Annotated in this window: 52 protein-coding genes, 1 tRNA gene and 3 pseudogenes (2 of these 56 running past the window's edge); 33 read left to right on the top strand and 23 right to left on the bottom strand. The window is 60.5% G+C overall.

Annotation, left to right across the window (positions count from 1 at the left end; all coding sequences use genetic code 11):
• The 9 genes and pseudogenes from CQ13_RS32820 to CQ13_RS32780 form a co-directional block, all read left to right on the top strand.
• Positions 1-563, top strand: partial view of an ABC transporter permease gene (locus tag CQ13_RS32820; RefSeq protein WP_057846927.1) — the 3' portion only. 226 nt of this gene lie to the left of the window's left edge; only the last 563 of its 789 coding nucleotides appear in the window; the start codon falls outside the window, past its left edge; its stop codon occupies positions 561-563.
• A gap of 201 nt (positions 564-764) precedes the next feature.
• Positions 765-1793 carry an ABC transporter substrate-binding protein gene (locus CQ13_RS32815; RefSeq protein WP_057847075.1) on the top strand — a complete coding sequence of 343 codons (1029 nt, stop codon included), beginning with the start codon at positions 765-767 and terminating at the stop codon, positions 1791-1793.
• 41 nt (positions 1794-1834) lie between these two features.
• Positions 1835-2551 carry a hypothetical protein gene (locus CQ13_RS32810; protein WP_057846926.1) on the top strand — a complete coding sequence of 239 codons (717 nt, stop codon included), beginning with the start codon at positions 1835-1837 and terminating at the stop codon, positions 2549-2551.
• 101 nt (positions 2552-2652) lie between these two features.
• Positions 2653-3963 (top strand): ABC transporter substrate-binding protein, encoded by a 1311-nt coding sequence (locus CQ13_RS32805; RefSeq protein ID WP_057846925.1) that lies wholly within the window; start codon positions 2653-2655, stop codon positions 3961-3963.
• Positions 3964-3996: 33 nt separating this feature from the next.
• Entirely contained in the window at positions 3997-4764 is a 768-nt protein-coding gene (locus CQ13_RS32800; protein WP_057846924.1) for an ABC transporter ATP-binding protein, read from the top strand.
• A gap of 2 nt (positions 4765-4766) precedes the next feature.
• Positions 4767-5471 (top strand): ABC transporter ATP-binding protein, encoded by a 705-nt coding sequence (locus CQ13_RS32795; RefSeq protein ID WP_057846923.1) that lies wholly within the window; start codon positions 4767-4769, stop codon positions 5469-5471.
• A gap of 12 nt (positions 5472-5483) precedes the next feature.
• Entirely contained in the window at positions 5484-6365 is an 882-nt protein-coding gene (locus CQ13_RS32790) for a branched-chain amino acid ABC transporter permease (protein ID WP_057846922.1), read from the top strand.
• Positions 6362-7373: pseudogene (locus CQ13_RS32785) on the top strand (branched-chain amino acid ABC transporter permease). The gene CQ13_RS32790 and the pseudogene CQ13_RS32785 overlap by 4 nt, the downstream one beginning before the upstream one ends.
• On the top strand, positions 7339-8253 hold the full coding sequence (locus tag CQ13_RS32780) for a polyphosphate kinase 2 family protein (RefSeq protein WP_057846921.1): 915 nt from the start codon (positions 7339-7341) through the stop codon (positions 8251-8253). The pseudogene CQ13_RS32785 and the gene CQ13_RS32780 overlap by 35 nt, the downstream one beginning before the upstream one ends.
• An 81-nt stretch (positions 8254-8334) precedes the next feature.
• Here CQ13_RS32780 and CQ13_RS32775 read toward each other — a convergent pair whose 3' ends face one another.
• Both CQ13_RS32775 and CQ13_RS32770 read right to left on the bottom strand, forming a co-directional pair.
• Positions 8335-8805, bottom strand: a complete 471-nt coding sequence (locus tag CQ13_RS32775) for a PaaI family thioesterase (protein WP_057846920.1) — start codon at positions 8803-8805, stop codon at positions 8335-8337.
• A gap of 3 nt (positions 8806-8808) precedes the next feature.
• A complete protein-coding gene (locus tag CQ13_RS32770; RefSeq protein WP_057846919.1) occupies positions 8809-9222 on the bottom strand; it encodes a nuclear transport factor 2 family protein in 414 nt (137 codons plus the stop codon).
• A 129-nt stretch (positions 9223-9351) separates the two neighbouring features.
• Here CQ13_RS32770 and CQ13_RS32765 point away from each other — a divergent pair, with 129 nt between their 5' ends.
• A complete protein-coding gene (locus CQ13_RS32765; protein WP_057846918.1) occupies positions 9352-9924 on the top strand; it encodes a bifunctional transcriptional activator/DNA repair enzyme AdaA in 573 nt (190 codons plus the stop codon).
• 45 nt (positions 9925-9969) lie between these two features.
• Here CQ13_RS32765 and CQ13_RS32760 read toward each other — a convergent pair whose 3' ends face one another.
• Positions 9970-11322 (bottom strand): CYTH and CHAD domain-containing protein, encoded by a 1353-nt coding sequence (locus tag CQ13_RS32760; RefSeq protein ID WP_245309499.1) that lies wholly within the window; start codon positions 11320-11322, stop codon positions 9970-9972.
• Between the two features lie 586 nt (positions 11323-11908).
• Here CQ13_RS32760 and CQ13_RS32755 point away from each other — a divergent pair.
• From CQ13_RS32755 to CQ13_RS32710, 10 genes are all read left to right on the top strand, one after another.
• Positions 11909-13468: a 2-isopropylmalate synthase gene (locus CQ13_RS32755; RefSeq protein ID WP_057846917.1), complete on the top strand. Its 1560-nt coding sequence runs from the start codon at positions 11909-11911 to the stop codon at positions 13466-13468.
• 158 nt (positions 13469-13626) lie between these two features.
• Complete coding sequence (locus tag CQ13_RS32750) at positions 13627-16971, top strand: adenylate/guanylate cyclase domain-containing protein (protein ID WP_245309482.1); 3345 nt, start codon at positions 13627-13629, stop codon at positions 16969-16971.
• Between the two features lie 271 nt (positions 16972-17242).
• On the top strand, positions 17243-17635 hold the full coding sequence (locus CQ13_RS32745) for a thioredoxin family protein (protein WP_057846916.1): 393 nt from the start codon (positions 17243-17245) through the stop codon (positions 17633-17635).
• A gap of 51 nt (positions 17636-17686) precedes the next feature.
• Positions 17687-18409, top strand: a complete 723-nt coding sequence (locus tag CQ13_RS32740) for a cytochrome c biogenesis CcdA family protein (protein WP_057846915.1) — start codon at positions 17687-17689, stop codon at positions 18407-18409.
• Positions 18410-18481: 72 nt separating this feature from the next.
• Positions 18482-18943: a DUF302 domain-containing protein gene (locus CQ13_RS32735; protein ID WP_057846914.1), complete on the top strand. Its 462-nt coding sequence runs from the start codon at positions 18482-18484 to the stop codon at positions 18941-18943.
• Between the two features lie 1006 nt (positions 18944-19949).
• Entirely contained in the window at positions 19950-20951 is a 1002-nt protein-coding gene (locus CQ13_RS32730; protein WP_057846913.1) for a TRAP transporter substrate-binding protein, read from the top strand.
• A gap of 120 nt (positions 20952-21071) precedes the next feature.
• Entirely contained in the window at positions 21072-21647 is a 576-nt protein-coding gene (locus CQ13_RS32725; RefSeq protein WP_057847073.1) for a TRAP transporter small permease, read from the top strand.
• Complete coding sequence (locus CQ13_RS32720; RefSeq protein ID WP_057846912.1) at positions 21644-22969, top strand: TRAP transporter large permease; 1326 nt, start codon at positions 21644-21646, stop codon at positions 22967-22969. The genes CQ13_RS32725 and CQ13_RS32720 overlap by 4 nt, the downstream gene beginning before the upstream one ends.
• 130 nt (positions 22970-23099) lie before the next feature.
• Positions 23100-23678, top strand: a complete 579-nt coding sequence (locus CQ13_RS32715) for a Spy/CpxP family protein refolding chaperone (RefSeq protein ID WP_057847072.1) — start codon at positions 23100-23102, stop codon at positions 23676-23678.
• A gap of 179 nt (positions 23679-23857) precedes the next feature.
• Positions 23858-23933 (top strand) — tRNA-Lys (locus CQ13_RS32710).
• A 280-nt stretch (positions 23934-24213) separates the two neighbouring features.
• Here CQ13_RS32710 and CQ13_RS32705 read toward each other — a convergent pair.
• On the bottom strand, positions 24214-24540 hold the full coding sequence (locus tag CQ13_RS32705) for a hypothetical protein (protein ID WP_057846911.1): 327 nt from the start codon (positions 24538-24540) through the stop codon (positions 24214-24216).
• 651 nt (positions 24541-25191) lie between these two features.
• On the opposite strand from CQ13_RS32705, the gene CQ13_RS32695 reads away from it, so the two are divergent.
• Both CQ13_RS32695 and CQ13_RS43705 read left to right on the top strand, forming a co-directional pair.
• Positions 25192-25443 (top strand): hypothetical protein, encoded by a 252-nt coding sequence (locus CQ13_RS32695; protein WP_057846909.1) that lies wholly within the window; start codon positions 25192-25194, stop codon positions 25441-25443.
• 60 nt (positions 25444-25503) lie between these two features.
• Positions 25504-26022, top strand: a complete 519-nt coding sequence (locus tag CQ13_RS43705; protein WP_156434047.1) for a zinc ribbon domain-containing protein — start codon at positions 25504-25506, stop codon at positions 26020-26022.
• A 94-nt stretch (positions 26023-26116) separates the two neighbouring features.
• On the opposite strand, the gene CQ13_RS32685 is transcribed toward CQ13_RS43705, so the two are convergent.
• From CQ13_RS32685 to CQ13_RS32635, 11 genes are all read right to left on the bottom strand, one after another.
• On the bottom strand, positions 26117-27094 hold the full coding sequence (locus tag CQ13_RS32685) for a tripartite tricarboxylate transporter substrate-binding protein (RefSeq protein WP_057846907.1): 978 nt from the start codon (positions 27092-27094) through the stop codon (positions 26117-26119).
• A 51-nt stretch (positions 27095-27145) separates the two neighbouring features.
• Positions 27146-27862 (bottom strand): GntR family transcriptional regulator, encoded by a 717-nt coding sequence (locus tag CQ13_RS32680; RefSeq protein WP_057846906.1) that lies wholly within the window; start codon positions 27860-27862, stop codon positions 27146-27148.
• A 79-nt stretch (positions 27863-27941) separates the two neighbouring features.
• A complete protein-coding gene (locus tag CQ13_RS32675; RefSeq protein WP_156434046.1) occupies positions 27942-28712 on the bottom strand; it encodes an SDR family oxidoreductase in 771 nt (256 codons plus the stop codon).
• 17 nt (positions 28713-28729) lie between these two features.
• A complete protein-coding gene (locus CQ13_RS32670; RefSeq protein ID WP_057846905.1) occupies positions 28730-29113 on the bottom strand; it encodes a carboxymuconolactone decarboxylase family protein in 384 nt (127 codons plus the stop codon).
• A 35-nt stretch (positions 29114-29148) separates the two neighbouring features.
• Entirely contained in the window at positions 29149-30369 is a 1221-nt protein-coding gene (locus tag CQ13_RS32665) for an ABC transporter substrate-binding protein (protein WP_057846904.1), read from the bottom strand.
• A gap of 41 nt (positions 30370-30410) precedes the next feature.
• Positions 30411-31670 (bottom strand): ABC transporter substrate-binding protein, encoded by a 1260-nt coding sequence (locus tag CQ13_RS32660; protein ID WP_057846903.1) that lies wholly within the window; start codon positions 31668-31670, stop codon positions 30411-30413.
• Between the two features lie 25 nt (positions 31671-31695).
• Positions 31696-32403 (bottom strand): ABC transporter ATP-binding protein, encoded by a 708-nt coding sequence (locus CQ13_RS32655; RefSeq protein WP_057846902.1) that lies wholly within the window; start codon positions 32401-32403, stop codon positions 31696-31698.
• Positions 32390-34162, bottom strand: coding sequence for a branched-chain amino acid ABC transporter ATP-binding protein/permease (locus CQ13_RS32650; protein WP_197427518.1), 1773 nt, complete (start codon positions 34160-34162; stop codon positions 32390-32392). The genes CQ13_RS32655 and CQ13_RS32650 overlap by 14 nt, the downstream gene beginning before the upstream one ends.
• Positions 34163-34164: 2 nt before the next feature.
• Entirely contained in the window at positions 34165-35115 is a 951-nt protein-coding gene (locus CQ13_RS32645; protein WP_245309480.1) for a branched-chain amino acid ABC transporter permease, read from the bottom strand.
• 103 nt (positions 35116-35218) lie between these two features.
• The gene (locus tag CQ13_RS32640) at positions 35219-36613 is read right to left on the bottom strand and encodes an MmgE/PrpD family protein (protein ID WP_057846900.1); all 1395 of its coding nucleotides are present in this window, start codon (positions 36611-36613) and stop codon (positions 35219-35221) included.
• A gap of 32 nt (positions 36614-36645) precedes the next feature.
• A complete protein-coding gene (locus CQ13_RS32635; protein ID WP_057846899.1) occupies positions 36646-37539 on the bottom strand; it encodes an NAD(P)-dependent oxidoreductase in 894 nt (297 codons plus the stop codon).
• Between the two features lie 183 nt (positions 37540-37722).
• On the opposite strand from CQ13_RS32635, the gene CQ13_RS32630 reads away from it, so the two are divergent.
• The 4 genes from CQ13_RS32630 to CQ13_RS32615 all read left to right on the top strand — a co-directional run bounded on the left by CQ13_RS32630 (position 37723) and on the right by CQ13_RS32615 (position 40768).
• Entirely contained in the window at positions 37723-39066 is a 1344-nt protein-coding gene (locus CQ13_RS32630) for an MmgE/PrpD family protein (RefSeq protein ID WP_057846898.1), read from the top strand.
• A gap of 47 nt (positions 39067-39113) precedes the next feature.
• Positions 39114-39494: a carboxymuconolactone decarboxylase family protein gene (locus tag CQ13_RS32625; RefSeq protein WP_057846897.1), complete on the top strand. Its 381-nt coding sequence runs from the start codon at positions 39114-39116 to the stop codon at positions 39492-39494.
• A 2-nt stretch (positions 39495-39496) separates the two neighbouring features.
• Entirely contained in the window at positions 39497-40330 is an 834-nt protein-coding gene (locus tag CQ13_RS32620) for an N-acyl homoserine lactonase family protein (RefSeq protein ID WP_057846896.1), read from the top strand.
• A gap of 240 nt (positions 40331-40570) precedes the next feature.
• A complete protein-coding gene (locus tag CQ13_RS32615) occupies positions 40571-40768 on the top strand; it encodes a hypothetical protein (RefSeq protein ID WP_057846895.1) in 198 nt (65 codons plus the stop codon).
• 202 nt (positions 40769-40970) lie between these two features.
• On the opposite strand, the gene CQ13_RS32610 is transcribed toward CQ13_RS32615, so the two are convergent.
• The 3 genes and pseudogenes from CQ13_RS32610 to CQ13_RS43700 form a co-directional block, all read right to left on the bottom strand.
• On the bottom strand, positions 40971-41246 hold the full coding sequence (locus CQ13_RS32610) for a hypothetical protein (protein WP_057846894.1): 276 nt from the start codon (positions 41244-41246) through the stop codon (positions 40971-40973).
• 294 nt (positions 41247-41540) lie between these two features.
• A pseudogene (locus CQ13_RS32605) lies at positions 41541-42243 on the bottom strand (radical SAM protein); the annotation flags it as partial.
• Between the two features lie 525 nt (positions 42244-42768).
• The gene (locus tag CQ13_RS43700; RefSeq protein WP_156434045.1) at positions 42769-42954 is read right to left on the bottom strand and encodes a hypothetical protein; all 186 of its coding nucleotides are present in this window, start codon (positions 42952-42954) and stop codon (positions 42769-42771) included.
• Positions 42955-44054: 1100 nt separating this feature from the next.
• On the opposite strand from CQ13_RS43700, the gene CQ13_RS32595 reads away from it, so the two are divergent.
• Both CQ13_RS32595 and CQ13_RS32590 read left to right on the top strand, forming a co-directional pair.
• The gene (locus CQ13_RS32595) at positions 44055-44363 is read left to right on the top strand and encodes an H-NS histone family protein (protein WP_082637788.1); all 309 of its coding nucleotides are present in this window, start codon (positions 44055-44057) and stop codon (positions 44361-44363) included.
• 740 nt (positions 44364-45103) lie between these two features.
• The gene (locus CQ13_RS32590; RefSeq protein ID WP_156434044.1) at positions 45104-45256 is read left to right on the top strand and encodes a hypothetical protein; all 153 of its coding nucleotides are present in this window, start codon (positions 45104-45106) and stop codon (positions 45254-45256) included.
• Positions 45257-47177: 1921 nt separating this feature from the next.
• Here CQ13_RS32590 and rfbB read toward each other — a convergent pair.
• Both rfbB and rfbA read right to left on the bottom strand, forming a co-directional pair.
• Positions 47178-48245 carry a dTDP-glucose 4,6-dehydratase gene (gene rfbB, locus CQ13_RS32575; protein ID WP_057846890.1) on the bottom strand — a complete coding sequence of 356 codons (1068 nt, stop codon included), beginning with the start codon at positions 48243-48245 and terminating at the stop codon, positions 47178-47180.
• A gap of 26 nt (positions 48246-48271) precedes the next feature.
• Positions 48272-49147 carry a glucose-1-phosphate thymidylyltransferase RfbA gene (gene rfbA, locus CQ13_RS32570; protein WP_057846889.1) on the bottom strand — a complete coding sequence of 292 codons (876 nt, stop codon included), beginning with the start codon at positions 49145-49147 and terminating at the stop codon, positions 48272-48274.
• Positions 49148-49273: 126 nt separating this feature from the next.
• Between rfbA and rfbC the strand changes: the two genes are divergently transcribed.
• Together rfbC and rfbD are read left to right on the top strand one after the other, a co-directional pair.
• On the top strand, positions 49274-49828 hold the full coding sequence (gene rfbC / locus CQ13_RS32565; RefSeq protein ID WP_057846888.1) for a dTDP-4-dehydrorhamnose 3,5-epimerase: 555 nt from the start codon (positions 49274-49276) through the stop codon (positions 49826-49828).
• Positions 49828-50742: a dTDP-4-dehydrorhamnose reductase gene (rfbD, locus tag CQ13_RS32560; protein ID WP_057846887.1), complete on the top strand. Its 915-nt coding sequence runs from the start codon at positions 49828-49830 to the stop codon at positions 50740-50742. Before rfbC ends, rfbD begins: the two co-directional genes overlap by 1 nt.
• Before the next feature lie 78 nt (positions 50743-50820).
• On the opposite strand, the gene CQ13_RS32555 is transcribed toward rfbD, so the two are convergent.
• Both CQ13_RS32555 and CQ13_RS32550 read right to left on the bottom strand, forming a co-directional pair.
• The gene (locus CQ13_RS32555) at positions 50821-51897 is read right to left on the bottom strand and encodes a nucleotidyltransferase family protein (protein ID WP_063800207.1); all 1077 of its coding nucleotides are present in this window, start codon (positions 51895-51897) and stop codon (positions 50821-50823) included.
• Positions 51884-53023 (bottom strand): PqqD family peptide modification chaperone, encoded by a 1140-nt coding sequence (locus CQ13_RS32550; protein ID WP_197427517.1) that lies wholly within the window; start codon positions 53021-53023, stop codon positions 51884-51886. The genes CQ13_RS32555 and CQ13_RS32550 overlap by 14 nt, the downstream gene beginning before the upstream one ends.
• A gap of 133 nt (positions 53024-53156) precedes the next feature.
• Here CQ13_RS32550 and CQ13_RS41860 point away from each other — a divergent pair.
• A pseudogene (locus CQ13_RS41860) lies at positions 53157-53339 on the top strand (hypothetical protein); the annotation flags it as partial.
• A 359-nt stretch (positions 53340-53698) separates the two neighbouring features.
• Here CQ13_RS41860 and CQ13_RS41855 read toward each other — a convergent pair.
• Complete coding sequence (locus tag CQ13_RS41855) at positions 53699-54139, bottom strand: hypothetical protein (protein WP_156434042.1); 441 nt, start codon at positions 54137-54139, stop codon at positions 53699-53701.
• A gap of 1664 nt (positions 54140-55803) precedes the next feature.
• On the opposite strand from CQ13_RS41855, the gene CQ13_RS43695 reads away from it, so the two are divergent.
• Together CQ13_RS43695 and tnpA are read left to right on the top strand one after the other, a co-directional pair.
• Positions 55804-56025: an NUDIX domain-containing protein gene (locus CQ13_RS43695; RefSeq protein WP_156434041.1), complete on the top strand. Its 222-nt coding sequence runs from the start codon at positions 55804-55806 to the stop codon at positions 56023-56025.
• Positions 56026-56502: 477 nt separating this feature from the next.
• Positions 56503-56895: the 5' portion of an IS66-like element accessory protein TnpA gene (gene tnpA / locus CQ13_RS32530; RefSeq protein ID WP_057846883.1), read on the top strand. The gene runs 15 nt beyond the window's last position; only the first 393 of its 408 coding nucleotides appear in the window; its start codon is at positions 56503-56505; the stop codon falls past the right edge of the window.

Below are 56895 nucleotides of genomic sequence, written 5' to 3'. Positions count from 1 at the left end.
TCGGATCGGTCGCCGGCGTCCTGGTCGGCTTCTGGTTCGCGCGACAGCCGCGCGTCGCCGCGGTGTTCGATCCCTATGTGAAGATGATCAACGCGCTGCCGCGCGTGGTGCTGGCGCCGATCTTCACGCTGTGGCTGGGGCTCGGCATCTGGTCCAAGGTCGCGCTCGGCGTGACGCTGGTGTTCTTTATCGTGTTCTTCAATGTCTATCAGGGCGTCAAGGAAGTCTCCAACACCGTGCTCGACAACGGCCGCATGCTCGGCATGAACGAGCGGCAGTTGATGCGGCACGTCTACTGGCCCTCGGCGCTGTCGTGGATGTTCTCCTCGCTGCACACGTCGGTGGGTTTTGCCGTGGTCGGCGCCGTAGTCGGCGAATATCTGGGATCGGCCGCCGGCCTCGGCTACCTGATCCAGCAGGCCGAAGGCGTGTTCGACGTCGCTGGCGTGTTCGCCGGCATGTTCGTGCTGTCCGCCTTTGTCATCCTGATCGACTTCGGCGTGACGCTGGTCGAACGGCGACTTCTGGTGTGGCGTCCGACGGCGGCGGAGGGGCGGGGGTAGACGCCGTCTCGTCATTGCGAGAAGCGTAGCGACGAAGCAACCCATGGCTCCGCGTGTGGCATGGATTGCTTCGCGGAGCCTGTCATCGGAAGCGCGTTCGCGCGACCCGTTGGCTCGCAATGACGGAGATGGTCGGAAGGAAGTACGCCTTCTCAACGCACATCCGCTGCTCTATCTTGCCGCCAACGAATGGAGGAACCCATGAAGAAACTGTTCAGGCGGTTGGCCGCTTCGCTGCTGGCGCTCACACTGACCTCGGGATTTGCCGCAGCGCAAAGCAAGGTCACCATCGCGATCGGCGGCGGCGCCTGCCTGTGCTACCTGCCGACCGTGCTGGCCAAACAGCTCGGCGAATATGAAAAGGCGGGCGTGGCGGTCGAGCTGGTCGACCTTAAGGGCGGCTCGGACGCGCTGAAAGCGGTGCTCGGCGGCAGCGCCGACGTGGTTTCGGGCTATTTCGACCATTGCGTCAACCTGGCCGCCAAGAAGCAGGAGCTGCAGTCCTTCGTGATCTACGACCGCTATCCCGGCCTGGTGCTTGTCGTGTCGCCCGCGCACACCAGCGAGATCAAATCGATCAAGGATCTGGCCGGCAAGAAGGTCGGCGTCAGCGCGCCGGGCTCCTCGACCGATTTCTTCTTAAAATATCTGTTGAAGAAGAATGGCCTCGATCCGACCAGCGCCGCGGTGATCGGCGTCGGCTTAGGGGCCACTGCGGTGGCGGCGATGCAGCAGGGCCAGATCGACGCCGCCGTGATGCTCGATCCGTCCGTCACCGTTTTGCAGGGCAGCTATCCGGATTTGAAGATACTGGCCGACACCCGCTCGCAAAAGGACACGCTGGCCGTGTTCGGCGGTGAGTATCCGGGCGGCGCGCTCTACACCACGGCGGCCTGGATCAATTCGCACCCGAAGGAAGTGCAGGCGCTGACCAACGCGATCGTCAACACGCTCAACTGGATCCATTCGCATTCACCGGAAGAGATCATGGCGAAGATGCCGGAGGGAATGGTCGGCAAGGACAAGGCGCTCTATCTCGCCGCGCTGAAGAACACGATCCCGATGTACTCGCAAACCGGTTTGATGGACCCGAAGGGCGCCGACGCGGTGCTCGCCGTCTTCAGCGAAGGCTCGCCCGACGTGGCGAAAGCCAATATCGACGTGACCAAGACGTACACCAACAAATATGTCGAGCAGGCCAGGAAGACCACGGGCGCCAGTCCGAAGTGAAGAAGGGATACGATCGGCGTGAAATCGAGCGATGTGAAGCGATGAATGGCACGAGGCCTCCGGCCATTTATCGCGTCAGCACGCTCGATCTTGTGGTCGAAAATTGGGCGTGGCCGTTCGCGGAAGCGCGGCGCGCGGACATCGATGCGCATTTTGCCGAAAGGCAGCGCGAAAGACCGCAACTGTGGAACGGCCGCGTGCTACTCGGGCGCAACCCGATGTTTTCCGGCGACCGCTTCAGCGCCAGCTATTTCGAAACCGACTTCGCCAGTTTTCTGGCCTGGCGGGACTGGGGCTTTCCTGACGCTTCCGTGTTCAACGGTTTCGGCATGGGCGCGCTACTCTGTGCCGACGGCGCCTTTGTGCTCGGCGAAATGGGCCATCACACGGCGAATGCCGGGCGCATCTATTTTCCGTCAGGCACGCCCGACCTCGACGATATCAGGGACGGCGCGGTCGATATATCCGGCAGCGTCACGCGCGAGCTCGAGGAAGAGACCGGCCTTGCCCCCGGCGAATACGACACCGAGCCGCATTGGCATTGCTTCTACACCGGGCCTACGCTCGCGATGATCCGCGTCCTGCGAGTCAACATGCCGGGCGACGATCTACGCAAGCGGATCGAGCGCAACCTCGCCTCGCAGCGTCAGCCGGAACTGTCGGCCATTCACCTCGTGCGCAGCGCGCGCGATCTGAATTCGGCAATGCCGCGTTTTGTCACGGCATTCATCGAGGCGCAGCTCGCTTCCCGGCTGTGACGCGCGCAATGCGCTTGACATCTGGTCGCGCTACCAATGTGATAGGCGCCAACCAAGAACAAGAAAATGCAGTGCACAAAAAATAATCCAGGGAGAATTCCATGCTGGGGCGCAAAACTGCACGCCTTCTCGTCGGGCTGTCTACCGCAATCGCGGTGCTGGGGATGGCGGTTTCCGCCGAGGCTCAGGAAAAGAAAATCAAGATCGGCGTCATCTACGACCTGACCGGCCCGCTCGCCGGCGGCGGTTCGGAGCTGCAATATATCGGCGCCAAGATCATGCTCGACCAGTACGCCAAGACCGGCGTCGAGGGCTACAAGGTCGAAGCGGTTTATGCCGACGCCCAGAGCAAGCCCGACGTCGCGATCAACGAGGCGGTGCGGCTGATCGAGCAGGAAAAGGTCAACATGCTGCTCGGCTTCTTCTCCTCGGCGCAATGCGTGCCGGTGGCCGCGCGCGTCGAGCAGCTCAAGAACTTCATGTGGATCACGACCTGCATCTCATCCGCGGTGCTGGCCGACAAGAACTTCAAATACGTGTTCCGGCCGCAAGCCTCCGGCGACCAGTTCGGCTTGATGACGATGGATTTCATCGCGCAGAATTCCAAGGCGAAGCTAGGCAAGGAGCCGAAGGATCTGCGCGTTGCCATCATCCACGAGGACGGCGCCTACGGCGTCGACGTCTCCAAGGGCAACGAGGCCGGCGCCAAGAAGGCCGGCTTCAACGTCGTGCTGAAGGAAGGCTATTCTGCCACGGCGCCGGATCTTTCTTCGTTGGTGACGAAACTGAAGCGCGCCCGGCCCGACGTGGTCTTCCACACCGGCTACAACCCTGACATCACGTTGTTCGGCCGCCAGGCGCGCGAGCAGGGCCTGAAATTCGCTGCTCTGGTCGGCCACGGCGCGGGCTATGGCGTATACGAAAAGCTGAAGGAAGGTCTGGGCTCCGACGTCAACTACGTCTTCAACACCGATCCGATCTCGATCTGGCTCGCCAACCAGAAATCGATGGATCCGAAGCTGCCGCCCGTCATCAAGATGGTCGGCGAGGAGTTCGACAAGGCCAAGCCGGGCGTCGCGATTCGCTCCGCGCATGTCGGCATGGCGGCATCCAACACCTATCTATTTCTGACCGAGGTGCTGCCGCGCGCCATCAAGAAATATGGCGGCGTCGATCCCGATGCGTTGCGCAAGGCAGCCCTCGAGACCGATATTCCCGAAGGCGGCACCATGCTGGGCTTCGGCGTCAAGTTCCACGGCGAGGGCACCCAGATGGCCGGCCAGAACGAACGCTCGTTCCCCGTTGTCATCCAGTATGTTGACGATAAGTCGTTTGTGGTGTGGCCGAAGAGCCAGGCGCAGCGCGAGGCCGTGCTGCCGCTGCCGAAGGGAACCACGTTCAGCAACCAGTAAGAGCCGGGCAAACGGCTAAGCGGAGGTTCTGGAGTGCTGACGGTAGACGGATTGGTGAAACGCTTCGGCGGCTTCACCGCTGTTAACAACGTGTCGTTCCGGGTCGAGCAGGGCGAGATTCTCGGCCTGATCGGCCCGAATGGCTCCGGCAAGAGCACGATCTTCAACATGCTGTCGGGCACGCTGATCCCGACGGCAGGATCGATTCTGTTCAACGGAACGGAGATCGCGGGCAAGGCGCCGCACCGCATCATCAACGGCGGCATCGGCCGCACCTTCCAGATCCCGCGGCCGTTTCACCGGCTCACAATATTCGAGAATGTGGCGCTCGCAGGCTATTACGGCCAGGGCAGCCACAGCCGCGCCCGCGCGGATGAGGCCGCCGAACGCGCGCTGGCCATGGTTGGCCTGCCGACCAACCGCCACGCCGGCGTCGATGGCTTAGGTGCCGCCGGCCTGAAAAAACTCGAACTCGCCAAGGCGCTCGCCACCGGGCCGAAACTTCTGCTCGCCGACGAAAGCCTCGGCGGGCTCGACGAGCACGAGATGGATCAGGCCGCCGACATGCTGCGCAAGATCCGCGACGAGCTCGGCATCACCATCATCTGGGTCGAGCACATCATGGGCGTGTTGATGCGGGTGGTCGATCGCGTGATGGTGCTCGATCACGGCGAGAAGATTTCGGAAGGCCTGCCGAGCGCGGTGGCGAGCGACCCAAGGGTGATCGAGGTCTATCTCGGGACGGATGCGGATTCGAGCCAGGCCGCGGCGGCGGAAGCGCGTCGTCGGGCAGGGGTGTAAGTATGCTCGAACTCAGATCGCTCGACGCGGGTTACGGCAGCTTCCAGGCGCTGTTCGGCATCAATCTCGAGGTCAGGGCTGGCGAGGCGGTTGGCGTGATCGGCCCGAACGGCGCCGGCAAGACCACGCTGATGCGCGTGATCTCGGGCCTGATCCGCCCCACCGAAGGTTCGATCACGATGGAAGGCCGCGACGTCGTGGCGACGCCGGCGCATCGCATCGTCGACCTTGGCATTGCGCACGTGCCGGAGAACCGCCGGCTCTTTCCGCGGCTTACCGTCGACGACAATCTGAAGATGGGCGCCTACATGCCGGGCGCGCGCGCCAAATACGCCGAGCGGCTCGAATTCGTGTTCGACCTGTTTCCGCGCATGAAGGAGCGGCGCAGCCAGATGGCCGGCACGCTGTCGGGCGGCGAGCAGCAGATGTGCGCGATCGGCCGCGCGCTGATGTCGGATCCGAAATTGCTCCTGCTCGACGAGCCCTCGGCGGGGCTTGCGCCTGTCGTGGTGCAGCAGGTGTTCGAGCTGGTGAAGCGAATTCGCTCTGGCGGGCTGACGGTTCTGATCGTCGAGCAGAACGTGCAGCAGGTGCTGAAGGTGGTCGATCGCGCGTACCTGCTGGAGGCCGGCACCATCCGCGCGTCCGGCACGTCGGAAGAGATGATGAAGAACGACACGATCAAGCAGGCATATTTGGGCGTTTAGGGCAAAGCGAGCATGCAGGCATTCCTCGATACCTTCGACATCTACCTGCTGGAAGCCGTGGTCAACGGCATCCTGCTCGGCGGCGTGCTGGCGCTCTTGGCGCTCGGGCTCAATCTGATCTTCGGCGTCATCGACGTCACATGGATCTGCTACGCCGAGCTGGTCATGATCGGCATGTACGGCATGTACTACATGGTCCAGGTGTTCGGCCTGCCGTACTGGGCTGCGGCGCCGATCGCGATCCTGCAGGTCGCGGCCTTGGGCGCGGCACTGCACTACATCGTCATCGCGCCGCTGCTCACCGCGCCGCCGATCAACCAGTTGCTCGCGACGGGCGGCGTGCTGTTCATCCTGCAGAGCTTTGCCACCGTCGCTTTCGGCATCGACTTCCGCAATCTCGGCATTCGCCTGCCGGTGCTGGCGATCGGCGACATGCATTTCAGCTATTCGCGGCTGCTCGCCTTCGTCGCCGCCTTGCTCGGCATGCTGGCGATCTACTTCTTCATGAAGCGCACCTATACCGGCACGGCGATCCGCGCCGTTGCGCAGGACCGCCAGATCATGTCGCTGATGGGGGTCGATACCAAGCGCATCTATCTCATCACCTCGGCGCTCGGCGGCGCGCTCGCCGGCCTCGCCGCCTGCCTACTGGTGCTGCAGTATGACGTGCATCCGTTCGTCGGGCTGTCGTTTGGGCCGATCACGTTCTTGATTTGCGTGCTCGGCGGGCTCGGCAATTTCGTCGGCGGTTTCATTGCGGCGTTCGTGTTCGCCCAGATCATTTCGCTGGGCGGCCTGTACTCCGACCTCGAATGGGGTTACGTGCTGGCTTTTGCCTTCTTCATCGTCATGATGTTCATCCGGCCCGCGGGCCTTTTGGCGAGGCGCTCGTGAATTCCCGCTATGCCGCCTGGGCCGTTGGACTAGCTGCGCTGATCGCGCTGCCTTTCGTCTATCGTGAGCCTTATCACCTGCACATCCTGGTGCTGATGCTGATCTGGTCGTTCGCCTACACTTCGTGGTCGATCATGGGCCGCTTCGGGTTGGTGTCGCTTGGCCATGGCGGCTTCATGGGCGTCGGCGCCTATGTCACGGCGCTGTTGTGGAACCACCTCGACATCACACCCTGGATCGGCATTCCGCTCAGCATGGTGGCGGCGGGCTTGCTGGCGCTGGTGGTCGCCTATCCCTGCTTTCGCTTCCGCATCACCGGGCACTATTTCGTGCTGGTGACGCTGGCGCTGTCCGGCATCGTGCTGCAGGTCATCACCGCGACGCGTGATTACACCGGCGGTTCGCTCGGCTACACGCCGAACCGCGCGCCCAGCGGCCAGGGGCTGCTGGCGCTGCAGTTCGACGACAAGACGACGTGGTATCTGATCGCGCTCGGCGTCTGGGTGGTGGGCCTTCTGATCTGGCGCTGGGTCGACCGCAGCATGAGCCGCTACGCCATGGAAGCGATCTCGGAGGACGAGGATGCGGCGGCTGCGGCCGGCGTCAACGTGACAGCCGAAAAGCTCAAGATCACGCTGATCTCCGCCTTGATGACCGCGCTCGCCGGCGCGCTGTACTGCCAGTACCAGATGTTCATCTCGCCGGACACGGTCAGCGGTATTGCGGTGTCCCTGCAGATGGTGTTCGCCGTCATCGTCGGCGGGCTCTATGTCTCGCTCGGACCGACGATCGGCGCCATCATCACCATCCTGCTCGCGGAAGGGCTGCGGATCGGCTTCGGTACCAAGGCGGTCGGCTGGGACAACCTGGTCTACGGAGTTTTGCTGGTGGTCTTCATCATCTTCCTGCCCAAGGGCATTCTTGGTAGCGTCCTTGACAAACTGAAGGCGCAACCGAAGAAGCCCAAGACCACATGAGCAAGAAGCCGCAGCCATCGCTGGCAGATGAACTAAAAACCTATGTCGTCCCGTTCCGCCACGACGGAACGGGCGAATTTCATCTCAAGTCGCACAAGACCGATGAGAAGGGCGGTCTCGACAAGGAAGGGGCGACCAGGATCATCGAGGCCAATCGTAAGCGACTGAACGATTTCCAGGAAAAACTCTACGCCCAGGACCGCTGGTCGCTGCTGCTGATCTTCCAGGGCATGGACGCCGCCGGCAAGGACAGTGCGATCAAGAGCGTGTTCGAGGGCGTCAACCCGCAGGGCTGCGAGGTCACTTCGTTCAAGCAGCCATCGGCCACGGAACTCGACCACGATTTCCTGTGGCGCAGCATGGTCGCGTTGCCGGAGCGCGGCCGGATCGGCATCTTCAACCGCTCTTATTATGAAGAATGCCTGGTGGTGCGGGTGCACCAGGAAATTCTCGACAGGCAGAAGTTGCCGCCGCAACTCGTAACCAAAAACATCTGGAAGGAGCGCTTCGAAGACATCTCAGCGATGGAGCGCTACCTGGCGCGCAACGGCACCGTGATCCTGAAGTTTTTCCTGAACGTATCGAAGGAAGAGCAGCGCGAACGCTTCCTCGAACGGCTGGAAGAGCCTGCCAAGAACTGGAAGTTCTCGATGGCCGATATCGGCGAGCGCGCGCTGTGGGCGAAATACCAGGCCGCCTACCAGGATATGATCCGCCACACCGCCTCGCATGCGGCGCCCTGGATCGTCGTTCCCGCCGACCACAAATGGTTCGCCCGCGTGGTGATCGGCTCGACGATCGTTAGCGCGCTCGACAGACTCGATCTGCATTTTCCAAAGGTCGACAAGGCCGACCGCAGCGAGTTCGCAAAGGTGCGTGAGGCGCTGCTGAATGAAGAGAAAGCGAAGTAGGGTGGACAAAAGGCGCGCTTGCTCGGGCGGAATGGTGGCAAGCTGGGCTTTTGCCCACCGCCCGAAACGGGCGTGACAGCGTCAACTTGAGAAGATGAGGCACGTCGTCGTGCCGTGCGCGAGCAATCGGCCTTTGACGTCGGTGACGCAGCCTTCAGCCGTGCCGACACGACGGCCGCAGTTGAGCACGTTGCCCTCGGCCCTGATTTGGCCCGTCTCCAGCGTGATGGCCCGGACCAGCGAAATCTTGAACTCGAGGGTCGTGCTGCCGATGCCTTTTTCGAGCATCGACTGGATGGCCAGGCCCATGCAACTATCGAGAAGTGTCGCCGTGAGGCCGCCATGCACCGTGCCGGATGGATTGAGATGAGCGCCTGTTGGATCCAGCGTGATGACGACGCGACCGCTTTCGGCCTCCACCACGTCATAGCCCAAGGTCTGTGCGATTGTGTTGAGGGGCAGCACTCCGCTGGCAAGGCCCTTGACGAACTCCAGCCCGCTCATCGTCTTCCGTTGCTCGGGACTAACCGTCCCGTAGGTCCTGGTGGTCATGATTTATCCTTCCCCGAAAATCATTTGCCAGCCCTTTCGCGTGTCCATGTACTCGCGAACCTGCTTGATGCGATCGCCTGCGACGACAAAGACGAAGCAATAGTCGTTGTCGTACGGCCGTCCTTCGGGGAGTGTCGCGCGCATCCGCTCTTCAATGATCACCGCGTCACCGTCCACATGGACAGCGCGGAACGAGATGTCGATCGCGGAGAACAGGCAATGCATCTCGGAGGCGATAAAGCGGGCGATCTGGTCGGGGCCGATCATGTGATCGGTATGCGCAAGCGCCACCGCCGTCGCATTGCAGCGAGGCGCAATCCATTCAGCGTCCGGCGTGAAGAGCGATGCGATCAGGCCGGCGTCACGCGTGGAGAATGTCTTCCAGGCGTTGAGGACTTTGGCTGTCGCGTTATCCATTTCTTGCCTTCCGTGTAGTGAGTTCGATCGCCGCCGATCTAGGACAATCCGGCCGTTATCGCTGGCCGGAATCGGACCTCATCATCCGCGCCCGCTTTCCTCCGCCGCGCGATGCGCTAGAATTCGAGCATGCTCAGCTTTGAGGCCTGCAACGCCGCGCGGCTGCGGCGCGACGCACGCTACGACGGCCGTTTCTTCACGGCGGTGCGGACCACGCGGGTTTATTGCCGCCCGGTCTGCCCGGTGAAGCACCCGTTGACGCGCAACGTCACCTATTATCCGACGGCAGCGGCGGCCGAGGCGGCGGGATATCGGCCCTGCCTGCGCTGCCGCCCCGAAACCGCACCGTTCTGCCCGGCCTGGAACGGCACACGCTCCACCGTGGCGCGCGCGTTGAAACTGATCGATAGCGGCGCGCTGGAGCGCGGATCGGTCGCGGAGTTGGCGGAGAAGCTTGGGATTACCTCGCGCCATCTCGCCCGCCTGTTTGAACGCCATCTCGGGGCGAGCCCGCAGCAGGTCGCGAATACCCGCCGCATCCAGTGCGCCAAGCGGCTGCTCGACACCACCGACGACACGATGATTGAGATCGCCTTCTGCGCGGGCTTCGGCAGCGTCCGCCGCTTCAACGCCGCGTTCGCCGAACTCTATGGTCGCTCGCCATCGAGCGTGCGCGCCACAGCGCGCAGGCGGCGAGACTGACTAGGGATCGCGAGCGGGGCAGCCCGAATACGTGCGGCGATAGCATCAGCCAAGTCCGGAAAGATGGCGAAGCGCACGCACTTCCTTCGCAGCCGCTTTCAGGAGAGGCCTTGCCTGCTCATCCTCGCGGCCAACGATAATGCCTGATGCAAAGGCGCGGGCGCGCCCGTCTTGCGGCGGAGCCTGGAACGCGGCCTCTGCCGCCATTTTTCGGTCCGCCATGAAATCGTTGAGCGAGCCCAAGGCATCTTGAATCTTCTTCGAATGTTTTGATAGGCGCGCGAGTATCTTTCGCTCGCGCTTGCTGCGGAAAAGGCTTTCGAAGAACTCGGCTGCGTACCTGATCTTCTTCATCCTGATCCGGAACTTGTGCCGCTCGTCGACCGTCATCGCTTGCAGCTTTCCGCCGTCCTTCTGTGCTTTCCGGAGGCGCCCATCCAGCAGCTCTGCGGCAAATTCGCCAAGGTCGCTGTTGGCGCCGTTTGTGCGGCCGTGCTGCGCCTCGATCCACTCGAGCACATCGACGAGCAGCGCGCGACATCGCGGCGAATTGACAGCCTTCCTGGCTTGCTCGAGCGCCTCAGCGCGTTTATCGGCAAATTGCTTCGCGATGGCTTTGCCGCCCCGCCGAGGCACTATTTCGCGAGCGACAGGGCCAATCTTCTCCTCCAGGAAGACGTAGAGCTCGCGGGCGGGCGCAAGTTCGTTTGTCAGCCACCTGAGTTCTGTCTTGATCTTTTCGGTCTTCGCGTTGGGCAGCGCTTTCGAAAACAGCGAGATGGCCGCGCGCATCCGGCGCGGGCCGACCCGCATCTGATGCACGCCTTCCGGATCAAGGTTACGGACAGCGTCGGCGTTTCCGGAAAAATGATGAAGGGCGGAGCGGGCGATGGCCTGGAAACCCTCGATTGCGCTCATCCGCTTGTCAAGTTCGATCGGCTCGGCAAAGACAGCTTGAGTGCTGTTGCCATTGACGAGGTCGTACCCCCGATCTGCCTTCGCTTTCAAACAGAGCTCGGCCGCCAGCTTTCGCTCCAGAGCTTTCGCGACGCGAAACAGATCCGTTGTCGGTCCGCTTTTCAATTCGAGTTCGATCTCCTCGATGTGCCTTGCATGCCTTGCCGCGATGATTCTGCCGCGATCGATGGCCAGTTCCAATTCGCTCCGTTTGGTGCGGACCGGCAAGGTGATGCGATGCACCGAGGTCTCAAAGATCGGCATCAGCTTGCGCCGCAGCTTCTTCGAGGCAAGCTCCTGAAGTGGAGTGCCGTTCGCCTTGCCGAGGTCGGGGCTACGACCTCCTATTTCGGTTTCCCACTCGCCGCGGCTGAACCGAACGCCGGACGTCTTCTTGATCGTTTGAACGTGCTTGCCGTTCGCTCGCCTTATCCGGAGCAGAAGTCCATGCCGCTTCAGCTTCTGCTTCGGAGTGTCGAAGTAGGTCGACAGCAGATCGCTCTCCGAGCGCTTGCGATTTTGCAGCCGCGCACCGTCAATCTGGAAGATGCCCCGAGATTGCGCTGCGGCATCTGGAATTTAATTTCAGTCTCAACGCCCATTTGGTACTCACCCGACGCTACCGGGTGGTAACGCAGGAAAGCGCTTCCAGATGCTTGGCCGTTAGGTCACCCTTTCTGACCCTCTTTTGGCATTGCGGCGGGCGGCAATTCTCGTCTAGAACAGCCCCGGAACGCCTTCCCGGCAACGAACCGTCAATGGTTTTGGCCGAGATTTGAGCGTCCTAAGGGTCTGGCAATGCTGATTCGCAGCGAAAGGTACGGGGTTCGGGGTGGAGCGGCCAAGGCTGCCCCTGCGCTTCCGGCTGCGTCCGCGCTCACCCTGCTTCTTGGCGGGCTTCTGCTTCTTATCGGCCCCTGAGGGCCGTCTGGGCGTTTGCGCCTGGGCACTCAGGGGTTTTGAGCGAGATCACCAGACCCTTCAGCGTCCATGAAAGATGGCGCTACGACCCAAAGGAATTCAGCATATGACATCAGCGAATAAGTCCGAGAAGGACCGCGTCGTTATTTTCGACACCACATTGCGCGATGGCGAGCAGTGCCCGGGCGCGACCATGACGTTCGAGGAAAAGCTCGAGGTCGCCGAGATGCTCGACGACATGGGTGTCGACGTCATCGAGGCGGGTTTCCCGATCACCTCGGAAGGCGATTTCCAGGCGGTCAGCGAGATTGCCCGCCGCTCCAAGAACGCCGTGATCGCCGGCCTGTCGCGCGCGCATCCCAAGGATATCGACCGCTGCGCCGAAGCGGTGAAGTTCGCAAAGCGCGGCCGCGTCCACACCGTGATCGCGACCTCGCCGTTGCATATGCGGGTGAAATTGAACATGACGCCGGAGCAGGTGGTCGAGCTCTCGATCGCCAACGTCAGCCGCGCCCGCAACCAGATCGACGACGTCGAATGGTCGGCCGAGGACGGCACCCGCAGCGAGATGGATTTCCTCTGCCGCATCGTCGAAGCCGTCATCAAGGCTGGCGCCACCACGGTCAATATCCCTGACACCGTCGGCTACACCGTGCCGGAGGAATACACCCACTTCATGAAGACGCTGATCGAGCGGGTGCCGAACTCCGACAAGGCGATCTTCTCCGTTCACTGCCATAACGACCTCGGCATGGCGGTGGCGAACTCGCTGGCCGGCATCGCCGGCGGCGCGCGGCAGGTCGAATGCACTGTCAACGGCATCGGCGAGCGCGCGGGCAACGCTGCGCTCGAAGAGATCGTGATGGCGATCAACGTGCGCAACGACAAGTTTCCGTGGTGGAACAAAATCGACACCACGCAATTGACGCGCGCCTCGAAACTGGTCTCGGCGGCGACCTCGTTCCCGGTGCAGTACAACAAGGCGATCGTTGGCCGCAATGCGTTCGCGCACGAAAGCGGCATCCACCAGGACGGCGTGCTGAAGGACGCCTCCACCTACGAGATCATGCGGCCCGAGATGGTCGGCCTGAAGCAGTCCTCGCTGGTGCTCGGCAAGCATTCCGGACGTCATGCATTTGTCCACAAGCTGGAAGAGATGGGCTACAAGCTCGGCCCGAACCAGCTCGAAGATGCCTTTGCGCGGATGAAGGCGCTGGCCGACCGCAAGAAGGACATCTACGACGAAGACATCGAGGCGCTGGTCGATGAAGAAATGGCGGCCTCGCATGATCGCATCAAGCTCACCTCGCTGACGGTCATCGCCGGCACCCATGGTCCGCAGCGCGCCACCATGAAGCTCGACGTCGAAGGCCAGACCAGGATCGAGGAAGCCGAAGGCAACGGCCCGGTCGATGCGGTGTTCAACTGCATCAAGGCGCTGGTGCCGCACGAAGCAAAGCTGGAACTGTACCAGGTCCACGCCGTCACCGAAGGCACCGACGCCCAGGCCGAAGTCTCGGTGCGGCTCTCGCACGAGGGCCGCTCGATGACGGCGCGTGCGGCGGATCCAGACACGTTGGTAGCATCGGCAAAAGCCTATCTCGGCGCACTCAATAAGATCGTCATGAAGCGCCAGCGAGACATGCCGGCGGCCGTGGCGGGCTGATCGCTCCACACCTCCGTCATTCCGGGACGGTCCAAAAGACCGGCCCCGGAACTATCGGCCTGGCCGAGCGGGCTTCTTTCGGAGCCCCTGCAGCCGGCAAAGTTACTTTGGGGCACACGCTCGATCTGGTAGAGTCCACACCAGCCAGGAGAAAGGCCGTGGACGAGCTGGAGCGCTGGCTGGTGCCGCTTGGCCTGGTGCAACTCGCACCCGCGTTGCGGATGAACGATGTCGATCTCAAGATCCTGCCTGAGCTGAGTGAGGCGGACCTGGAGAAGCTCGGTCTCTCGCTTGGTCAGCGCAAGAAGCTATTAAAAGCGGCCGCTTGCCTGCCAAAGCCCTCAGCATCCGGAGACTCGAGTGCCGCGCCGGCACCAAGCTTGAGCGCCGTCTCTTCGGCCGAACGGCGGCAGCTCACGGTGATGATCTGCGATCTCGTCGGCTCGACCGCGCTATCGGCTGCTCTTGACCCCGAGGACCTGCGAGAGGTGATTGGCGCCTATCACCGCTGCGTCGCCGAGACGGTATCGCGCTTCGACGGCTTCGTCGCCAAGTATATGGGCGACGGCGCACTGCTTTATTTCGGCTACCCCCAGGCGCACGAGGATGACGCCGAGCGAGCGGTGCGCGCCGGTTTGGCGCTCATCGACGCCGTCGACCAACTGCAAACATCCGAGCGTCTTCGGGTCCGCATCGGCATCGGGACGGGGCTGGTCGTGGTCGGTGACCTCATTGGCTCGGGCGAGGCACTGGAACGCGCCGTGGTGGGTGAGACGCCCAATCTCGCGGCGCGCCTGCAGGCCGTTGGCGAGCCGAACACCATCGTCGTGGGTCCCATGACGCGTCACCTCCTGGGCGATCTTTTCGAGTACCGCGATCTCGGAACGGTCGCGATGAAAGGCTTTCCGCAGCCGGTCCAAGCCTATCAGGTGCTCCGGTCCAGCGCCGTCGAGAGCCGGTTTGAAGCCTTCCATTCGGCCGGCCTGACCCCGCTGGTCGGCCGCGAGGAAGAGCTCGAACTGCTGCTGCGCCGGTGGCAGCGCGTGACCTCTGGGGAGGGGCAGGTGGTGCTGCTCTCAGCGGAGCCCGGGGTCGGGAAATCGCGACTGGTGGCGGCCCTCCATGAGAAGCTGCAAGCCGAACGGTACTCGCGCTTGCGCTGCTTCTGCTCGCCGCACCACCAGGGCAGCGCGCTGTACCCCGTCATCAGGCAACTGGAGCGGGCGGCCGGGTTCACCAGGGACGACCCACCGGCGGTCAGGCTCGACAAAATCGAGGCGCTGTTGACGGCCTCAGCGACCGCTGCCGAATATATGCCGCTATTGGCCGAGCTGCTATCATTGCCCTCCGACCGCTATTGCCCGGTATCGCTCAGTCCGCCTGCGAAGAAGGAGCGCACGCTTCAGGCGCTGCTCCGGCAAGTGGAGGACCTGTCTCGGCGCAATCCCGTGCTGTGGGTCTTCGAAGATGTGCACTGGATCGACCCGACCTCGCTCGAGCTCCTGCAAGTGGCGGTCGATCGCGTGCAGCAACTGCCGGTGTTGCTACTCCTCACCTTCCGACCGGAGTTCTTGCCACCGTGGATCGGCCAGCCGCACGTCACGATGCTGGCGCTCGGTCGCTTGAACCGGCGTGACACCGCAGCCCTCGTACAGCGGGTGGTTGGCGACAAAGTACTGCCCGGCGCGGTCGTCCACGAGATCATCGACCGCACGGACGGCGTGCCGCTGTTCGTGGAGGAACTGACCAAGGCTGTGCTTGAAGCGGGAGCCGAAGGGGACGCCAAGGCCGTGCTTTCGCGAACCTCGCCGGGTGTACTCGCCGTCCCGGCTACCCTGCACGCCTCGCTCCTGGCCCGTCTCGACCGTCTCAGTCCGGAAGCCAAAGAAATTGCCCAGACCGGCGCCGCCATTGGCCGGGAATTCTCCGACGATTTGATACGCGCCGTGTCGCCAGTGCCGGACGCACCTTTGCAGTCCGCCCTCGACCAGCTCGCCGCGTCACAGTTGATTTTTCGTCGTGGCTCATCGGTCTACAGTTTCAAGCACGCACTCGTTCAGGACACCGCATACGGCACACTGCTGCGCGGCAAGCGGCAACCGCTGCACGCGCGGATCGCACGGGCCCTCGAGGAGAAGTTTCCGGACATCGCGGCTACCCAGCCGGAGGTCCTGGCGCACCATTTCACCGAGGCTGACCTCACGGAAAATGCTGTGGCCTACTGGCGCAAGGCCGGCCAGCGCGCGGCCGAGCGGTCGGCACACGCGGAGGCGATCGCCCATCTCCGCAAGGGGCTGATGCTCGTCGATCGGGTCGCTGAGCCTGCGGAACGCGCCCGCCGCGAACTCGACCTGCAGCTCGTGCTTGCGCCGGTGCTGATCAGCACCAAGAGCTGGTCGGCACCGGAAGTGGAGCAGGCCTACCTGCGTGCCCGTGACCTATGCCGGCAAGCCGGCGATGTGGCGCAGCTCTTTGCCGTGAGCTGGGGGTTGTGGCTCGTTTACCAGCAACGCTGCGAGTTTAAGACGGCTCGCGATCTGCTGGACGAGCTGTTCGCACTCGCGCGGCAGAGCACAGATCCGGCGCTCCTCCTGCAGGCGCATCATGCCGCATGGACAACCCTTCTCAATCTCCCGGATCTGACCGCGTGCAGGGCGCATCTCGAGGCCGGATTGGCGCTCTATCGGCCGGACGCATACCGTGCCCATAAGTTCCTCTATGGCAGCCACGACGCGGCTGTCTGCTACCGATACACCGAGGCTGCCGCGCTGTGGCCGCTTGGCTTCCCCGAGCAGGCGCTCGCCGCTGCGCGCGAAGCGGTGAGCATGGCGCGGGAGCTGTCGCATCCTTTTAGCCTTGTTCTCGCCCTGGTGTTCGCAGCGATGATCTACCAGCATCGGCGGGAAGCCGAGCCGGCCCGGGAACAAGCGGAAGCCGCGATCGCGGTGTGCGCCGAGCACGGCATCGCACCGCACCTGGAGGCGGCTGGGAGAATCTTGCGGGGCTGGGCGATCGCGGAACGCGGACAGGCAGCGGAAGGGATCTCGGAGGTCCGCGATGGTCTCGCGGCCGTCCAGCCGACGGGTGTGCGCATCCGTCGGCCCTTTTATCTCGCGCTGCTGGCGGAAGCTTCGGCGTGGGCCGGAGAAATCGAACAAGGATTGACTGCGCTGGCCGAAGCTGCGGCCGTTGTCGAGGAGACAGGCGAGCGGCGATGGGAGGCGGAAATCTATCGCTTGATGGGGGAACTGACGGTGGCGAGGCGAGGCGGCGACGGGACCGAAGCAGAAGCGTGCTTTCGGCGTGCGCTTGACGTGGCGAGGCGCCAGAGCGCCAAGTCCCTGGAGCTGCGCGCTACCGCCAGCTTGGCCCGGCTATGGCGTGATCAGGGCAAGCCGCAGCAGTCCCATGATCTCCTCGCGCCGGTCTATGGCTGGTTCACGGAAGGTTTTGATACTGCCGATCTGCGGGAGGCCAGGGCGCTGCTTGATGCGCTCCGGTAACGCTCCCGTGGTATCCATCCATCAGGACCGTTCGATGACCGCACGCGCCGCCGGCATCCTGAAGGCTCGTTCTCCTGACCCGATGCCCGGTCTGGATACACCGGCCCATCCGGCGACGACAGATAAGAATTTTCCGCCAGGCCGGTAACCTTTGCCGCGGTTGGCTCGGACCTCCAGTCGGGAAGCCCTGCAAAGCGCAGGCTGCTGCAGCGCACAAGTAACATCTGCGGCCTCCGAAACGAAACTCATCCAGATCAACAAGGAGAATACCATGCTGACCCGCCGATTCATTCTTGGAGCCGTGTTTGCTGCCGGAACGCTCGCTGCTTCGCCGGCGTTCGCAGGTGACGCGCATGCGTTCGATGCCAAGGCCTTCGCCGCGGCCCAGAAAGCCGGCAAGCCAATTCTGATTGCGGTTTATGCGCCATGGTGCCCGACTTGCAAAGCGCAGGCCCCGATCCTGAGCGATCTGAGGGCCGATCCAAGGTTTAAGGATCTCGTCTACTTCGTCATCGATTTCGATAGCCAGAAGGATCTGCTCAAGCGGTTCGGCGTCCGTGCGCAATCGACGCTGATTGCCTTCAAGGGCGACAAGGAAGCGGCCCGCTCGGTCGGCGACACCAAGCGGGATTCGATCTTCGCCATGGTCGGAAAAGCCGTCTGACTTCGTCGTCGAGCGTGCCGGCAAAGGTGACTTGGAGATGGGGAAGCGGCGATGACGATCGGCGGTGCAGTTCTGGCGTTTCTCGCAGGAATTCTCTCGATCCTTTCACCTTGCGTGCTCCCGATACTTCCAATCGTGCTGGCTACCGCGGCATCGAGCCATCGTCACGGACCTTTGGCGCTTGCTGCAGGGTTGTGCCTCTCGTTTGCCGGCATCGGGTTATTTCTGGCGACGGCGGGCCACTCGATCGGATTGGATGCCGACCGGCTGCGCTATGTCGCGGCGATGCTGATCATGCTTGTCGGCATCGTGCTCGTCGCTCCGCGGCTACAGGCGCAGATCGCGGTTGCAGCGGGCCCGATCGGAAATTGGGCCGACAGCAGGCTGGCAACGAGCCGCGCAAGCGGTGTAGCCGGACAGTTTTGGATCGGGGTCCTGCTGGGCGCCGTATGGAGCCCCTGCGTAGGGCCGACGCTTGGCGCAGCGTCGTTGCTGGCTGCCCAGGGCAAGGATCTTGGTCAGGTGGCACTGACAATGCTCGCGTTTGGCATCGGCGCGGCGTTGCCACTGCTGGGGTTGGGATGGCTTTCCCGGGAAAGGATGGCGCGCTGGCGCGGCCGATTGCTGGCTGCGGGTAGCGGAATGAAATCTGCGCTTGGTCTTTTGCTGCTCCTCGCAGGCATGCTCGTCATCTCGGGAGCGGACAAGGCGCTCGAAGCATTCCTGGTCGATGTTTCGCCGGAATGGCTGACTAATTTGACCACGCGGTTCTAGACCGGTCGGCGAGTTTCATACAAAGGGTGGTGCCGGTTACCTGAAATTGGAAACCCAGTTAGGAGAAGTCCGATGAGACTCATTGTCGCTTTCTTGACACTCCTGTTTGTAACACCCGCTTTCGCGGATGACGGTATCATTACGAAGTCGAGCAACCATTCGGTGAAGGATACGATTTCGCGGTTTGGCGCGGCCGTCAAATCAAGGGAGGGCGCAGGGTTCATTGTGTTCACCGAGATCGACCACGCCGCTGCGGGAAAGAAGTTCGGCATCGATATGCGCCCGCGCACGGTGCTCATCTTCGGCAATCCGAAACTCGGCACGCCGGTAATGGCGAAGACGCCATTGCTGGCGATCGACAATCCTCCGAAGGCGCTTGTTTGGGAGGATGACCAGGGCAAGGTATGGCTGTCTTATAATTCAGCCGACTATCTGTATAAGACAATCTACCCGCGGCATGGACTGGAGACCCCGCCCAACTATGCGGCGTTTACGAAGGTTTTGAACGACATCACGGACGAGGCGACGAAATAGATACCGGCTCCGGCGCACGCATTAGCGGAGCGCAATCTTCATCAGTGCATGGTTGTGGCGACACTGCGCGGATCACGCCCGCGGCTGGTAGTACGATCTGCAAACTGCTTCGCGCCGTGCACAAGCGGAATTTCAATTACACGTCTGCGACCAATTGGCACGGACGGGCAAATCAATTCTGATTTTCCGAAATCATGTCAAGCCCAGGAATCAGAAAGAATCAAAAATATTTCGCTTAACGTGCAGAGCAAATCAGCGGCATAACTCCGCCCGTCTCACCCAATTTGAGGGGCGGGTCGCGATCGTCACGAACGTGCGGTGAGATGCGATGGACGCGGAATGCGCAAGACGTAGGCGCAGGAAGCGTACGGCGAAGTCGTGTGGTTCTGGCGCCGCGGTGCTGGCGTTAAGTCCCTAAGAAGCGAAGCTTCTCGGGGACGACGGAGGCAAGAAAGCCGTTCTCCGGGGAGAGCTCGAAGCAAGCCGTAAAGCCATTGCGCAGGGAAGGCCGGGATGCTCCCGCTGTACCTGTATGCTCGTGTGCGCTTTTGCTATGCGCAATGGCACACGAGACCGCGGGTGCAGCCAGCACCCGGTCTTCCCTGTGCCCTCTGAGTTTGAAGGGGGCAAAGAAGATGCAAGCCTCGGGCGAAATATGCCGCGAGATCGCGAACGCATATTCCGTTGTCGTCACCCGCCAACGGGTCGCGCGAATGCGCGCCCAGCGACGAGCGCAAGGGCGCTCGCGGAGTGAAGACAGGCTCCGGCGGGTGACCAGTATCCCAGAGACAGCAGTGATTGAACCGAGAAGCCGCGGCGTACTGGACCCCGCCTTCGCGGGGATGACAGCAGGGTGGGAAAGCCATTATTTTTGCAGCGCAGCAATCCCGGCAGTCGGCCCCTGCTAACGGGCAATGGCAATTCGGCAGGCTTGTCTGTATTGATGCAACTGGCATGCAAGCTCGGAACGTCTCATTCGCGTTCTGCAAAAAGTCTGGGAGGATACATGCGCAAATTGATTTTGGCTGCGGCATCGATCGCGGCGTTGGCTCTGATCGGACCGGCCGCGGCGCAGTCGCCGATCGTGATCAAATTCAGCCACGTGGTGGCGACCAACACGCCGAAGGGGCTCGCGGCGGAGAAATTCAAGGAACTGGCCGAGAAATACACCAACGGCAAGGTCAAGGTCGAAGTCTATCCGAACTCGCAACTCTACAAGGACAAGGAAGAGCTGGAGGCGCTGCAGCTCGGCGCGGTCCAGATGCTGGCGCCCTCGAACGCCAAGTTCGGCCCGATCGGCGTCAAGGAATTCGAGGTGTTCGATCTTCCCTATATCCTGCCCGACCTCGCCACGGTGCGTAAGGTCACCGACGGACCGCTGGGTACCAGGCTGCTCAAGCTGCTCGAGCCGAAGGGCATGACCGGTCTCGCCTACTGGGATAACGGCTTCAAGCAGATGAGCGCCAACAAGAAGCTCATTTCGCCGGCCGACTATCGCGGCCTGAAATTCCGCATCCAGTCCTCGAAGGTCCTGGAAGCCCAGTTCCGTGGCCTCGGCGTGGTCCCGCAGGTGATGGCGTTCTCGGAAGTCTATCAGGCGCTGCAGACGGGCGTCGTCGACGGGCAGGAGAACACCTGGTCGAACATCTATACCCAGAAGATGCACGAGGTGCAGAAGTACATCACCAACACCAATCACGGCTATATCGGCTACATCGTGGTCGTGAACAAGAAGTTCTGGGATGGCCTGCCGGCCGACGTCCGTGCCCAGTGCGAGAAGGCGATGAAGGAAGCCACCGCCTACGGCAACGGCCAGTCGCAGAAGGAAAACGACGACGCGCTCGCCGAGATCGTCAAGACCGGCAAGAGCGAGATTATCAAGCTGACGCCGGAGCAGGACTCAGCCATGCGCAAGGCGATGGAGTCGGTCTACAAAGACGTCGCCGGCCGTGTCGGCCAGGGGGTGATTGACGAGTTCATGAAGGAAGCCAAGGGCGCAACCAACTGAAACGACGTTGTCGGGCTTCCGTGCCAAGGCACGGAAGCCCTTGTATGTCGGGGCTCGGCAACACACGGCCGCGAAGGAAGGTGAGGCGTCGTAAAAGCCTGACCTGAAGGGGGGACATTGATACTGCTTCGCATCCTCGATCGGCTTGAGGAGATATTGATCGCGACGCTGATGGCGCTCGCGACCTTCATCATCTTCCTCGCCGTCTGCCATCGCTATCTGCTCGGCGTTCCCTTCCTGTTTCCGATCCTGTTCCCGATCAACCTGTCCTGGGCGCAGGAGCTCTGCATCTACATGTTCGTGTGGGTCGCCAAGTTCGGCGCCGCCTATGGCGTCCGCACCGGCATCCATGTCGGCGTCGACGTCGTGGTCAACCAGGTCAGGTCGCCCTGGAAGAACGCGATCGTGCTGTTCGGGCTGCTTTGCGGGGCCTTCTTCACCGCCGTCATCGGCACCATGGGCGCGCATTTCGTCTACGGGCTTTACCACACCGACCAGGTGTCGCCGGACCTCGAGATCCCGAGCTGGTTCGTCTACCTCTGTATTCCGCTCGGCTCCTACCTGATGTGCTTCCGCTTCCTGCAGGTCGCGTATCACTACTTCTTCACGGGCGAACTTCCGCACCATGACCATGCCCATGTCGAGGGCGTCGACGTCGATGCGCCCGGTGCCGGCGTCGCGGAGGTGACGCGATGACCTCCTTCATCATCTTCGGACTGCTGATCCTGCTGATGCTGACGGGCATGCCGATCTCGATCGCGCTGGGTCTGACAGTGCTCACCGTCATCTACACGATGACGAACGTGCCGACCGAGTCGGTGGCGCTGAAGCTGTTCACCGGCATCGACAATTTCGAGATCATGGCCATCCCGTTCTTCATCCTCGCGGGAAATTTCCTGACCCATGGCGGGGTCGCGAGACGCATGATCGATTTTGCGACCTCGATGGTCGGACACTGGTATGGTGGCCTGGGGCTTGCCGGCGTCATGGCCTGTGCGCTGTTCGCCGCCGTGTCCGGATCCTCGCCCGCGACGGTGATCGCGATCGGCGCGATCATGCTGCCGGCGATGGTCAAGCAGGGATTCCCGAAACGCTTTGGCGCCGGCGTCATCGCGACATCAGGCGCGCTCGGCATCTTGATCCCGCCGTCGATCGTGATGGTGATCTATTGCGTGGCGACTGGCGGCAGCATCGCGCTCGATCCCGCCGGCCAGCGGGTATCGTCGGCGTCCGTGGGCCAGATGTTCATGGCCGGCGTCATCCCCGGCCTGATGATGGCGACGCTGCTTGGATTGACCACCTTCTACCGCGCCTGGAGAAACGATTATCCGCGGCTGCAGCGCGCGAGCTGGAGCGAGCGCTTCACGGCGTTCCGCAAGTGCATGTGGGGATTGCTGCTGATCGTGATCGTGCTCGGCGGCATCTATGCCGGCATCTTCACGCCGACGGAGGCGGCGGCGATCAGCGCGGTCTATGCCTTCGTGATTGCGGTGTTCGTTTATCGCGACATGTCGCTCATGGACGTGCCGAAGGTGCTGCTCGGCTCGGCCAATATGAGCGCGATGATCCTCTACATCATCACCAATGCGGTGCTGTTCTCATTCCTGATGGCGAACGAAAACATTCCGCAGCACATCGCAAACTGGATCACCTCGGTCGGCGTCAACTGGATCATCTTCCTGCTTATCGTCAACGTGCTGCTGCTGCTCGCCGGCAACTTCATGGAGCCGTCGTCGATCGTGCTGATCATGGCGCCGATCCTGTTTCCGGTGGCGGTCAAGCTCGGCATCCATCCGGTGCATCTGGGCATCCTGATGGTCGTCAACATGGAAGTCGGCATGTGCCATCCGCCGGTCGGGCTCAACCTCTACGTCGCCTCCGGCATCGCCAAGATGGGCATCACCGAGCTGACGATCGCGGTGTGGCCATGGCTTTTGACCATGCTGATCTTCCTCGGCGTCGTCACTTACGTGCCGGAGCTCTCGTTGTGGCTGCCGCGTGCGTTGGGGATGCTCTAGCAATATCGCATTGCGGTGGATCAAACGGGGTCACATTACATCTTGGTAAGGGAAGCCTCCCTTGCCAATCCTTAAGTTGAACGCCGACTGACGCAGGATCATCTTCATGCAACCTTTCAAGGAGGTTCGCATGAGGAAATTCACCATCGCCGCCGTCGCGGTTCTTGCCATCGCCGGCTCGACCGCCGTCTATGCCCAGCACCGCCATTGGGGCTACGGCCATATGCGGATGAGCCCGGAGGATAGGGCGGCCTATACCGACGCACGGATCGCAGCCGTGCATGCCGGCCTCAAATTGACGGCCGAGCAGGAAAAGCTGTGGCCGCCGGTCGAGGCCGCGGTCCGGGAGTTCGCCAAGCTAAGGATCGATCGCGCCAATGCGCGGATGACCGCGCAGCGGGACGATTCCAGCCAGAAGCCGGACGATCCGGTGACGCGGTTGCGCGACCGGGCCGAGACCATGGCGGCCTCGGCAGCCGCGATGAAGAGGATCGCGGACGCGGCCGACCCGCTCTACAAGACGCTGGATGACAGCCAGAAACGCCGGCTTGCCGTCCTGACCCGTATGGACCGGTTCGGGGGCAGGGAAGGCTGGCGGCACCGCGAGCACCGGGGCATGGACCGCGACTTCGATCGCCATCGCGACTATGACCGGAACAGGTATGACAGGGACGGCGGCCCGGACCGGGGCGGCCCCGAACGGCTCTGAGGCGCCCCCTGAGCGGCGCCCGATCCGAACATGGGCAGAAGCCGCTGAAATCCAGCGGCTTTTCGCCGTTCCGGCTCTCAGCCAAAGCCCGGGAAAACTCCGCTCAGCTTGCTGGACATCCCGGGATCGCTTTGCTAAACGACGCCCTCTCGCGAAGTCTTGCCGGACTTAAAATATCCGGGCGCATAGCTCAGTTGGTAGAGCAGCTGACTCTTAATCAGCGGGTCCCAGGTTCGAGCCCTGGTGCGCCCACCATCGCGAAAGCAATCTTCTTCAATAGGTTAGAGGAAGTGTTACCGAGAACAAAACGGGTCTCGTGCGACGCTTTTTGTGATCGCACGTCGCACGCCATGCGACGAGTTGACGGAGTTCTCTTAAGGTTCTTGTCGATACCAGCCAAGAAAGAAGCGGAGCGCTGCGCACCGCGTCGAGTGTGCTTGGACCAGGTGCTCGAGCCGCCTTCGGAGTTACACTCAGAGCGCCCCCAGCTCAGATCGGGCCGCGTTGGCCGAAATGAGATTCGGCCGGTCGGCGATCAGCCCTTCATCCCTTCCTTGCGCACCTGCAATTCGAGCCGGTCGATGCCGGCATCGGCACGATCGGCATTGCGGGCGCGGTAGTGCTTCACGATCGTCTGCGCGCTTCGGTACGAGTGCCCGGGGATGTCGCATATCGTCAACAGGTCGCAGCCGGCGCGATCGAGCAGCATCACACAGGTATCGCGCAGGTCCTGGTCGTGTTTTTGGTCGAGCTCGCCGGCGCCATTGATGAACATCAGCGAGGGGCACGGCTTCAGGCGCCATGCTCCGTCACCGCCATTGCTGTCGCGCGCCGCCTGCGCCTCCAGCCATTCCGCCAGCACACGTGCGCGATGGGATCGGATGCCAGCCAGAATTTGCCCAGCCGACCAGGTTTCTGCTCGGGATGATGGCACGGGTTGCGGCGTAGAGAGCCTTTGCGTCGGCTGTTGTTATCAATCCCGCTGCTACCAGCGCGTCGAGCCTCAGCTTCAGCGTTTCCAGCGTTCCTGGATAGATGCCGTTCTCTTGAATGATGCGGACCTCATCGTCGACCAGTCGCGTGTAGTGCCAAGCCCGGATTGCGCGCAGTTGCATGATGTCTTTGACCTACCGCTTCCACGAAAACCATGTAATCACTGGCATGCGGGTTGGTCGCGTGCGAAACGATCTCGGGCTCGCAGAGCTTTGCCCGTCGGCTCGGAGCGACGCGCATTGTGCTCCACTACCCGTCGACGGATAGCGTGCGCATCCGACCAGCCGGCGTGGACGAGGCCATCACGCCGCTCTGTCCGCTTGAGGACTGGGTATTCTGGCCTCTGCTTGGCGTAACACAGCAGCAGGCCGTCGCGCCCGATGATTTCGCACACAGATGAGGGAGAAATCGTCAATCATGCAGCAACAGACGCAAGCCCTCGTCGATGAGTGGGCTCACACATTCAACTCAGGCAAGGTCACCGATCTGGCCCGCTTCTACACCCCCGGACGCCCGGATCGTGCCGCCCAGACGATCGACCGTCGTCGGCGCGGAGGCGATCTGCACGTTCTTCGCCGATATCCGTGCGCAAGGCTTTCGCGACTATGTCGTCGATCTTGGTGACGTGTTCGCGAAGGATGCCTCTCTGGTCGCGTCGGGCCGCTGGGCACTTCGGGGACTTGGCGGCGGCGGTCCCTACAAGGGCAACTGGCTGAACATATTCGCGCGCGAACGCATGGGCTGGCTTATCGCCGTCCATATGTGGAACTGATTCAGCTCCGATTTGAGAAATGGGGCGAACCTGCACATCAGGAATGCGGGAGATGCCAAGATGACTTTGGTACGGTGCGCGGATTGTGGCCGGGAGATCAGCGAACAGGCGACGGCCTGTCCCGAATGCGGCAGGCCTTTGCAGGAACGAAGTTCCGCAACAGCGGCGAGCGGTGCGTGGGCAGGACGGCCGCCGTACTTCTATGAATACAAGTCACAGACAATTCTGCTCGGTCTGCCGCTCATCCACGTCATGCTCGGCCCGACGTGGCTCGTCGGCTTCAGGCCTGCCCGCGGCATCATTGCGGTGGGCAATATCGCGGTCGGCTTCGCCGCATTTGGTGGGGTTGCGATGGGCTTGGTGGCGTTCGGCGGCATCAGCCTCGGCATCGTATGCATCGTTGGAATGGCGCTGGCGCTGGGCCTCGGGGCCGGCGGAATCGCCACGGGGTATTGGGCCGTCGGCGGGATTGCGATCGGCGTCTACGCGCTCGGGGGCCTCGGGATTGGCGCTCACACCCTGCAGAACGATCCCGATTTGCTCCGCATCCTCGGCGCCCCGCCCAGTAGTTCTCGATGACGCGCGATAGGGCGCCAATGTCTTTGCGATGCGGCCTAGCCGTTTTGCATGATGAGCCGGCCTACCCTGCGATTGAAGGCTGACGGGAGTTGGGTCATTGGGGCTCAATACCTGCCTGCTTGATGATGCGCGACCATTTGGCAGTTTCGGCCCGAAGGAAGGCATCGAGCGCCGCCGGCGTGGCCTGCTCCTGTTCGACCGGCGTCATGCTCAGCTCGGCGAAGCGGTTGACCAGCGGCGGATCCTTGAGCGCCTTTTGCAAGGCGGCGACCAGCGCATCCACGATGGGCTTGGGCGTGTTGCGCGGCGCATACATTCCGTACCAGGTGGTGACGTCGAACGCCGGTACGCCGGCCTCCGCCGCGGTCGGCACGTTCGGCAGAGTCGCAGCCCGTTTCTTGCTGGTAATCGCATAACCCGGAATGGTACCGGCCTGGATATGGGGCGTCGGTCCGGTTGCAGGATCGCAATAGACGTCGATGTGACCGGCGATGATGTCGTTGAGCGCCGGTCCGCCGCCCTTGTAATAGATCGGAGTGAGCTTTGCGTCGATCGCGTTCATGAACATCAGCCCGCACAGATGCGAGGCGGAGCCGAGGCCCACATTGCCGTAGGTGACCTTGTCGCCTTGAGCACGCACATAGGCGACAAGTTCCTTCAGGTCCCTTGCTGGAAAATTCGCTCGCGCCACCAGAAGCATCGGAACGTCGGTGACGAGACCGATCGGCGCGAAATCGCCGATCGGATCGAACGGCAGCTTGGCATAGAGCGCCGGTGCAGTCGCCTGGCCGACATGCATCAGCAGCAGCGTATAGCCGTCCGGCGTTGCCTTGGCGACGCGATTGGTGCCGAGCGTGCCGCCGGCGCCCACGACGTTCTCGATGACGATCGACTGCTTCAGCGTCGCGCTCATCGATGTTCCAAGCAGCCGTGCGATCACGTCGCCAGGTCCGCCGGCCGAGAACGGAACGACGAGGGTGATCGGCCGGTTCGGGTATTCCTGTGCGAAAGCCGGCGGCGCCTGCAACGACAACAGCAACAGCAACAGCAACATCGTTTTGAAGAACTTCATTGCAATTTCCTATCTGCCGTCCGTCTGTCGAGAAGCCGTGGCTGGGACCGGCTATTCCTCCGCCACTGCTTTTTCCTTTTGAGCGGATGATTGCTCGATCATGCTGAGCGCGGCCACCGCGGCCGCCTTGACGTGGTCGACGCAACACTGCTCGGCGAGGTCGGGATCGCCATTCTGGATCGCGCGCCAGATCGCGGTGACCTCGCGCAAGCTCTTGTTGATACGTTTCGGATGCGACATCGAAGTAATTCGCAGCAGCGTAATGCGGTCGTGCAGCGGTCTGAGCATTCGCTCGATGAAGGCGTTCTGGCAGCCGCCAATCATTGCCGCATAAAAATCCGTCTTGGCTTCCAGGGCGGCAGTCAAATCGCCCTCGGCGAATGCCGTCTTCAGCCGCGCCAGCGCTTCCCCGATTCTGCGCACCACGTCCGGATCGCGGAGACGGGCGCATTCACGGCCGGCAAATCCTTCGAGCACGGCGCGCGCCGCGTACAACTGTTTTGCTTCCTCGAGACTGATGGTGCTGACCACCGGACCGCGGTGAGGGACCGTATTGACGAGACCGTCCGCCTCCAACACCCGGAGCGCCTCGCGGATGGACGGCCGGCTCACGCCCATCATCTCGCAAAGTTCCCGTTCGACCAGGCGCTGGCCCGGCTTCAGCCTTCCCGACATGATCGCTTCGCGCAGCTTTTGCGCGACCATCGAGCGAACGGTCGGAACGTCCTCGATTCGAAGCGTGAATTGCAGTTCATCGCGTTTGTTCATCGTCTACCGCCCTGGTACCGGCATCGGTTCAATAGCGATTTACGGGCAGAATCATCATCTCCGCAACGGACATTCGTGGTCATGCGGCGGCCCAGCCTCCATCGATCGGCAGGGTCGCGCCGGTAATGTCCTGTCCAGCCGGGCTGGAGAGAAAGACAACCATCGCTCCGACGCTTTCCATGGCGATGAACCGTCCGCTCGGCTGGCGCGCCGCCAGATAGTCGCGCGTCGTCTCATCAACGGCCCGGCCTTCGTCGGCTGCAATCGATGCAATCTTTCGCTGGATCGCCGGCGTCGGGAGGGTGCCCGGGCTGATCGCGTTGCAGGTGATTCCGCTCGTTGCCGTCTCGATTGCGACGGCCCGGGTCATGCCGAGGACGGCGGTCTTGGTCGTCACGTAGTCGATGCGGTCGGCAATGGCGCGGGTCGAGTAGATCGAGGCCATGTTGATGATGCGGCCCCAATTGCGCGCCTTCATCGCAGGTAATGCCAGACGGATCAGGTGAAACGGCGCCGACAGATTGACGGCCAGCGCTTCGTCCCATCGCTCCGGTACGAAATTCTCGACCGGCGCGAAATGCCGGACCACGGCGTTGTTCACCAGTATGTCAATCGCGCCCAGTTCGAGCAAATCGGCCATCATGGCTTCGATGGATGCGCGCTGCGACAGGTCCGCGGCAACGCTCGTCACCTCGACATCAAAGCGAGACCGAAGCTGGTCTGCCGTCGCTTTCGGTTCGACGAGATCATGAAGGATGATGTTGGCGCCCGCACTGGCAAGGCTTTCCGCCACGGCAAGTCCCAGTCCTGCCGTCGCGCCGGTCACGAGTGCCCGCTTTCCCTTCAGCATCGCGGTTGCGGCTCCGGTTACGTCTTCTGATCCAGCTCGGCGAAGACTTCCCGCGCATTGCGAAAGGCGTCGACGCCGGCCGGCACGCCGCAATAGATTGCGACCTGCATGAACACCTCGCGTATTTCCTCGCGGGTGGCGCCGTTGGTCAGGGCGCCCCGAACGTGAGTCTTGAGCTCGTGCGGGCGATTGAGCGCGCACAGCATTGCGAGGTTGAGGAAACTGCGGGTCTTGTGCGAAAGGCCGTCACGGCCCCACACATAGCCCCAGCAGTACTCCGTCGTGAGGTCCTGCATCGGACGATTGAAATCATCGGCCGTCGCAATGGCCTTGTCGACGAATTCCTCGCCGAGAACGCTTTTGCGAATTTTGAGTCCCCGGTCGTAGGTTGCCTTGTCCATGACGATTTTCCCTGCGGGTTTGCCATTAGCGCTAGCTAGTTCTTGGGCCAGAACGGCTGGGCCAAGGCCAGTTGCGGCGGAAAGACGGTGACGGGTACGCCGGACTGCCACTGCACGATGGTCATGCCGGCGCCGACACGGCGGCCCTTTTCGTCGAATTTGATCTCGCCGAGCGGGTAATATTTTGAGGGGCCGCCGTCCATGGAGCGTAACGCGTCGGCGACCGCGACCCGGTCGGCCTTGCCGGCCTTCTCCAGCGCGTCCTTGATGATCCACATGTCGCCGTAAGTGGAGATCGCGTTCTGCGTCATCCACGGTTCCTTGTAGCGGGATTTGAGCTCGGCAATCAGCGCCTCGTGGCCCTTGGCGCCCCAGCTCGCGACGCAGGTGAGCACGCCCTGCAGCAATTCCGGGCTGACGGTCTGCAGCATGTCGGGCTCGGCGATGGCGATGCCGAACGAAATGGTCGGGATCTTGCCTTGTCCCAGGCCAAACTCGTTCATTTTCTCGAGCAGCAGTTTTGCGTCGGAAATCACGGTCGGCAGGAAGAAGAGCAGGTCAGGCCTTGCCGCTCGGACCTTTTGAACCAGCGAGGTGGCGTCGGCGAGCGGCGGGGTGAAGGTTTCGTCGACGATCAGTTGCAGCCCGTTTTCGGCGAGCAGGCCTTCCCGCATCGACTTCGCCGATGCGACCGATGCACCGGTGTTGTCGGTCACGATCGCAACCGTCTTGGGCTTCTTGCCGGAAGCGGCCTCCGCAAGCTTCACGATTTGCGGCAGGGCCTGCTTGGCCTGTGAGCCGGCGGTCGCAGACGTCTGGAAGACGTATTTGAAACCGCGATCGGTGATCAGGTCGGAGTAGGAGAGGGTGAGGACCGGTAGATTGGCGCGCTCCGTCACTTCGGTGACCGCGAGCGTGAACGAACTCAGATAAGCGCCGCTCGCCGCCACCAAGTCTGGCTCCTGCGCGACCATGCGCTGCGCCGCGTTCTTCGCCTTTTCCGTGGTGTCGCCGGAATCGAGGACGACCAGCTTGAGCTTGGCGCCGCCGAGCGACTTCACGCCGCCCTGCGCGTTGATGTGATCCACGGCCATCTCGGCCCCATGGCGCATCACCAGTCCCGGCCGTGCATAGAGGCCGGAGACCGGCACCAGTAATCCAACTTTCACTTCAGATGGTGCTTGCGCCCATGCACGGGGCGCCACTAGTCCGACTGAGGCTCCGGCAAGCAGCGTTCGTCGCGTAATCTTGCTCATGACAATGACTCCTTGAAAATCTCGAAAGAGGCTTGTTCAGATCAGGAAGACTTCTTCGGCCAGAAGGGCGCCGCCTGCGCGAGATCAGGCGGGTAGACGGTGACGGGCACACCCGACTGCCACTGCACGACCACCACGCCGGCGCCAACGCGACGGCCCTTTTCGTCGAACTTCAACTGGCCGCCGGGATAGTGTTTCGAAGGACCGCCATCCATTGTCCGGAACGCTTCCGCGACCGCGCGTCGATCGGCCTTGGCGGCCTTCTCGAGCGCCAGCTTGATCAGCCACATGTCGCCATAGGTCGAGATGACGTTCTGCGTCATCCAGGGCTCCTTGTACTTGGCCTTGAGCTCGGCGATCAGCTCCTCATGTCCCTTCGAACCCCAGTTTGCGACGACCGTCATGATGCCCTGGACGACCTCGGGACTGACGCTTTGCAGCATGTCGGGTTCGGCGATCGTGATCGAGAACGAGACGGTGGGAATCTTGCCCTGGCCCAGCCCGAACTCGTTGATTTTCTCAAGACCGAGTTTGGCGTCGGATACTGCATTGGGCATGAAGAGCAGCAGGTCGGGACGGGTCGACCTGACCTTCTGGATCAGCGGTGTGGCGTCGGAAAGCGGCGGTGTCCAGACTTCCTCCAGGATCAACTGGAGGCCTTCCTGCGCGAAGATCTTCTCCTTCAGCGCCTTCGCGGTCGCAACAGACGTCGCCGTATTGTCCATCAGCATCGCGACCTTCTTCGGACGCTTGCCCGATGCGTTCTCGGCGAGCTTCATCAGCTCGGGTAGGCCAAGTTCCGACTGCCGGCTCGCGGGTGCCGCGGTCTGGAAGATGTATTTGAAGCCACGCTCGGTGAGCAGATCCGAATAAGAGAGCGTGAGCATCGGCAGTTCGGCGCGTTCGGTGACTTCGGTCACCGCCAGCGTGAAGGAACTGAGATATGATCCGGTCGCGGCGACCAGATCGGTTTCCTGCGCCACCATGCGCTGCGCGGCGTTCTTGGCCTTTTCGGTGGTATCGCCGCAATCGATCACGACCAGCTTGAGCTTGGCGCCGCCGAGCGACTTGATGCCGCCCTGTGCATTGATGTGCTCGACGCCCATCTCCGCGCCCATGCGCATGACTTGGCCGGGGCGGGTATAGATGCCGGAAAGCGGCACGATCAGGCCGACCTTGACGTCGGCCGGCGCTTGCGCCCGCGCGATCGTTGATAGTCCCATGGCGGCCGCGCCGGAAAGCACGGTCCGGCGCGTGAGCGACTTTTTGGATGCCTTGTTGGCTTCTCTTTGCTGGCTCATTTTTCCTCCCAATGGATTGTTTTTGTTACATGCCGAGATAGGCCTTGCGCACGCGGTCGTCCGCGCGCAAGGTTTCGTTGTTGCCTTCGAGCGCGACGCGGCCGGCTTCGAGGACGTAGCCGTGATCGGCAGATTCCAGTGCTTCCGCCACGCGCTGTTCGACCAGCAGGATTGTCAGCTTCGACTGCCGGCGAATCTCGATCAGCCGTTCGAAAATGAAATCGGCCACCGTGGGCGCGAGGCCCATCGAAGGTTCATCCAGCATCAGAAGTTTTGGCGAAGACGCCAATCCCCGGCCGATCGCCAGCATCTGCTGCTGTCCGCCTGACAACGTTCCCGCGAACTGGTCGCGGCGCTCGGCGAGCACGGGCAGCCATTCGAAGATGCGCTCGATGTTGCGCTTCCAGTCGCGGTGGCCTGCTTCGGTCATCGCGCCCATCTCGAGATTCTCCATCACGGTGAGCGAGGGAAAAACCTGGCGACCTTCGGGAACATGGGCGATGCCGAGATGGGGCCGTCGCGCGGGATGAACCGACAACAGGTCGGCCCCCTCGAAGGTGATCGTACCGGCGCTCGGCCGCACGATTCCGGAGATCGTCTTGAACAGCGTGGTCTTGCCGGCGCCGTTCGGGCCGACGATGGCGACGAACTGGCCATGTTCGACCTTGATCGAGATGCCGTTCAGAACTGGAATGGCCGAATAGCCGGCGGTCAGCCCTTCAATGTGGAGCATGGGCCACCCACTTCTTGCCGAGATAGGCCTCGATGACGCGGCTGTCGCGCGTGACGGCTTCCGGCTCGCCCTCCACAATGACGGCGCCATGGTCGAGAACGAGGAAACTGTCGACCAGGCGGACCATGGCCTGCATGGTGTGCTCGATGATCGCGATCGTCATGCCGTCGCGGGCGAGACGCTGGATCACCGCCACGACCTCGTTGGCTTCGTCATGCCCGAGGCCTGCCAGTGTTTCGTCGAGTAGCAGGATTCGAGGCTGCCCGGCGAGCGCGCGGGCCAGTTCCATCAGCCGTAGCTCCTTGGTCGTGAGCTCGCCGGCAATCCGGTCGGCAATGTCGGACAGACCGACACGCGCGATCGCCTCGGTCGCCAGCCGCCTCGCTTCGGCGTCCGTCCTGGCGCGGACATAGGCGCCCACCACGACATTGTCCGAAATCGACATACGCAAGAACGGGCGCATGATCTGGAAGGTCCGGCCGATACCGGCCTCGCAGAGCTCGTGCGGCTTGCGGCCTGACTTGTCGCGCCCGTCGAGGAGAATCTCGCCGGTGCCGGGTCGCAGGAATCCGTTCAGCAGGTTGAACAGCGTGGTCTTTCCGGCGCCGTTCGGACCGATGATTCCAAGGATCTCGTTACGCCGCAGTTTGAAGCTGACGTTCTGGACGGCTTTCAGCCCGCCAAAGGACCGCGACAGGTTGCGGACGTCGAGCACCACTTCACCCGCGCCCCTGGATCGTTCCGGACGGGACGGCTTGGCGATGGTCGCGGCAGGCTGAACTGGCGCGCTCGGGCTCGCTACAGCGGGTGAGGTCACTCGCTTCCGGAAGAAATCGCGCAGTTTCCAGAACAGTCCTTCTGGCGCAACCAGGATGACGGATATGATCGCAAGGCCGAAGATCACGCCTTGAATGCCGGGAAAGCGCGAGCCCGCCTCGGCGTTGAGCGTTTCGGCAAGCGGGATCAGGATCACCGAGCCGATCACCGGTCCCCAGACCGTTCCGACCCCACCGAACATGGCGACCGTCAGCGCCTGCGCGGAAACCAGCATGCCGAACACCGATTGCGGGGTCACCACCAGCAGCACGACGGCATAGAACCCGCCGATTGCCCCGGCAATCGCTCCGCTGAGGGTGATGGCGCGCAGCTTCCAGGCGAGCGTGTTGATGCCGGCTGCCTCGGCCGCGGCTTCGTTTTGCTTGATCGCCAGCAGCGCCATGCCGAACCGCGATTTTTCGATCACTCGGGTGAGCAGGATCGTCGCCAGCATCATGGCGAGCGCCAGCAACGTGTAGAGACGGGGATCCGCAAATTGCATGTAGGCGATCGGATTGTCGCGCTTGATCGGCAACGTGACTTCCTGGAAGCCGAGCCATTCGAACACGTAGAGAATGGCGAGCGGATAGGCGAGCATCGCCAGCGCGAAGTAGTGTCCCGACAGCCGGAATGTTGGAAATCCGATCAGGAACCCGGCGATGCCGCCGAGCATGGCCGCAATCGGGATCAGCATCCACGGCGAAAGATCGAAATAGATCTGGCCGAGCGCAGTGGTGTAGGCGCCAATTCCGAAGAACGCGGCGTGGCCGAACGAGATCAGGCCGGTGTATCCGCTGAGCAGATTCCAGGACAGGCCGAACACCGCCCACACCGGCACCAATGTCATCACCAGTTGGTAGTACGAATTGGTGACGCTCAGCGACAGCACGGCATAGAGCGCTGTGAAGATCAGAATGGGGAGGAGCGATCGCAGGTTCTGCATCGTCACGTCCTCTCGACCATGCGCCCGAAGAAGCCTTGCGGACGGAAGAAGATGATCAGGAGGAAGACGACGAAGATCGCGGCGTTCTGCAGTTGCGTCGGCAGCACCAGCGTCGACATCTGTTGCACCAGGCCGATAGTCATGCCGCCCCAGAAGGCGCCGATGATGCTGCCCATGCCGCCGAGCACGACGCCGGCATACATGACGATGACGTATTCGACGCCGACAAAGGGATGAAATGGATAGTTGGTGGCGAGCAGGCCGCCGGCAATCGCGGTAATGCCTGTGCCGAGCGCGAAGGCAACGCGGTGCGCGCGATCGACGTCGATCCCCATATAGGTTGCCGCCGTCGGATTGTCGGCTGCGGCCCGCAGCGACTTTCCGAGCCGCGATCGCGTGATCAACAGTGTCAGCAGGATCATCGTTACCAGCGAGACCACGGCGTCGATGCCGCGCGCCTTGTTGACGAAGACACTGATGTCATTGAGCAGCGGCCCGAGCTCCCAGGCCGAGCTCGACAGCGGTGTGCGGATCGACGCCAGCACCGAACCGAACACGATCAGGCCGCCGTTCTGCAGGATCAGCGCGATCCCAAGCGTCAGAATGAGCTGGGCGTAGTGACCTTCACCCTCGAGGGAGGTGGTGCGCGTGCCCGATACGCGCGAAATCAGGACGAGATGGATCGCGTAACCGAACACCGCGAGCACTGGACCGGCAAGGAGAATCGCCACGAACGGCCCAAAGGTGTTGCCGAAAGTGGCTTGCACGCCGAGCGCGGTGAAGAAATAGAACGCCGCATACATGCCGAGCATCATGAAATCGCCCTGGGCGAAGTTGATGACCCGCATGACCCCGAAAATCAGGCCGAGCCCGACACACATCAGGCCATAGACCGCACCGATCAGAAGTCCGGCGGTCAAGGCCTGCAGAAAGCCTTCCAGCGCTGCGGTCACCGCTCACCTCGCATCACAGGGAAGTACGTTGGCCCTGGGCTTGCTGCCGGCATCGTCGGCTCCGGTTTGTTCATTGCATCCCCCATTTTCGTGTTCCCAATCATCACGATGCTGGCCGGAGCAGCCGCTCCGCTGGTTCAAGCCGGCACTGTTTGGCGATGACGCCGCTGTCCGGGAGCCGTTCGCAGCCGTCGACAAGCTCCTCCAGACCGCGCGCGCGATTGCCGCCGATGGCGTCCGTGGCGGCCTGCCGAAAGCGGGTGCGGATTTTCTGCGGCGTGGCCGCTATGACATTGTCGAGGCGTCGCCGGATCGTCCTTCCGTTACGCAGGCCGATCGAGACTTCGGCGCCCTGCTGCGCCGGGAACGCGGCGGTGAAGGCGGAATCGCGTTGCAGCTCGGTCCGCTCGACCAGACGCAGGATTCTGGGATCATTGATCTCTGCGTAGTTGTTCTCTTCGATGGCGCCGCGGGCAAGCACGGCGGCGACGCTGAAGGGAATGCTCATCTTGGCTTGCAGCGCATTCCGGTAAGGCCCTCGGGAATCACAGCCGGGATAGCGCGCCGCCGCTTCGGGAACGTGGATCGAAACGGCCTCGATGTCTTCCGGATCCTCGATCTCACGAGCCGCCCGCAACGCGGCCTGCGCGGCGGTTTGCGCAAAATTGCAGGCAGGCACCGGTTTGTTGTAGACCGCCATGATTTCGGGCTCCGAGCCTGCAAACAGCCGAATGCCGGCAGGCGCGGCCCGGCGTCGGTAGGCCGCAAACAATCCAGCTTCGCCTTCGAGGATGGTTTCCGAGGCACAGGCGCCGGCTTCCGCCAGTTCAATCGCTGCGATGGCGTTGCGGGCGGCAAAGCCCGGATGGAAATACATCTCCGAGCCGCCGGCATGCGGCCACTCGTTCAGGCCGGACGATGTATTGGCGGCAATCGAAACCGCGCTCGTCGCTGCATCTTCGGTGAGACCCAGCGCACGGCTTGCCGCGAGGGCCGCTCCCAGCGGTGCAACAAGACCTGTCGGCCGATAGAGGCGTGCCAGATCGGCGTTGAAGAGGGCGCGCCCGATCTGCGCGCCGGCCTCATAGCCGACGATCGCAGCGGCGAGCAGGGTGAGGCCAGACAGCGGCGTTCGCTCGGACAGAGCGAGCAGCGTCGGCCAGATCACGACGCCATGATGGCAGATGCTGGCAGCGTGCATGTCTTCACGCACCAAGCCATGGCCGAGCGTCGCATTGGCAAAGGCCGCGTCGCCCGGCGTCGCAAGCTTGCTTGTCCCGATGATGGTTGCGCCGTTCTCGGTGTGGCGTGCGATGCCGATCGCCTGACGGCCCCACGGATGACGCGCCTCGAATGCGCAGGAGAGAAAGTCCAGAAGGCAAATCTTGGCCTTGGCGACGACGCTTTCCTCGAATCGGACGAAATCGACGGCGAGCGAAGCGCGGGCCAGTTGCCGCGCCAGAGGCGCCTCGTTCGATCCACTCGACCCGATTGTCACTGCAATCGTTCCTCGCTCGGCTTTTCCAAATCTTAGCCGCGCATTTCCACACCGGCCCACTCTTCAAGGACCTTCGCGATCGAGGTGAAATCGGATGACGCGCCATATTTGGCGTTGGTGATGGCAAGCATCTGCCGAACCACGGATCCGCACACCATCGGCACACCCATGGCCTCGGCCTCATCGATGCAAAGCCGCACGTCCTTGTAAGAAAGGCCGGTGGTGAAGCCGAAATCGAACGTGCCGGGAAGCACGGCGCGCGGGAACTTGTCTTCGGATGCGCTATTGCGGCCGCTGCTGGCATTGATGATGTCGATCAGCACCTTGGCGTTGACACCGCCCTTGACGCCCATCGCAACCGCTTCCGACGTGATCACCAGGGCGGCTGCCGCCATCAGATTGTTGGCGAGCTTTGCGGTCTGCGCCGTGCCCGGCTTGTCGCCGGTATAAAACAGCTTTCCGAAGTGTTTTAAGATCGGCTGCACCGTCTGATAGGTGTCCTTGGGACATGACACCATGACCGCAAGGGTGCCGTTCACCGCGCCCTTGATGCCGCCGCTGACCGGAGCATCCACCAGCGTCAGGTTTCTGGGTTTGAATCCTTCTGCGATCAGCTTGGCCGCACCGGGGCCACTGGTGGACAGGTCGATCACGATGCGGGCGCGGTTTCCCGCAATGATTCCGTCAGGCCCCAGCGCGACGGCCTTGACGATGTCGGGGGTCGGCAGGCTCGCGAGCACGATATCTGCGGACGAGGCAACCTCGGCAGGCGATTTTGCAAGGCGCGCCCCGCGCTCGACGAGCGGCTTGCTGGCCTCGCTCTGTGTGTCGTAGACGCACAGGGCATAGCCGGCATCCATCAGTCGCCCGGCCATCGGCCCGCCCATGCGGCCCGTTCCCACGAAGCCGATCGTCTCTCCCGCCATCGTCTCGCTCCCTGTCGCACCGCCTTAGGGCGGGTGTTCGTTGTTCTTGTTGCGGCAGGGCTCCCGGCCGCGTTTCGTAGAATGTCCGGATTGTCAGTCAATCTGTCAAGCATAAGATTCCTATCGACACGACACGGTGCGCCGGAATAGGGTCGAAAAAAACGAGTCCGAGGAATTCGCTCCGTGCGGCAGGATGAAGCGCAAGGCGCCAGCACAACGCTCGCCGATTTCGTTGCCAGCACCGCGTGGACGGATGTCGCGGCGCAAAGTCACGAGGCGAAGCGCTCGATCCTGAATTTCTTCGCGACCGCGCTAGGGTCGGCGCATGATCCTGCCGTTACCGGCGCGGTGCGGACGCTATTGCCATTCAGCGGCGCTGCGACATCCGCGATCATCGGCCGTCGGGAACGGCTCGATGCGATGGGCGCGGCGTTCGTCAACGCCATTTCGGCCAATCTGCTCGATTTCGACGATACCCATCTCGATACGATTATTCATCCAGCGGCGCCGGTCGCAGCGCCCGTGCTGGCGTTGGCGCAAGCGCGAGGGTTTTCGGGACAAGCCGTTCTCACCGCATTCATTCTCGGCGTGGAAGTCGAATGCCGCGTCGGCAACGCAGTATCCCCGGGACATTATGCGCGTGGCTGGCATATCACATCGACCTGCGGGGTGTTTGGCGCCGCCGCAGCCTGTGCCTGGTTGCTCGGGCTTTCGGCAGGCCAGATCGCAGATGCGATCGGAATTGCGGCCAGTCAGTCCGCGGGGATTGTCGAAAATCTCCCGACCGCGGCCAAGAATGTCAGCGTCGGCAATGCGGCGCGCAATGGCCTGTTCGCGGCGTTGCTCGCGGCCGAGGGCTATTCCGCTTCGCCGCGGGCCATTGAAGGGCGGCTCGGCTGGGCTCGCGCCATGGGAGACGAGCCCGATGTCGGGCGCCTGACGGGTGGTCTCGGCAGGACTTGGGAGATCGCGAAGAATACCTACAAGCCCTATCCGGCGGGTATCGTGTTCCATGCCGTGATCGATGCCTGCTTCAAGTTGCGGGCAGAATTGCACCGGCGTGTCGATGATATCGGCTTCATCACGGTGCAGGGCTCTGCGCTCCTGCTGGCGCGCGGCGACCGTCCGGTTCGCAACGAACGCGACGCACGCGTCAGCATTCACCATTGCGCCGCCTGCGCGCTCTTGCTGGGTGCTGCCGGTGTCGCCGAATTCTCGGACGCGGTCGTATTTCGGCCTGACATCGCGGCCTTGCGTCAGAAGGTAGGGGCGGTGCTTGACGCGTCGCTTCCGGATGGCGCCGCGCGCGTCACGATCCAACTGACGTCCGGAGAGACGTTTAGCGAGATTGTGATGGCTGCAAAGGGCAGTCTTGCCGACCCGTTGTCGGATGGCGATATCGAAGCGAAGTTGCGCGATTGCGCGCGGCTAGGTGGAAGCGATTGGGATATCGATCGCATCATCGACGACGTTTGGCGTCTCGACACGCTGGCCGACGTCTCGAGCCTGATGAGGACGCATGGCTGAGCCGCGCTTCTTGGAAGACCGTACTCACACAATGGAAGGAACCGACGATGACTGAGTTGTTCGATAAGGGATTGAAGGTCCGCAAGGAAGTGCTTGGCGAAGAGTACGTCAACAAATCCATCGCAGGCGCTGACGAATTCACCCGGACGATGGCGGAGTGGTCGACCGAGTTTTGCTGGGGGGCGTTGTGGACGCGGCCCGGACTCGACCGCCGCACCCGCAGCATCGTCAATCTGGCGATGCTGGGAGCGCTGAACCGGCCCCACGAACTGAAGCTGCACGTCAAGGGAGCGCTGAAGAACGGCCTCACCAAGGACGAGATCAAGGAGATTCTGCTTCAGGTCGCCGTGTATTGCGGCATTCCCTCAGGGATAGATGCGTTCCGAAACGCGCGGGAGGCATTCAACGAAGTTGAAACGAAATCCTGACCATGGCCGAGCAGGAATACGAACTCTTTGCCATCCGTTATGCTACTCGCGATGCGCGGCGGAGCGAGCATTTCATCGGTGGCGATCCGCATGATGGGCCAATGCCAATGGACTATTTCATGTGGGTGGCGAGGGGCGGGGGTCGTACCTTCGTCATCGATACCGGATTCAACGCGGAAGTATCGAAGAAGCGAAAGAGGACGTTCCTGCGCTGCCCGGTGGAGACGCTCGGCGCGTTCGGCATCAATGCGACCGAGGTCGAGGATGTCATCCTGACACATTTGCACTACGACCATGTCGGCAATTTCGACCGCTTCCCCAACGCGCGCTTCCATCTGCAGGAGCGCGAACTGACGTACGCCACGGGGCGCTTTATGCGATATCCGAGGTTATCGCATTCATTCGAGGTCGATGACGTCTGCGGGATTGTACGGCTGAACTATGCGCGGCGTGTCTTATTCTATGATGGCGATGCCGAGCTCGCTCCCGGGCTTACGATACACGCGGCCGGCGGCCATTCCGCCGGGCTCCAGTTCGTTCGGGTTAAGACCCGCCGAGGATTTGTCGTACTCGCCTCCGATGTCAGCCATTTTTACGAGAACATGGCTGCTGAACGTCCGTTTACGACCGCGCTCCACATCGGCGAAATGCTGGAGGGCTTCGACCGCCTGCTGGCACTTGCGCCGGACGAAAGCCATATCGTTCCAGGGCACGATCCGCTCGTGATGAAGCTTTATCCGCCCCCAGGCCCGCAGCTCGAGGGCGTCGCCGTGCGGCTTGATGTGCCGCCATCAGCCGCCGCGCCCGTTCGCGCCGACTTTCTTTTGCGGCATTAGCCTGGCATCGACCGATGGCTCAGCCTTACGACTGTCAAGGAGCGCTCAGCCGTTCGGGGGCACCGGCCATGCGACTTGAAGCCGCCAAGGCAGAATGGAACCAACGGGTTCGTCAGGCGTCGAATCCCTGCCTCTGGCACACCCCCCAAAATTCAAGCCGGAGGAAAACCTACCACCTAGGCTGGCGGTCCTGATGCGCGCACTTGGCGCGAGGACCGTTTGCGACCGAAGGAGGAGCAAATGAGCGATCGCATATCCGAGCGGAGGACGCCAACCGCGGCCGAACGGGAAGCTCGAAAGGTGTTCAGAGACGTGGACGCCAAAGTAGCACTTTCCGAGTATCAACGCGCCCAACAGGCGCTCCATGCAAACCGGGAGCGATTGAAAGCAGAGCGACTGGCCCGCGAGGCGGCCTCGGATCAGAAGGCCAAGACTTGATCGGAGAGGACATCGCCCCGCAGCGAGGGCCCTGTTCTCCAACGCGCCCTACGAGTCTGGGTAGGGCAACAATGCTTTGGTTGTCAAACGAAATGCGCCGATCGGAGAACGCGTGCGCATAAGATGATAGCGACGCAAGCGTCATCACTCGCCCGCTCCGAGTTGAGCGATGGTTAGAGGCCCGACGTCAGTTGCGTCGCCTTTAGTCGCAGCGGCGCTCCTTGCGTTTGATCATGCGGCCATCGTCTCTTTCAACTGTGGTGGTCACGGTACGACAGCGTTGTCCCGGACCGATGGTGACACCGCCTGGGCCGACGCCTACTGTGGTGCCGGAGCGTCGGCGATGGTCTCTATCGTAATCGTAGTCGCGGTCCCGCCCGACCTGAACGTCGACGCCTTGGGCCTTGACCGGAGTGACAGTCGGAGTAGTCGTCAGCACCGCTGCGGCTGCCGCCACGGCAATAGCGATTTTCATCATGTGACAGTTCCTTCCTCATTGTAATCGAAGAGAACGGGTCGGGGCGCAGAGTGTTCCACCGGGGCAGCCGAGCGCTTGTTGGTGCGGGGGATGCTGCCACCGCTGTTGCGCTGCACATTCGGGTCAGACCGCGCGGCTATGCGTCGCTGCGGAATGGGCAAGATGGGTATCGAACGCCGGACGCGACGTTCCGAACCAGGAATTCGGCGCCATCGCTGATCGAAAGCCGATCATCGACCATCGTCACAGCGCCGTCGGCGATGAGGCTCTGATCCGTGAGTGGTCGACGATTGCGCGCCTCAGCCTGCCGTCCTGCTTCGCGATGGCGATACTGTCGCCGGGAAGCGCGAAGTGATCGAGGCCGATGCGGACGTAGCCTGCGTCCAGCAAGGCTTCCGCGATCGTTTCGGACTGGAGGTGCTGCTCGATGCTGTCGGGCAAAGAGTCCTCCGCGATCTTGCGCTGATGCTTCTTGAACGAGGGAACATGGGCATAGCCGAACACTGAAAAGCGGTCCGGCCGAAGCTCGACGCATCTGGCGACGGTGCCGAGGCACGATTCTACTGTTTGTAGCGGCAACCTGTAGAGCAGGTCGAAATTGATCCGACGGACGCTCACCCGGCGCAGGCGCTCGACGGAAGCTGCGGTTTGTTCGAAGCTCCGCAGCCGATTGATGGCGCGTTGGACCGCGGGTCGAACTCTGGACGCCCAAGCTCGCGCGGTTGACGCCGCAGTAGCCGAGCGCTTCCGTCATCGGCTCTGTCAGCGTACGCGGGTCGATTTCCACGGCGATCTCGGCGTCGGGAAGCACGAAAAACGAATAGCGTAGCGCACCGATGAGGTCCACGAACGCCTCGGGAGACATGATCGTTGGCGCACCGCCGCCGAAGTGAACATGCGAGATCGGCATTCTCTGGCCGATCGTCTCGGCGACAAGATGCGCTTCAGTGCGCAGACCCGCTACATAGGTCGCGAAGACGAGACAGGGACTACCGATCTGGACGGCCTAGAAAAGCAAAAGGTCAGAACTGCGCCCTGCGCCGCATCGCACAAAGGCCTTGTACCGGCTACCGATTGCGCAAATGGAACTTTCAACTCCGAATTAAGTTTAGATTGCTAGTGGTGAGTTGGGAGCAATCAAGCCATGGCGTTCGGAGGTATGTTAGCGTTGACGCCTTCTCTTATCATTCTGGCAGCATCGCTATGGAACGCTCCTGAGCTGGAGGAGATGGAGTAGCTAGAATCTACCTGATTCCGCTCGTCACCCCCTCTACACCTCGCAGTTCTCCCGATCATATCTCAAATCGATCCTGCTCATTATCGTGAGAGTCGCATTATGAAGAGTGATTGGAGGTCTCACTGGGAATCTATGACGATCGATGAATTGTTTGCGCTCCGCGGATTAATGCTAGACGTCCTCTGCGCGAAGCTGAAGGCCAAAAGAGCCGAGCTCAAGCGTAGGTTCTCAATCAGCCGTCGAGCATATCGGGCCGCCGAAGTCTCGCAATCCCTAGTCACTTATTCAGACGCGGAACTCATTGCTGATCGGAGGCAGGGCGGCTGCTGGATGGACCGGCTCTTGGCCGCGCTTTGCCGCCTCCGCTGATCGCACCATTTCTCTGAGTTTCTGAACTTCAGCCATTCGGCTGTGAAGATCGGTCGAGATTTGCAAAAGACGATGTGTCCGTACTTCAACCGGCTGTTTCATGTTGCACCCCTACGCCCGCACACACCTGACAATATCAAGACAATATCAGGCTATTCTTTCTTGGTCGTGACAGTCTGCATTCAGGTTCACTTAGGGCGGAAAATACCTCGGAGGACGTTTCTCGTCGCCTCCGGGACAAGAATGCGCCCGCTGCTCTGTTACAAAACCGCCGGTATCAAATTACTTGTCCGATGGCATTTTCATTCTAAACTGAACCGATTAAATCCCAGCGGCACCTAAACACCAGAAGCCGTGCCAGTCGCCGGTGCTGTCTATGCAGCCCCTGCGGCGATTTTCTCCAAGCCCTGGTGTTCGCATGGTGTCGCGGAGGGGGCAGATCGCTGACGCCGTTTCGTTCCGGGCCGATGCCGACCAACAAAACGCAATTCCGCAGAATTCGAGAGACGAGGTGAAACTGAGGTCGGAAAGCCCGGCAACGAGAACGCCTTGGCTATAGCTCTCGCCGGCATGAACGGCGCGCCGTGCTAATGGCGGAGGCCGAATTAGACGTCAGCGTGAAGTTGAATGGGCGGCTTCAGTAGGGCCGAATCCGACGCAATAGCTGCCGACCGGGCGCCGGAGCAGAGGCCTTCACGAATGACCATGGCACAGTGCGGTCTATGTAGCATTACGCCCCGGCATTAGCAGCAGGATGGGTGCACAGGACGCTGGCCGCATGCTTCGCTGTACTGCTCGTGCTGCCGACCGATTGCTGCGACCAATCCTAAGTTTGCGAGGTAGCGATCTTTTCAAAGGAAAGAGCAAGCCGGCGACTTCCGCTCGCAAGCGAATTAGCTCTTTATATTGTACTCTTAGATCATTATTTTGACAAAGTAATTCTATGTCGCGGCTGTGCTTAGGCATAATTCAACCCCTACATAACTAAAAACAAAATGCACCAATAACTAAACAAAATTCTGGATACAGCGAGTGGTTCCATAACCGGAACCGTTTATGGGCATTTTGGCCGCGATTTTACTTCACAAAATGCTCACTACGCTTTTTACCTCACTTTAATCCGAAAGCAAACGTTGGTTTATTATTAAAATAGCGGAGAAATAACGGAAGCCTGTGCATGAGAAGTAATGATGGAGTTAGCCATGAAACGAATCGATCTCGAACGGATGAGTACCGACGACCTTTGGTCGCTGCATGTTGAGATCTCTCAATTGTTGCAGCAAAGAATCCAAGCGGAAAAACTGCAGTTAGAAGAGCGTCTGAAGCTGCTGGAAGCCCCAGTGTCAGGGCGCCGGGCCTACCCCGCGGTACCCCCGAAATATCGCAATCCTGATCAGCCGTCCGAGACTTGGGCCGGACGTGGCAAGCAACCGCTTTGGCTGGTAGCGCAGTTGCGCTCGGGTAGGCGTATCGAGGATTTCAGAATTAAGAAGGCAGTCAATAGACGATAAGCCGCCGCCCGATAAGGCTAACTCCAAAACCTTATGCAAACGCAACGCCTTCTGGGTTGTACCGTTCGAACCACGCTTTCGCTACCTCCGCGTTTGCGAATAGCTTGAGATGTACCTGGTTCCCCACAGCGGCTTGCGAGTGTCGACGTAGATCCACACTGTCATTGGATTTATATCCAGTTCGCGTTTGAAGCTGCGACAGATCACAAACAACACGGGATTCAGACTGCCGGTTGCTGGCCGCAAAGCCTGCCGGAGCTGCCGATCAGTTGTGCTTGCATGGGCGGCGCATGGACGGTGAGGCGTCGCATAAAAACTCTGAGGCTCATCCGCTGGCGGGCGTTCGCGCTGCATCGCACACACAATCACGAGGAAAGTCGCACCAAGCGGCCAACTGTTCGCATCGCATAAATGCCTTGATATCGGCATCGGCACGTCAAGATTTGAGCTGTCAACTACAATTTAATTACGAGCAGTTAGGTTCGTGAGTGGGGAATTGGGAGCGATCCATGACCACTTTGCAAGCCGTAGCATTTGGAGCCACGCTCGCGTGGATGCCATCTCTTATCATCCTGGCAGTTTCGCTATGGAATGTTCGCGAGCTCGACGGAATGGAATAGTCGGGCAGTTGCCGAATACCGGGCATTGGCCCTCTATCGAATCATAGAACTCCTCATTACAATCGATAGTCGTTTCGACTCATGATTGTGGGGCGCGTCATGAAAAGCGAATGGGAATCCATGACGATCGATGAGCTGTTTAGGCTCCGCGAGCTGATGCAAGATGTCCTCAGCTTGAAGCTGAAGGCCAAAAAGGCCGATCTCGAGCGTAGATTGCAGATTCTCGATCAACCGTCGAGCGATGTAGGGCAGACGAAGTCGCACAATCCCTAGTCGCTTATTCAGGCGCGCAGCTCATTGCTGACGGACTGCAGGCTGCTGGATGGACCGGCTCTTGGCGTCCGCCTGGTTGGACGCGCAGCTCATTTGATGTGATGAGGCATAGCCTTTAATTTTCGAAAGCGATGCCGAGCAATTCGCCATCCCGCCAAACTAGGCGGCACTTTCGGATAGTCTCAAAATTGTCGAAGGTCAGCTCGAAGGTGCTCGGCAGTACCGATAGATTGTGTGTCCGAAGTCTTGCGCCACAATCCGAGATGTCAATGACCTTGCAGCCGCGCGCGCCGGGCTGCCCCTTGAAGAACAGCAGCGCGCCTCTCCCGATACCTGCCCTGCAAACTGCTCGTCGATCGTTTCGAGGACTCGATATCATTCTCCGTCCTCATCGTACTCGATGAATTTCTTGTATTTCCAATGGCGGCCGTCATGTCGACGCCATACGCGCCCGCGCACGAGACGGCCGGTGATGGATCGCCTGGGAAGTATCACGGTCCAAAGATGCCAGAATTCCGCGCCTGCTGGCTTGAAGCTTTGCGTTTCCGGGGGATCAATTGCCGTGAACATGGAGCCGTCTCCGCGCAGTTTCGTTAGCGGCCTCATACCCTAACGAAGTCGCCGAGCGGCGGGCTGAACTGACTGTGGGCCGCCCGGCGGCTTCGCCACGTTGCGCCGGACGGGGGCAATTGTCCGGCGTCGTGCACGCTATCCGCCCGATGATCGAGAGCAATAGAATTCGTTCGTTAAGCTTGATACGGGCGGTAAAGGTTAAATCGGGAACAGCGGTGGGTGGGGAGTTCAGGATCATCGCGCACCTTCGTTCGTGTCGCTTCCGTAATGTTCATCCTGCGAGTCTGAAGATTTTCGCCGCATCTGAGTGACGTCGTCTCGTCGCGCAGTCTTGGAGGCGTGTTGACCTCTACATCTTACCGACGGCTTCCAACCCTTCGCGCCCGAACCCGCGATTTCGTCGGATATCAAGCAGTGGGGCGATGACGTGCGTTCGCCTGACCTGAAGCCGAAACTGACCTGTACGGCCTGTGGGCGTCTGGCACTGATGTCAGACCTCCTTTTTCAAACACGCCCGCAAAAGTCGCTTCAGTTGCAAACAACACGCGATTCGTATTGTCTGGTTGCGGGATTCAAGACCTGACGCTGCGAGCATTGGGAGCGGCCAACGGGTGGCACCTGCATCGGCGGCGAAATGGATGGCGGTGTCATTTCACAGACCGACAAGGGGCAGGCGGGCGGAATATCGGTGCTGGTTGTGCATCGCGGTACCAGGCGACCTTCAACGCATTGGCAAATGCATCTTGCCTCAGCGGTGAGGGTGAAAAAAGAGCTCGCGACAACAACCAAGGCTAATCGGTTTCCTGTCATTAATCTCTCTTCAGTTTTCTTCGCCCCGATGAGCGTTCGCGCTCATGCTAGCGGTTCAGCGCACACGAGACACCAACGCTAGCCAGTAGCGTGGGTTCAGTATACTTCGATCACCAACACTAGAATTTCCATCGAGGCCTGATGGGATCAACTTCGCTCCGCTCTGAGGAGTGTCAGTGAGTCGATGCAGGCTGTGATCACATCACAAAAAGCGACCTCCCAAAATTTGGAGGACCACTTACCTCAGGCGGAAGACCCGCCTCAACTTGAGATGAAAGAACGGTCAACAAACAAGAAACGCCCAACGCACGCTGAGATAATGTTTAATATATCAAATATAGCAGGGTTAGACAGTGGCTTCCATGGCCTTGAATTGGGATACGGAAACTAACAGCATGCCCAAGGGAAGGCGGATCTGGTACAGTCGGCCCCTGCCAGGCGACCTCACTTCCTTTCGAGCCACCTGCGCCGTCGTTCGTTTGAGGCGTCTTGCAGCTCTGGTGCGAGCGGACGTTGGTCGCCGGCTGGTGTACTCCGCTCACCTATTCAATCCGATCCGCTTCGCGGTGTATCCCCGGTTCGCAATCGCCCGCCACCATGGTTGGTGGTCGACGTACCAGCGCACTGTCTTGTAGATTCCAGTTTCGAAATCCTCTTCCGCACGCCATCCTAGCTCTCGCTCGAGCTTGGAGGCATCAATTGCATAGCGGCGATCGTGCCCGGGGCGGTCAGGAACAAAATTTATAAGATTTCGGTGGGAGCCGCTCGGGTTCGGGCTGATCTCGTCGAGCAGGTCGCAGATTCGTTCGACCACGTGCAGATTGGTGCGCTCGTTACGGCCACCGATGTTGTAGGTCTCGCCTATACTTCCCCGCTCCAGGACCAGACTCAACGCCTTGGCGTGATCCTCGACATAGAGCCAATCGCGGATGTTCTTTCCGTCGCCATACACGGGCAGGGACTCGCCCGCCAATCCCCTGATGATCATGTGCGGGATTAGTTTTTCGGGGAAATGGTAGGGTCCGTAGTTGTTCGAGCAGTTTGTGACCAGCGTCGGAAGTTCGTAGGTGTGATGCCACGCGCGTACCAGATGGTCTGATGATGCCTTGCTGGCGGAGTAAGGAGAGTTCGGAGCGTAGGCTGTTGTCTCCGTGAAGAACCCCTCGTCCCCAAGTGAGCCGAACACCTCATCTGTGGAAATGTGCAAAAAGCGGAAATGTTTGCGCTTCTCGCCCGAGAGCGAGCGCCAGTGGCGCAATGCTTCCTGCAAGATTGTGAAAGTACCGACCACGTTGGTCTGAATGAATTCGGCGGGTCCATCGATCGATCGATCAACATGACTCTCGGCGGCGAGGTTCATCACTGCATCTGGCTGATATTTCTCGAATAGGCGACGAAGGCCGAGCCCATCGCAAATGCACTGTTTCTCAAAGAAGTAATTCATGTTCCCGGCCGTGCCGGGTAGCGATTCAAGATTCGCCGCGTAAGTCAGCTTATCGATGTTGACAACCCGTGCGTGTGTGTCTTGCAGCAGATGCCGTACGACTGCGGATCCGATGAACCCCGCGCCTCCCGTAACGAAGATTGTCCAGCCTCGAAACCGCATGTTCAGTTTGCTCCTATGTCCCGCATCTACCGTCTGAAGGAAGCGGCTACAGATTTCAGGTATTCGCCATAGCTGCTTTTGGCGGTCTTCTCGGCCAAAGCCTCAAAGGCTTCGAGCGAGATGTACTCCTGCCGCAGCGCGATTTCTTCCGGGCATGCAATGCGCAGGCCCTGGCGTTGCTCGAGGACCTGGACGAAGTTGCTGGCCTCTACGAGAGAGGAATGCGTCCCGGTGTCGAGCCACGCAAAGCCACGGCCTAGCGCCTGCACATGGAGATCGCCGCGTTCCATATAAGTCTTGTTGACGTCGGTGATCTCGAGCTCGCCGCGCGCAGATGGCTTGAGCTCGGCAGCAATCTTCAGAACGTCATTGTCGTAAAAATATAGTCCTGTGACGGCCAAATTTGACTTTGGCTGCTTCGGCTTTTCCTCGATAGAGAGCGCGCGGCCGTTGCCATCGAGTTCAATGACCCCATATTGCTCGGGCGTCTTGACGATATAACCGAAGACGGTCGCACCCTTCCTACGGGCAGTCGCATTCAAGAGCAGCTCAGCCAGGCCGTTGCCATAGAAGATGTTGTCGCCAAGCACCAGCGCAACCGGATCATTGCCGACGAAGTCGCGACCGACGATAAAGGCATCCGCTATCCCGCGTGGAGACGCCTGCGTGAGGTAGGAAAAACGCAGTCCGAGCTGCGAGCCATTGCCCAGGAGGCGCTCGAATAATGGCTTGTCCTGGGGGGTAGAGATGATCAGGATATCCTGGATTCCGCCCAGCATGAGGGTCGAGAGTGGGTAATAGATCATCGGCTTGTCGAAGACCGGCAGCAGTTGCTTCGAAACCACTGTCGTGACCGGATAGAGGCGGGAACCCGTGCCTCCGGCGAGAATAATGCCCTTCATAGGCCCTCACAGATTCAATTAACTTAATCATATTAAATATAGTACATTTAATATAGCATATTAAAATGGTATTGGTTGGAAAAAATTGGTATTTGGCTAACGTGAAATGTTGCTCGGTCGGACAAGATGAACGTTATTGCGACAGCGCTTCCCGAAGTCCTAATCCTGGAGCCGAGGCTGTTTGGCGATCAACGCGGTTTCTTCCTGGAAACCTACCAAATGCCGCGTTATGCAAAGCACGGCATTAGCCTTCCATTTGTGCAGGACAACATGTCCCGCTCCAGCCATGGAGTGTTGCGTGGGCTACACCTGCAAAACCCCTTCACCCAAGGTAAGCTCGTCACTGCATTGCGCGGCCGGGTCCTGGACGTGGCGGTGGATGTGCGGGTGGGGAGCCCGCGTTTCGGACGCCATGTTGCCGTAGAATTAAGCGAGGAGAACCGACGACAATTGTGGGTTCCCCGTGGCTTCGCACATGGCTTTGTCGTCCTATCTGAGACCGCAGACTTCTTCTACAAGTGCGACGATCTTTACAGCCCCAAGAATGAAGTCTCCATCCGCTGGAATGACCCCGCGATCGGTATAAATTGGGGCATTGAAGCTCCCTCGCTTTCAGCCAAAGATGCCGATGCCCCGCTGCTGAACGACGTCAAGAATCTGCCGATGTATGGACAAGTCTGATGCGGATCCTGTTGACGGGAGCGAGCGGCCAGGTCGGCGGCACATTGCGTCCCTTGTTAGCTGCCCAAGGCACAGTTATAGCCCCGTCGTCTTCCGAATTTGACCTGTCGAAGCCGGCAACGTTAACGGACCGGCTCAAGGATTTCAGGCCCGATCTTATCGTAAATCCGGCCGCCTATACTGCGGTTGATCGCGCCGAGGAGCAGCGCGAGCTTGCGTTCCTCGTTAATGCCAAAGGGCCCGAGGTCATCGCGCAATGGGCAGCTAAGCATCGCGTGCCACTCGTTCACTTCTCTACAGACTACGTTTTTGACGGCTCTGGTGATGCGCCACGTCGCGAGGACAGCCCCACGGGCCCAATCTCCGTCTATGGCGCGAGCAAGCTCGCAGGGGACATGGCAATCATAGCGGCGGGTGGGCCGTATCTGATCGCGCGCACGTCGTGGGTGTATGCTGCCAAGGGTAGCAATTTCCTCCGTACCATCGCGCGCCTAGCTTCCGAGCGCAAGGAACTGCGCATCGTCGCGGATCAAATCGGAGCGCCAACGACGGCTCGAGCGATCGCGACGGCCATAGCCGACATCGTACTGCCAAACCTCGCAAACCTGAATGATCTGTTCGCGCGAAAGGGTGGCGTGGTCAACCTCGTTTGCGCTGGGGAAACTAGCTGGCACGAATTTGCAAGCGCCATTGTCGAAGGGCTGAGATACAGAGGCCTCAAACTCGAAGTCGAAACCATCGTTCCAATTTCCACCGCCGACTTTCCGACGAAGGCCAAACGGCCAAGCAATTCGCGCCTCGACCTGACTCGCCTCAGGGACGAGTTCGGTGTGGTCATGCCGAATTGGCGAAATGCATTGGCGCTGGAGCTTGACGGTTTCGTCGCAGCAGATGACGTTTCATTCCCTCGATGAAACCGCCCGTCGGCCCCGCCTGCCTTTTCCCGCTCGGCCCGGCAGTTCGGATACGAACGGCAATTCCAACGCCGTCCGCTAGACTTTCCCGATGCGATGATTGCCAACAAGTCCGAAGAGATGCCGCAGCGTGTGGGTTCGTGGCAACGTCAGTGTTGCGTTCCTTCGGGGATCGGTCTGGTAGTCTGCTCCCAGCTCTCTCCTGTAATTTCCGTAGTCAAGAAGCGCAACCGAGAGGAGAGGCCAACGTGCAAGCGGAAAACGGGACTGCAGCAATAACCTCCTAAACTGAAGCCGTGGAATGGACCCCTTGCGAAGGTCAACAGGTACGTCAACTCCAAGCAATTCTGCGAGGGCGACCAGCTGCTTCGCGATAGCGTTTCGCGCCAAGCGGCCCGGAGCAAATGACATCATGCGGTTCCAGTCTATTCCTTCCGACGAGTTAGCCAGCTCTCTCAGCTCGACCAGATGTCGCACATCTACTTCGCCGACCCAGTAATCATCATCTTGAAACTGGTCGTGAATGATAAGCATGAAAGCTTGAAAAGTCGTGGTCGGAAGATAAGCGGTCCCACGGCCAACCGATATGGGCGTGCAATGTGCAAGCAATTTGCCCGCAGGACGATAGAAATAGTCTGGACCAGGCGCTTCCTGATGTAGATCAATCATACCAACGTCGCGCGGTCGTTTAAGGTCACTGTACTGCTTCTTGCTCTCCGGCGGGGCTCGAAAATGGGACTGATAATCGAGGTCGGCGAGCGCTTGCAAGGCCGTCTCCATCTGATCGGGATCGACCAATATGTCGAGATCAGCCATGATTCGGGTTGCGCGGCGTTCAGGAGCAGCTGTTGCGAGAATTGCTGAGCCCTTTAGCAGCACCGGTATCACATCCCGTTCATTAAGCGCCGCGACCGCCTCTTCCAATTGAGTCCTCAGGAACTCGTTCCGAAGCGCGTTTCGCCGGTAGATCTCTCGAACGAAAGTCTTTACATCCTTGGGAACTGACTGGTCAGGTTGATCAACCAGATCGATCAAGAAGGGGGTCGTTAGCGTCTTGTTGGCCAGTTCCAACACGGCCATCCAGTTCAGGTTACGGGGCGCTTTGCCTCTGAGGCACTGGCAGAGCTCGACCAGAGTGCTGCTAGGAAAAGCCATGACAAAGACCTCTCAGCTTACGCCCTGCGTCAGCAGCCTCCGCGTAGGTCAGCTCAAACAATCCGGCCCCACCGATTATTTTCTTCAGCGCTGCAAACCCCGCTAGAGATAGTTTGCCGTTGGCAGCGAAAGATCCGTTGATCACTCGCTGCATGGATTCGATTTGTCCAAGGGGCGTCAGTTTGGCCGATGTCCCGTCAACCCTATTGAGAAAGATAATCCACTCGATCTGGAAGCTTCCCTTATGCACATCTGCTACGGGTAGATACCGGACGCGTATGCCGTCCGTGCGATCATGGGCAGTGGCAGATTCTAAATCGTCGCGAGTTTTCGAAATCGTCTCCCATGTGCCGGGCTTGATGGTCGGCGCGAAGAGAAGCCCTTGCGCGAGACCGTTTGGAGAAATCATGACGACGTCATCACCGCAATATCGGTACTCGTCGCCGACTAACTGAAGCGCGAGGGTCGATTTACCGGCGCCCGGCTGCCCGCATAACAGCAGTCCTTTATCGCCAAAGACAAGCGAAGCGGCATGCAGAGCGAAATCAGGCTGATCCTGTAGAATAATGCGCTCGGTGAGGTCGGCCTTGATCGCGGGAGCCAAACTCGTGATGGGACACCTGTTGATGCTCTTTCTGCAGTTGCGGAAGAGAACCTCGTCACCGACTTCTACAACTTCGATTGTGATATCTGCTAGATCGCCTACCGAGTCTAAGTCGCAAAAGAGCGGCTCAAGAGATTTGATCAATGCTTCATTGGAGGCTCTGATGCTGATTGCTCGCTGCGCCAACCGGGTCTGGAGCGCGCTGGCGAATGGGAGCCTCCATTCCATTTCCACCAGTTCCAAATCCAGCCATTGTTGCAAGGCTTGACTGATAACGTTACGCGCCTGCTCGCGGTCGAGCCCAAGCTCGCTTAGTTCATCAGCAATCGTTTCGAGTTTATTTTGGTCAAGAAGTTTGCACCACGCGAAAGCGCTGATCTGATTTAGTTCATAGATCCGCTGGTTTTTCTCGCTGAACAGGACGGGTCGATCATCAATTAACGCAAACGACGCGTCCGCGGCTGGACGCAGCAGAATCGGGCTTTCAGGCCTGGGTTCCGTCAGATCTCGTCCGAATGCCACGCAGGGCTCCACAGTGCGCCAAAATATTCTTCGCGATGAGGTTGACACTATTTAATCTGAAAATTTAAATAGAGTAAATTGAAAGTGGAGAGGGAACTTGACACGGTCGGTCGAATTGAATGGATCCCAAGCCATGAACAAGAACACTGACGAACCAGTCCTCAAGGCAGAGCTAGAGCTCGATGCTGACAGGCGGAAGTTTCTGGCGGCATGCGGCAGATTTGCCGTTGTGACGCCACCCGCTGTGACCCTGTTACTGTCGACTTCACTGAATTCCGATGCGATTGCACGCTCCGGCAGCGGTGGGGAAGGTGGAAGACCGCGTCACCGCCCTGATCTGCCGAACTGGCTTGAGCGGTTCCTTGACTGGTTGTTCTAGCCATTCCTATCGATCCGGATCAAGCTGTCGGCGCACGATCCTCGATTATCCGCGAGTTGAGGTGGCCGCAATATGCCGATGATGTTCCGCGGCTCGAGGATGGACTAACAACTGTTTCCTGGGCGCGATTACATCATGTGTTATCGACGTCGAGGGCGCGCAGCGCGATCGCCATCCGACCTTTAGATTTCATGTTCCTCGGTAGGAAGTAGGTACTACGCTTCAGCGAGCCGCTCTGCAGAAGGCTTGAACGCGGTTGGGACTACAACGAGGACGACGCACAGCAACTCCACTGATCAGGACCTGCTGCCTCTCCTCCATTTATCGTCTTCACCACCACCATAGCCTGGTGCTGATCCCGCGCCGCCGCGAGAGCCGCCGGGACCGCCGCCGCGAGAGCCATTCGCTGCCGAAGCACCCCCGCCACCACCACCGCCGCCACTCCCACCACCTCCGCCACCGCCAACCGAGGCGTGATTACCGTCTCCCTGGCTCGCTTCATCCTTTCGCGAGCGACGATCGTCGGAGACCTGCTTTTCCTTGGGCGGATCGGGATCATTGTCGAAAAAGGAGCGTCCTGGCCCACCATCGTTGCCGTGGCTACCTGATCGAGCAATCGCCGTTGATGTCAGCGAAGTGGAGAGAAGTAAGGTCATAGCCGGCGGGGTTACAGCGGCAAATCTTCCGCATGAAATCAGAAACTTGCGGCGATCTTCGATCTCGATATCGTTGGACATGACGCAATTCCCAGTCAGTTAATTTAGGACATATTAAATTATAATCAGAGAGACGACAATTTAAATGTGCGACGATGATTTTCCGCACGCTTCTATGGTGTGCAGGCGGACGGTATAATTATACCAAGAGGTGCATAAAAGCCCTACCTCAAGGCCTCGGTCAGCGAGCTCCTGCAGGATCCATACTCTCCGCGAGGGCGCCGATCACGCAGCAGTGCCACTAAATCAAGGTTCATCGGTAGGGTTAAAGCTAATATCCAATGGACGCATCGTTTGCCATTTCGGTAAGGCTCTGATTTCCCGAGGAATGTTCCGATGGCAGAAGAATTGCGTCAATCATTAGAGAAACTGAGAGCTGCTGCTGATATTACGCGCAGCCTCGCCGTTCAGATAGCCGAATTGCTTGAACTGCGAGAAGCAGTCCATAGGGCCGAAGAGGCGACGGCGCGCAGGACGCCCAATCGCAGATTGTTCATGCAATCGCGGTGGCGATGAAAACAGATCGCGGTCGCTTTCTGAGCCGAGCCGTTTTCAATTGATTGCAGATACCTGCTCTAACTTGTGGAGGCGCGCCAAAGCCATTAAAAATGCGCGCTTTTTGATTGATTTTGTTGCGTAATGGTATGGAACGTTACGGTTCGGACAACTGGTACGCGACGTTACGTACGTATCAGGTGCTTCTCAGTTGGTGTGGGGATGCGTATTGCTGGAGCAACTCTTCTTATCCTCGGTCTCGTACTATGTTTTGCGATCGACGACTGGGAGTTCATCGGCCTATTTCCTATGGCTATCGGCCTCATACTTCTGGCTGTCGCAGAGAGGAAGGCATCAGCTCTCGCGTTGGCGCAAGCCGCATCGTTCGCGCTGGAAAAGCAGGCGCCGCGCCCCTTCCAGAAGCAATTGCCGACAGCAGACACAATTGAGTTGAGCTCCGAGGTGATACAATTGTTCGAAAGATTAGATCGAAGCTCGAAGCTTCGATGAAATGCAACTGTCGAACGGGGGCACGTGCATCCCATGTGATCGAGCGAAGTGAGCGAGATCACGCCTGCAAATGGGGTGAGGACCGGCTGAGGATCGGTAGCAATGAATGATGATGAGATAGGTGCTTCGGCTTGACGCCCGATCGGCAGGTCGCCGATCGTCTCCATCACAATCGGTGCAGAAGTGAATGCGGCGGGGGCTTAGCCCGATATTGGCAGTAACGACACCAACTCGCACCATCGAACGCTGGTATCGGTTCCAGGATCGACCTGGATACTCGCGTCAAGCTTAACACGCAGTTTTCGGCTGTGCCCGGCCTATCTATATTGCCTCGCACCCCGCATGTCAGGAGTTCCGAGAAGTTCACTGAATGACCCTGCAGATCGCAGTCGATTGGCAGCCACGTGATCGGCTCGGCTGATGACTCGCAAGAGCTCAATTTGATGCTCATCCTTGATGATCGCGTCATCGCAGAGTTGCTGTTCGCGAAAGAGCCGTCGCAAAACATGGGAACTCACCACTTTCAGTCTCTACGAAGGCGATGCAAGGGCGAGGCGGGCGACGACATCGAGCAGAATGATTTGATTGCCCCGGGGAGATGCCGCATTAGGGAGGCGCGCAAATCGGAGGAGATTAGAAAGATGTGGTGACAGAGGAATGCGAAATGAAGGATATGCAGTGTGAAGGAAAAGCAGTTGCGGCACCGCGAAACTACCGGTGCAATCATTTTTGATACTTTTGGACGTTACCTGTTTCAATTGCGTGACAATGTTGTGGGCATCACCAGCCCGGGCAAGATTGGGCTATTTGGTGGTCACCGCGAGGGCGACGAAACGTTCTTGGAGTGCATAGTTCGCGAGCTACACGAGGATCGGATATTTTGTCCCGGCGGATCATTTTGAGCATCTTGGAAGCTTTCACGGTGAGGACATCGACAGCAAGGGAGGAACGATCCACGGACATCTTTTCGTCGTGCGCGATATTCCAGTGGAGGCGCTGTCCGTCACCGAAGGATCTCTTCTTATCGTAGAACCGATGGAGCTTACCGAGATCGAGCCCAGGCTTGCACCGACTACGCGTCTTGCATTGAAAGCTTACCTGAATGCTTGACGGACCACTTGGGTGGCGCTCGCCAGGATCGTCAATGGTAGTCCGAATAACGAGATCGATCAGCTGCCGCCGTGGGGCCTATACCGTCACGATCTCAATGCTGTGGCCTGAAAACTGTGCTTACGAGACAGCGACGACCTGCGCATTACTCTCGCGAGTGATGACCTCGGCGAAGCGCCAGCAAATGCCGAGCGGGAGAGTTCGTTCGTCTGTATCCATCCGGCGAAGGCCGCCTTGCCAAGTGAGGCGTGTTGTTGAGAACTGTCCTTATGGACAGTGATAGGCGCAGTGCCCAAGTCGAACGGCTCGAAGTAGTGGACACAGGCCGACGGCGGCGCTGGTCCGAGGATGAGAAGCTCAAGATCGTCCTGGAGAGCTTACAGGCGCCGCGCCAGGTCGCAGCGACGGCGCGGCGATATGGCGTTTCGCGCTCATTGCTGCTCAGATGGCGAGGGTCGTTTCGCCCCGAGCCGAAGGATGCCGCCCATCAAACGGGCTTCGTACCGGCGATGGTGGTCGCGGAATCGGGGCCGACGCTTGGTCCGGTCGGGCCGGCCGGCGGCGGCGCGATCGAGATCGAGTTTGCGGCCGGGGCTCGGATGCGGATCACGGGCACGGTCGACGCGGCGACGCTGAAGGCCGTGGTCGCGGCGCTGGCCGAG

Source organism: Bradyrhizobium retamae, from assembly GCF_001440415.1.
GTDB classification, from domain to species: domain Bacteria; phylum Pseudomonadota; class Alphaproteobacteria; order Rhizobiales; family Xanthobacteraceae; genus Bradyrhizobium; species Bradyrhizobium retamae.
Note: the sequence above shows the minus strand (reverse complement) of the source record. Positions and strands in the feature narration are given on the sequence as shown.

What these genes read in the sequence shown, in the direction of transcription:
- CQ13_RS32625 (WP_057846897.1), top strand. Translation starts at nt 39,114, where the DNA reads ATGACTGAGTTGTTCGATAAGGGATTGAAGGTCCGCAAGGAAGTGCTT.
- CQ13_RS32790 (WP_057846922.1), top strand. Translation starts at nt 5,484, where the DNA reads ATGCAGGCATTCCTCGATACCTTCGACATCTACCTGCTGGAAGCCGTG.
- CQ13_RS32595 (WP_082637788.1), top strand. Translation starts at nt 44,055, where the DNA reads ATGAAACGAATCGATCTCGAACGGATGAGTACCGACGACCTTTGGTCG.
- CQ13_RS32680 (WP_057846906.1), bottom strand. Translation starts at nt 27,862, where the DNA reads ATGAACAAACGCGATGAACTGCAATTCACGCTTCGAATCGAGGACGTT.
- CQ13_RS32665 (WP_057846904.1), bottom strand. Translation starts at nt 30,369, where the DNA reads ATGAGCAAGATTACGCGACGAACGCTGCTTGCCGGAGCCTCAGTCGGA.
- CQ13_RS32755 (WP_057846917.1), top strand. Translation starts at nt 11,909, where the DNA reads ATGACATCAGCGAATAAGTCCGAGAAGGACCGCGTCGTTATTTTCGAC.
- CQ13_RS32590 (WP_156434044.1), top strand. Translation starts at nt 45,104, where the DNA reads ATGACGATCGATGAGCTGTTTAGGCTCCGCGAGCTGATGCAAGATGTC.
- CQ13_RS32655 (WP_057846902.1), bottom strand. Translation starts at nt 32,403, where the DNA reads ATGCTCCACATTGAAGGGCTGACCGCCGGCTATTCGGCCATTCCAGTT.
- CQ13_RS32770 (WP_057846919.1), bottom strand. Translation starts at nt 9,222, where the DNA reads ATGGATAACGCGACAGCCAAAGTCCTCAACGCCTGGAAGACATTCTCC.
- CQ13_RS32805 (WP_057846925.1), top strand. Translation starts at nt 2,653, where the DNA reads ATGCTGGGGCGCAAAACTGCACGCCTTCTCGTCGGGCTGTCTACCGCA.
- CQ13_RS32765 (WP_057846918.1), top strand. Translation starts at nt 9,352, where the DNA reads ATGCTCAGCTTTGAGGCCTGCAACGCCGCGCGGCTGCGGCGCGACGCA.
- CQ13_RS32650 (WP_197427518.1), bottom strand. Translation starts at nt 34,162, where the DNA reads ATGCAGAACCTGCGATCGCTCCTCCCCATTCTGATCTTCACAGCGCTC.
- rfbA (WP_057846889.1), bottom strand. Translation starts at nt 49,147, where the DNA reads ATGAAGGGCATTATTCTCGCCGGAGGCACGGGTTCCCGCCTCTATCCG.
- CQ13_RS32815 (WP_057847075.1), top strand. Translation starts at nt 765, where the DNA reads ATGAAGAAACTGTTCAGGCGGTTGGCCGCTTCGCTGCTGGCGCTCACA.
- CQ13_RS43705 (WP_156434047.1), top strand. Translation starts at nt 25,504, where the DNA reads ATGACTTTGGTACGGTGCGCGGATTGTGGCCGGGAGATCAGCGAACAG.
- CQ13_RS32660 (WP_057846903.1), bottom strand. Translation starts at nt 31,670, where the DNA reads ATGAGCCAGCAAAGAGAAGCCAACAAGGCATCCAAAAAGTCGCTCACG.
- CQ13_RS41855 (WP_156434042.1), bottom strand. Translation starts at nt 54,139, where the DNA reads ATGTCCAACGATATCGAGATCGAAGATCGCCGCAAGTTTCTGATTTCA.
- rfbB (WP_057846890.1), bottom strand. Translation starts at nt 48,245, where the DNA reads ATGCGGTTTCGAGGCTGGACAATCTTCGTTACGGGAGGCGCGGGGTTC.
- CQ13_RS43700 (WP_156434045.1), bottom strand. Translation starts at nt 42,954, where the DNA reads ATGAAACAGCCGGTTGAAGTACGGACACATCGTCTTTTGCAAATCTCG.
- CQ13_RS32685 (WP_057846907.1), bottom strand. Translation starts at nt 27,094, where the DNA reads ATGAAGTTCTTCAAAACGATGTTGCTGTTGCTGTTGCTGTTGTCGTTG.
- CQ13_RS32735 (WP_057846914.1), top strand. Translation starts at nt 18,482, where the DNA reads ATGAGACTCATTGTCGCTTTCTTGACACTCCTGTTTGTAACACCCGCT.
- CQ13_RS32795 (WP_057846923.1), top strand. Translation starts at nt 4,767, where the DNA reads ATGCTCGAACTCAGATCGCTCGACGCGGGTTACGGCAGCTTCCAGGCG.
- CQ13_RS32810 (WP_057846926.1), top strand. Translation starts at nt 1,835, where the DNA reads ATGAATGGCACGAGGCCTCCGGCCATTTATCGCGTCAGCACGCTCGAT.
- CQ13_RS32610 (WP_057846894.1), bottom strand. Translation starts at nt 41,246, where the DNA reads ATGATGAAAATCGCTATTGCCGTGGCGGCAGCCGCAGCGGTGCTGACG.
- CQ13_RS32740 (WP_057846915.1), top strand. Translation starts at nt 17,687, where the DNA reads ATGACGATCGGCGGTGCAGTTCTGGCGTTTCTCGCAGGAATTCTCTCG.
- CQ13_RS32555 (WP_063800207.1), bottom strand. Translation starts at nt 51,897, where the DNA reads ATGGCTTTTCCTAGCAGCACTCTGGTCGAGCTCTGCCAGTGCCTCAGA.
- CQ13_RS32620 (WP_057846896.1), top strand. Translation starts at nt 39,497, where the DNA reads ATGGCCGAGCAGGAATACGAACTCTTTGCCATCCGTTATGCTACTCGC.
- CQ13_RS32745 (WP_057846916.1), top strand. Translation starts at nt 17,243, where the DNA reads ATGCTGACCCGCCGATTCATTCTTGGAGCCGTGTTTGCTGCCGGAACG.
- rfbC (WP_057846888.1), top strand. Translation starts at nt 49,274, where the DNA reads ATGAACGTTATTGCGACAGCGCTTCCCGAAGTCCTAATCCTGGAGCCG.
- CQ13_RS32730 (WP_057846913.1), top strand. Translation starts at nt 19,950, where the DNA reads ATGCGCAAATTGATTTTGGCTGCGGCATCGATCGCGGCGTTGGCTCTG.
- CQ13_RS32675 (WP_156434046.1), bottom strand. Translation starts at nt 28,712, where the DNA reads ATGCTGAAGGGAAAGCGGGCACTCGTGACCGGCGCGACGGCAGGACTG.
- CQ13_RS32775 (WP_057846920.1), bottom strand. Translation starts at nt 8,805, where the DNA reads ATGACCACCAGGACCTACGGGACGGTTAGTCCCGAGCAACGGAAGACG.
- CQ13_RS32720 (WP_057846912.1), top strand. Translation starts at nt 21,644, where the DNA reads ATGACCTCCTTCATCATCTTCGGACTGCTGATCCTGCTGATGCTGACG.
- CQ13_RS32635 (WP_057846899.1), bottom strand. Translation starts at nt 37,539, where the DNA reads ATGGCGGGAGAGACGATCGGCTTCGTGGGAACGGGCCGCATGGGCGGG.
- CQ13_RS32780 (WP_057846921.1), top strand. Translation starts at nt 7,339, where the DNA reads ATGAGCAAGAAGCCGCAGCCATCGCTGGCAGATGAACTAAAAACCTAT.
- CQ13_RS32715 (WP_057847072.1), top strand. Translation starts at nt 23,100, where the DNA reads ATGAGGAAATTCACCATCGCCGCCGTCGCGGTTCTTGCCATCGCCGGC.
- CQ13_RS32670 (WP_057846905.1), bottom strand. Translation starts at nt 29,113, where the DNA reads ATGGACAAGGCAACCTACGACCGGGGACTCAAAATTCGCAAAAGCGTT.
- rfbD (WP_057846887.1), top strand. Translation starts at nt 49,828, where the DNA reads ATGCGGATCCTGTTGACGGGAGCGAGCGGCCAGGTCGGCGGCACATTG.
- CQ13_RS32615 (WP_057846895.1), top strand. Translation starts at nt 40,571, where the DNA reads ATGAGCGATCGCATATCCGAGCGGAGGACGCCAACCGCGGCCGAACGG.